Here is a 49,907-nt window from a genome sequence, read left to right as displayed (position 1 = left end):
TAGTGCCTGAATATCCTCACGCCGGTGAATACCATGGCCATGCCGTGCTCGTTGGCGGCGTCGATGACCTCCTGGTCGCGGATGGAACCACCAGGCTGAATGACCGCGGTGACGCCAGCCTTCGCCGCCTCGTCCACCCCGTCGCGGAAGGGGAAGAAAGCATCCGAGGCCATGACGCTGCCTTTGGCATTATCCCCGGCCTTATGCGCGGCGATCATTGACGAATCGACGCGGGACATCTGGCCGGCGCCGATGCCGACCACCGCCTCGCCCTTGGCAAGGATGATGGAGTTGGACCACACGTGCTTGCAGACCTTGTTGGCGAAGAGCATGCCTTGGACCTCCTCGTCCGTCGGCGCCCTCTTGGTCACCACCTTGAGGTCGGCCGGGGTGATGCTGACCTTCTTATTGGTCTGCACCAGCAGTCCGCCCTTGATACGCTTCATCTTCCATTCCGGGGACTCGTCATGGGTTATTGGAGCGTTGGTCCTGAGAAGGCGTATGTTCTTCTTCTTTTCCAGAAGTTCCAATGCGTCCGCCTCGAAATCGGGAGCGATCACGCAGTCGACGAAGTGGCTGGATATCTCCCTGGCCGTCGCAATATCCACCTTCCGGTTCAGACCGATGACGCAGCCGAAGGCCGCCATCGGATCGACGTTGAAAGCGGTGACGAACGCTTCGGAGATGCTGTCGGAGGAGGCCACCCCGCAAGGATTGGTATGCTTGATGACGATGGCCGTGGGCCGATCGAACTCCCGTACCAGCTCCAACGCGGACTCCAGGTCCAGGATGTTATTGTAAGAGAGCTCCTTTCCATGCAATTGCTCGGAGCGGGAAACGCATACCCCTTTGACGAAAGGATCGATGTAGAACGCCGCCGTCTGATGCGGGTTCTCACCGTAACGCAGGTCCTGTCGCTTCTCCATGCCCATGCTAAAGGTCTTAGGAAACCCCTCCTGTCCGAAAACGCCGCCCAAGTGGGCGGCTATGAGCGAATCATAGTAGGCGGTGGAACGGAACGCCTCCAACATGAGCGATCTCAGCGTGGCCGAGGTCAGCTCCCCACCGTTCTCTTTCATTTCCTGGATCAGCGTAACGTAACGTGAGGGATCGGTGACCACAGCGACGGAATCGGAGTTCTTGGCCGCGGCGCGTATCATCGACGGTCCGCCGATATCGATGTTCTCGATCACCTCTTCCAGGTCCGCGCCCTCCTTGAGGACGGTTTGCTTGAAGGGGTAGAGATTGACGACCACCATATCGATGCGTTTTAACCCGGCATCGTTCAACTGGCGCATGTGCTCCGGAGAGTCCCTCCGGGCCAGCAGCCCGGCGAATATGGCCGGGTGCAACGTCTTAACCCGTCCGTCCATCATCTCCGGGGAACCAGTGTACTCTGAGATGCCGATGACCTTCAGGCCGTTGGACCTTAGAAGCTTGGCCGTGCCCCCGGTGGAGATGATCTCAATGCCCATCTTGATCAGGTCTTTGCAGAAATCGACCACGCCTTCCTTGTCCGAGACACTGACCACAGCCCTTTCTATCCTGACCATTTGAATTCCTTCACCGGGATAGGCACACCAATGAAGGAGGTATGCCAGGGGTATATTGCCGGATTCCTATTAAAGATAACGACCGAGGACATTTCATCATCGACCTTCGCCAGCATCCCCAAGGATTGGACGTGATGCGTAATGTCTTTTAGATCGTCTTCCATCGTTCGGGCAACGCTTTTAACACCGGCCGACGATAGCCATCCGAAGGACGATGTTGGTCATCAGCGAACGTATCAACGGCCTGTTCACCGTGGTGGGAAAGGCCATAGACGCCCGGGACTCCAAATTCATCCAGGAACACGCCCTGAAACAGATAGAATGTGGCGCCCATGCCCTGGACCTTAACGTCGGTCCGGGACGTGACGATGGACCGGCGGCCATGGATTGGCTGGTGCGCACGGTCCAGGACGTGACCGACGTTCCGCTCTGCATAGACACCCCGGGCATCAAGACCATGACCGCGGGGGTCAAGGCCTGCAGGAACAAGATCATCATCAACTCCACCACGGCCGAGATGAAGAGGATGCAGGCCTTGTTCCCGTTGGCTAGAGAGCACGATGCCGACGTCATCTGCCTGACGATGGACGAGAGGGGGATCCCCAACGACGCCGAGTCACGGGCCGAGATGGCCATGCTCATGATGACCACCGCCATGGAGTACGACATCATGCCCGACCGCCTGCTCCTGGACCCCCTGGTCATGCCCATCAAGGCCGCCCAGGACCAGGCCGTGAAGGTCATCAAGGCCATGCAGTTGTTCCAAACGCTCAACGATCCCGCCCCAAGGACCGTGGTCGGCCTTTCCAACGTTTCCAATGGAGCGAAGGAGAGAAGCCTCATCAACCGCACCTATCTGGGGATGCTGATCGGCGCCGGCCTCAGCGCCGGCATCGTCGACGTGCAGGACGCCCAATTGATGGAGGTCATCAAGACCGGCGAACTGCTGCGGGCGGAGAAGCTATACTGCGACGACTTCTTGCGCGCCTAGGTCCCCTGAACGTTCGTTGATGGGGGCCATAACAGCCATAGGAAGATCGCTGACGTAGGCAGCGCCAAAGCTGCCCATGTAACAACCCACGCGATCATCTTCTCTGCTCCCCAGGCATTGTTCAATGCAGCTAACGTGCCAATTAGGAACAACAGATTTATTAAGGCAGTGAGGAAAAAAACTATTTTTACAAATCTTCTTTTCTCAGTGATGCTGATGGATTCGAACCCGAAAACGCGGTGCCTGGTGGTGGTAATGAAATGCTCAGGGTCGTCATGGTCCACTTTGACGGTTGAGAACATGATGTTGAATTCCTTGATGCGATGTGATGGTCCCTTCCCATCCTGAGCGGTTTGGGATGCAAATGAGCTCAGATCGATGTTCCGAGAAACTATCGGTCTCCGCACCATGCGGAAGCCTTCGCCAACTTCTTTGCCACAGCTGGGACAGTTCTTTGCCCCGTACATCACCTCTTTCCCGCAGTCGGGGCATACCAACCGGACCTCCGTTTCCAATTTGAACGGAGCGTACTTGGGAGGCTCGCTGTCCACTTCCACCTTCTTCTGAGGAGCGAACCGCCCCATTAAGGTCAGCGCTTCCTCCTCCCTGCCCAATAAATAGAGGACCTTGGCCTTCTCCCTGAGGAATGGCTCTTCCCATCCCTCGAACCCTTGGCCAAGCCCATCCTCCACGGCCTTCAAGGCCGATGCGTAATCCTCGATCTTGATCAGAGCGATGACCAGGCGATGGTATAGGTCTCCCTTCTTGGAACGGTCGTCCTCCACCTTCAATTTCTTATTTAACTCGGAGATGGTACGGGGCCAAAGCTCCTTCTCGTTCTTACTGGGAACGGAATCCCTTTCCGCCTTCCATTGACGGACCACCTTCTCCTTCCAAACGACACCTTCCAAGTGACGCCCCCTGGAAAAAATGAACGGGAGATATGTTAATCCTTTCCCCGCCTCTCACCAGGTCCCGTACGTCCCGAAGTCCTTGGCCGCCTTGTTCAAGGACATGATGTTTCCCGGAGGAGTGAACGGCGGAACCTCGCAGGCGGTGCCCAGTATGTATCCGGACGAGCACTCCCTTCCCTTGAGCAGTTGGTCCCTGGCCTGTTCGTATATCTGCTTCGGCGTACCATGCAGCATGAGCTTGGTGTCCACCGTCCCCATGCAGGTGGCGAAACCGCCGAACTCCTTGACCAGCAGGTCGGATGGGAAAACCTCCCGGCCTTGATATCCGATATGAACGATGGTCATGGGAGACCAGACCATCAGCTCCTTGAGCACCTTGTAATCCGTTTCGTGGTTCCCGCAAAGGTGATAGAAGACCTGCGGTCCGGCGCCCTTCATGAAGCATTTGGTGACGAACTCGTTGAGATATTTACCGGAAAAGTCCCGCACCATATCATCGGAGAATATGTCGTTGTTGCCCAGCACCGAACCGGTGGTGATGGCCGCGCTGCCATACTTGTTGGCGATGACCTCGGCCCCGTTGGCCGCCGTCTCCATATATATGCGCACCAGAGCGTGGGCCAGGTCCGGTTCGCTGAGCGTCCACATGATGAAGTTCTCCACCCCGCAAAGCTGGGCGGCGCTGCCGGTGAGATCGGAAGCTATGGCCAGTGGCGTGAACATCTTGGGCATGTGCTTCTGGGTGTAATCGTTTGCTCGGAAGAGCTGGTTGATGGTCATACCCTTGGCCAGTTCCTCCGGTCCGGGAACCTGCAGCTCATCGATCTGCGAGGGGTCGAAGACCACCGGGGCCTTGGGCACCGGAGGCATGAGGTCCATGTGCTGGACCTCCATTCCCAGTTCCGTCAGCCATGGCAATGAGAAGTACCAGTGAGTGACCGGCAATAGATCGTACAGTTCCTGGATGGAGGCCACGCATTGCGTCCCCAGTTCAGGGTTCTCGTAGAATTCGCGTATGGTGTGTCCGAATGCCACTGCAGCATGAGATAGCATCATGGGGTCAACGGGTATGTGTCCGTGATTTGTGCCCATGAACGGAGAGGCGAAGCGAAGCCTGGCCTCTTTGAGCCAATCGGTATCGATCGGGGCGAACGTGTCCTCCACGACGGTCATGCTTAACGGCAGGAAGCACGGGGTATAAACAAGCTCTGGTGAATACGAACACCTATATATCGCTAAGGAACGATAATTGCATGACCGGTGAGTTCGGTAGAATTGACCTTTTAGCCCTCTGATGTGAACAGCTCAAATGGACCCAGCGGTCGCATGGACCGTCCTCAGGAGTGAAACATTACACGGCATTTCTGGCCGTGGTCATCCTCTTCGGCGTCCGATCACTTCTTGAATATCAGAACCACCGAGGTCACGTCCCACAGGTTCTCGATCTTCTCCTTTATCTCTTCCTTGATGTTATTGGCGAACTGGTGGTCCTCAGCCAGATCAATGCGTAAGGTGACCACGCCCTCCTTGATGCCCATCTCCGTCACCAGGTTCGTGCGTACGATATCGAGACCGGTCAGCGGGTTCAGCACGTTCTTCAGGCGTTGGCGAATGATCTCCAGCGTCGTGGGTACCTTATCCACCACCAAGCCATGCTTCTCCTCGTAGTTGGTGATGGCCTCGCGCAATCCTTCGACCGCGAGAACGGAGCAGTGGGATTTGATCTTCGGGAGACCTCCTAGAGCGTCCGAGGCCTCCTTCCAGGTGATCTTCTTGGCCTCGCTCAATGTCTTCCCCTTGGCCAGCTCCGTGATGATCGAACCAGTGGCGATGTTGGACGCGCAACCGTACGATTCGAACTTCATATCGGTGATCACCAGGGTCTTCTCGTCCACCTCCAGGTACACGGATACCATGTCCCCACAGGCCGGGCTGCCCACCGTGGACTTCCCGTCCGGGTTATCTATCTTCCCCACGTTGCGGGGGTTCTTGAAATGCTCCATCACTATGGCGTTGTACGGCAATGGCATGTTAATTTCCTCCTCTTTTCAAAGGGCTGATCTCCCTCAGCCTCTTCACTATGTCCTTCATGGACTCGACGACCTCCTTGGCCTCCTCGATGTGATTGAAACGGCCCAGGGAGAAACGGATCGAGCCATGGGCCCGTTCGTGGTTCCCGCCGATCCCCATGATGACGTGGCTCGCTTCCAGCGAACGGCTGAAGCAGGCGGAGCCGGTCGAGACCTCGATCCCTCTCATGTCCAGATGAAGTGTGATCGATTCTCCTTCCACATAGTGGAAGGTGACGTTGGCGTTCTGCGGTGCGCGCTTCGTTCGGTGTCCGTTCAGGGTGGTGTCCTCCACATCCTTTAGGATCTGGTCGATGAGCAGGTCCCTTATCCCTCTCAACCGCTCGTTCTCCTCCTCGGTGACCAGTTCGACGGCCTTGGCGAATCCGACGATGCCGGGGATGTTCTCCAGCCCGGCGCGAAGGTTGCTCTCTTGAAACCCGCCGTCCATCCACTTGGTGATGGGCGTGCCCTCCTTGATCATCAGGCCGCCCACGCCCTTCGGTCCGTGAATGGTGTGAGCGCTGATCGTCACCATATCCACTGGCATCCGGCCGTAGTCGGTAGGCGCTCGGGCGAAGGCGTGGGTTGCGTCCGTATGGAACAGTGCGCCTTTGTCGTGGGCTATCTCTCCCACGGTCTTGATGTCCTGCAGCGTGCCTATCTCCTGATTGGCCTGCTGCACCGAGACCAGGATGGTCTCGTTCCCCACCTCTTTCTTCAGTGCTTCCATGTCCAGCAGTCCATCGGGTCCCACCGGGATGAACGTCACGCGGAAACCTTCCCTCTCAAGCGCTCGGGCCGAGTTGAGCACCGGGAAGTCCTCGATGGCGCTGACCACGATGTGCTTGCCTCTCTTGCCGCCGAGCGCCATGGCCACGCCCTTCAATGCCATGTTGCTCGCCTCGGTGTCCCCGGAGGTGAACACCAGTTCTTCCTCCTTCACCCCGAGGGATAGGACCATCTTCTGCCGGGCCTCCATCAGCGTCTCCCGGGCCTCCAGGCCCATGGTGTGGCCGAACTCCGATGTGGCTACGGCGTACGACTCGAGGAAGTAGGGACGCATGGCCTCCAGCACTCTTTCGTCCATGCGGGTGGCGGCGGCGTTGTCCATGTATATCGTCATTTCATGACCTCAGATGAATAGGGTTATCTGTGAGCTCTTGGCCTCGTTCACATAGGTGCCGACGGCCCCGTACTCGTCTATCAGGTCCTCCCGCAGATCGGAACGGGAGATGCCCATTACCTCCATGGTCATGTCACAGGCAATTATCTTTCCCCCTAGCTCGCGGAAGTCCGCCATGAGCTTGTACAGCTCCTCCACGCCGGCGGCCTTCATGCGCTTCTTGACCATCCATCGACCCAACCCAAGCATGTTCATCTTGGAGAGCGGCCCCTTGTCCAGTCCGTTCTTCTTCAGACGCTGCAGTCCCCAGAAGGTGAAATAGAGCGATACGTCCATGCCCATGGACAAAGAACCAGCGCCGATGATGAGGGCGCTATATATTTTGTCCAGGTCTCCGCTGTGCACGACTATGGTGGTCTTATCGGCCATGTCATCACTCCTTGATCTTGCGGATGCGGATGGTCCACATATCGCCCGATTCGGTCACATCCACCAGTTCCTGTCCCAATGACTCCACGGCCATTGGTATCTCCTTCTTGGATGCGGGATGGTCACCGGTGATCTCCACCACGTCGCCTTTGGCGGCCTTCTTTATGGCCTTCCTCATCTCGATGAGCGGTACCGGACAGTTCTTTCCGGCACAATCGACCTTTAACTCTACCATCGCTAACCCCAGGTATGATTGGTCGCTGATGGCTTTTATATTTGTTCGTCCCGATGGGAAAAATGGGAACGATGTTCCTACGGCCCTATGCCGGCCTCCTGGACCAAACGGGGCACGATCTCCTCCCAGGCGATAGCGGTGATGTGAACGCCGTGCACCCCTGGTGTGCTCTTCAGGGAGTCGATGGTCTCCAGGCATAGTTTGATGCCCTCCTCTTTAGGATCGCTCGCTCTTCGCAGACGGTCGACGATATGATCTGGTACGCTCATTCCGGCCACCTTGTTCTTCATGAACAGTGCCGCCTTGTGCGAACGCAGGGGGATGACGCCGGCGATGACATGCACCTCCTCGTCCAACCCCCGTTCCCTTACGTGTCCCATGAACCTCTGGAAGCGCTCAACGTCCAGAACGCACTGTGTCTGCACGAACTGCGCCCCGGCGCTGACCTTTTTGGCCAACCGAACCACCCGGAACTCGAAGGGATCGGCGAAAGGATTGGCCGCCGCCCCCAGGAAGGGTTGCGGCGGCTGAGGCAGCGGTTCTCCGCTCCAGTTCACTCCCTCGTCCCGCATGCGGCGAAAGATCATCAACTGTTGAATCGGATCGACATCGTACACGTTCTTGGCCTGTGGATGGTTGCCGAAAATCTGATGGTCGCCGCTGATGCACAGGACGTTCTGCACGCCCAAAGCGCAAGCGCCCAGCAGATCGCTCTGCATGGCTATGCGGTTCCGGTCCCGGCAGGTCATCTGCATCACCGGCTCCAGCCCTTCCTGCAGGCATAGCACCGACGATGCCAGACTGGACATGCGCACGTTGGCCGCCTGATTGTCGGTCAGATTGAAGGCGTGGGCGCTCCCCTTGAGCATCCGCGCCAACTTCCTGACCTGCTCTGGCTCGCATGACCTGGGCGGACCGATCTCCGCAGTGACCGCGAATCGGCCAGCGTCGAGCGTCTCCTGAAGCGTGCTTACGCTCATTCAGTATCCCTCCAGGCCTTCTGAGCGTCACCGGGCACGGCCTCGACGTTCACTGTTCGTCGGGGACCGCCGCTGCGGCTGGGACGCCAGTCCTTGGGTGGAATGTTCCGTTCCAATAGGTCCAGGCGTCCTTGCGTGGTAAGTGATCGAACGATCTGGTCCCAGGCGCAGGGGGTTTCCGGAGAGACCTCACATTTTCCGTTCTGACTTCCTCCGCAGGGACCGTTGAGCAGGCTTTTCGCGCATCGGGCGATGGGGCATATACCGGCGGTCAGATGCAGTATGCAATCACCGCAACCAGCGCACTTTTCCACGAACACCCCCATCCCCTCGGGCGCCCCCATGCTGGAAGTGTTGACACCGGGAATGACCTGGAGCGCCGGGAACATCTCCTGGACCACCTGGGCGCCGACCCCGCAGGCCAGACTTAGGACCGTTCCCTTTACACCCTGCAGGGGGAGGATGAACTCCTTTTCGCAGGCCCTCTCCACCGTGATGGGACGGACGCTCCAGCTCTTCCCTTTCAGCTCGGAGTGCAGAGACAATGCCTCGGTCATCTCCTTGGCCTCCTTCTCCCCTCCAGCCAGGCAGATCGCCGTACAGGACCTGCAACCCAGGACCGTTATCTCTCCCGACCCGTCCAGCATCTCCAGGACCTCCGTCAAAGGCTTCCGTTCCGCGATGATCATCTCTCTTCCTCCGGGGTGCTGCGCACCGTCGCCCGCATGGCCTCCACAGCCTGTCTGAATCTATGGGACTGGTGCTCGGCCAGATGCACCATGACCACCTTTCCCTGGGAGAGACCCAGGTCCACCAACATCTTTTCCAGCGTCTCCGCTCTCCTACCGGCGATCTCGTTGCCATAATGGTGGGCGCAGTTCTCCAGCAGACAACCTACCACCAGGACCCCTTCGGCCCCTTGGCGGAAGGCGTGCAGCACTTCCCACCTTTCCACCGAGCCAGTACAGGGAACCTCTCTCAATAGAACGTCATCCATATCCCCGACCTCCATGGCCTTCAGGGCAGCCGGCATTCCGGACCTGGAGCAGCAATAACAGACGATCATGAGGACTTTCCTCCATAGCTCAATTTAGTTCCGTCCATCTCCCCGCGCAGGTCGGCCGGTGGCATCTCTATGGCCTGGCTGGGACACAACGACAGGCACAGACCGCAGCCCTGGCAGCGTTCGGTGGATATGATCATTCCCTCCTGGCCTATGAAAGGCGCCTGGTAGGGACAAATGCGCAGGCATGTCAGGCACAGGGAGCACTTCTCCTTGTCGATCGAGGCCATTATGGAATATGATGGAGCGCTGCGCTGCAGTGCGTCCGCGATGATCATCACTGTCGCTAGCGTAGCTTCCTCGGCATCTTGGCCCATGAAAGTGGTGAACGTGGAACCGCCCATGAACACCCCTGGCTGTCCGCTCTCCCCGGGCCTCATGTCCTTGACCCTTTGTCCGGCCGGAAGACCGAACACCTTGAGCACGGCCTCGCTTCCGAGGGGGGGCGACGAACCTATGGTGACCAGCTCAGCCACCGGCAGGACCAGTTCCTCTCCGAGGTGCTGGTCCTTCACGAAGGCGCCCTCCGGGGCGATGGTGACCTCTGCGGCCCTCAGGAACGTCACTCCCCTTCCCTGCAGTTCAGCGTAACGCAGTTCCGAGCACCCGGTGAAGGGCGTCTCCTGAGCCACTGCGAAGACCTTCCCGCCGGCGTTCACGGTCGATTCGAGCTCCTGCAGGAAAACGTCTGCGCATTCCTCCCCGCCGGCCAACAGCACCATCGTTCCCTGTCCATCGCTCCATCGTTCCCGCTCCAGCGTCACCTGATGGTCCATTACCAGCAGCGCCGCACCGAACCCATGGATGGACTCGCCGACCTCCAGGGAGAACCGACCTGGTCCCCCCAGGAGCCGGGCCTGCCCTTCGATGAGATCGAACGGAGTGAGCGAATGGACCGTGAGCCCTTCCTTCTTGGCCTGCTCCAAGGCAGCGTCGGCATTTCGTCCTTCGCCGATCAACAGCAGAGCGTTCTCGGTCCGACGCGGCGGGAACGACGCCTCCCTGGGATCGAGGATACAGCTCAGGGAAAGTTCGGCCATGCCAACGGTGCGGCAGGCCGCCGCCGGCACCACGGCCACCCGGGCCGGTGACATGGCGGTAGAAGCGGCCAGCGCCTGATAGTCCTTCAGGAGCGCCCCGGGGCAGCCGATCACCAGCAGCGCCTGGGTGGTCCTTCCTCTCAAGTGCAGCTGTATCTGATCGCGACCTTCTGGAGTGCAGCAGCTCGACAGTATCTCGGTGTGCCCTATCCGCGGGTCCTTCAACAGGGACCTCAAGATCGAGGGATCGACCCCATGACCACGGCATATGAAGACGGCCGCTTTCATCGGTTCGATCATTCCCCATCCTCCAGATGGTCCTGGGCCCGTCTTGCCGCCATTATGCCGTCGGAGATGCAGTGCTTGATGTCCTTTGGCTCGATGCAGCTTCCGGCCAGGAAGATGCCCCGGTCCCCTCCGTCGGGGAATGTCACATAACCCTGGGCATTTCGTGGTAAGGACAGGTGTCCGGCCAAGGCGTCATCGATGTCCGGCACTAGGCCGATGGCCAGCACTACCTGGTCGAACGGCTCTGAAGATATGCGGCCATCACCGGCATACCTTACTAGAGGCCGTCCTTCTTCAGCAAGTATTTCCGCGGGACGCGAACGCACTATCTTAATGTCCGTGCGTCCCAGCTCCATCAATAACGGGTCGTCCTGTGCCATCCCCCTCCAGTCCATGACGAACATCGTCATATCCAGGGCGGGGTACAGCTCTTTGAGGCACAAGGCCTGGCGTAGAGCGTACTTGCAGCATATGGCAGAGCAGATGGACGTACCGACGCGGCAGCTGCGCGAACCCACGCAAAGCAGGAAGGCTACCTTTGACCGTTCTCCGATCTCGAGGGGCGATCGAGCCTCCAGCTGCAACTCCAGTTGCATGGAGGTCATCACTCCGGGCACCTCTCCCCATCCCAGACGAGCGTCCTCCTCCGCAGGGAATGTCCGGCTGCCTGTGGCCACGACCACCGCGTCGCCGTTGACGCTCAGGTGGTCCTCCCCGAACAGATCGATGGCCGAGGTGGGGCACACGCTGACACACCTCTCACATTCCAGACCTTGGAGGGAACGGCATTTTTGGCGGTCCAGCCGGACCTTCCCGCCCTCCTTGGTCATGGCACCTGCGGGACACGCTTCGACGCACTTGCCGCAAAGGGAGCAACGCCCTGTGTCGATGGCCTCCCTCGTACGGCTGAGATCGAAACGGTATCGGCTTCCCTGCCGCTCCACCTGATCCAGCTCAACACCCAAGTAGACGCTGATCAGTTCTGAGCACGATACCTCCTCCCGCAATCGATGCACCCGGCAAACGTCACACTGCCGGCAGAGGCGCTGTCCTTTGCATGATAGCTCGTCTACCCTTCCGCCCAGATGGTCCCTCTTCTCCAGTATGGCGCAGCTGAGCCCCCTCTCGGATAGTTCCTTGGCACATGCCAGACCGGCAGGGCCGCCGCCAACGATGATCACCTTTGGCAGTGGTCCACCCCCTTTCCGGCAGCGATGCGCCGCATTGACCTGGCATGGCGATCGAATGATCCGGGGGTGTCGGCCATAATATGTTTGCCACCATTAGCCAGATATTAAAAACTTTTGCGGGGGACCGTACCTCTTAAGTCCCTCGGCCGGGATATCCTCCACGTGCGCTCAGTGGCCTTCACCGTGGATGTCGATCGGGACGTCAATCTGGCCTGCCATGGTGAGATATGCTCCATCTCCAACACCCGGAACGGGGACCGCAGCCCTCGCTTTACCTCCTCGGCCCAAGGATTGCAGATGATCCTGGAACTGCTGCGCGAGTCCGGAGTGAGGGGGACGTTCTTCTGGGAAGGACGAACCGCTGATGAAATATCCGATGGGTTGGACCTGGCCAAGATCATGGAAGGCCACGAGACGGCCGTTCATGGCTACGACCACGAGGACTTCACCGGAAAGGAGACCGGGATACCATTGGACGAAGGGCAGGTAAGAGAGGTACTTGACAGGGCGGAAACGGCCCTGGACCGAACGTTCGGCCGGAACAGAAGAGGTTTCCGAGCACCTTACCAGAGAACGAGCGCACCGTTAATGGCGGAGCTTTGTCGCCGCCGATATCTCTATGATTCCTCTGATACCGCGCCGATGGTGAGCGGAAAGGTATCCCCGTATCGTCGTCCCGACGGACTGCTGGAAGCCCCGGTATGCTGGTCACTTGACCGGAAAGGTCGGAAGATCGTCTCCTATCTATGGCCGTACCACGAGGGCAATCGCCCCATGACCGACTACCTGGAAATGATGGACCAGCTGGACGAAGGGTTGCTGGTGATCGCCACTCATTCATGGCACCTGGTGGAAAGCTTCAGCGGCGGACTGTTGTCCAAGGATGTGGTCCAGCGAGGCACGGAGGACCTGCTCTCCCTACTACGTCACGGTCAGGAGACCGGGGTGGAGTTCGTGACCTTGGCCGACCATCTTCGGAGGAAGAATGATCTGTAACCCCGCGGATGGACAGGCAACGGTACTGGCCTGGAAAGCCTTGGAAGGGATCTCCCCTCGGGACCTGGCTAAAAGCTCCGGGGCCTCTCTGCAGAGCGATGACATCTCGCTACCCACCCTGGGAAGCACCATCCTGGTATCGATGACCGACCAGAAGGTCACCGTGCCCCCGGAGCTAAGCGGAGGATGGGGGCTGATCGCACTGCATCATCTCAGGGGTTGCCAGGATTGGAAGAGAGATGACGAATGGATGTCGTTCGAGCAGTTGAAGGGCGCTTCACCTTTCGCAACGGCCTTTCGGCAGAGGGCGGTGACCCCGTTGGCGTCGCGTTTCGGAAATATGCCAAAAGAGCTATCGAAGGTCGGTCGGCCGCTCGGAGGACGATCGCTGAAGATGGGGGATGCCGCCGCCCTCTTCTATGTTTTCCCACGATTACGTCTGGCGGCCATCGTGTGGCAGGGTGACGAGGATGTTCCACCCGGAGCCAATATGCTCTTTGACAAGGGTGGCGCCGGGACATTGCCGGCCGAGGACCTGGCCGAGCTGGGCATTTGTCTCTGCCAGATGCTGGTCAGTAAAGACCGGTGATCCGCCCGTTCTCGTCAATGTCCATGCTCAATGCCGCCGGCTGCGAGGGCAGTCCGGGTATGAGCATGATACGGCCGCATATGGGCACCACGAACCCCGCCCCTGCGGACACGAATATCTCCCTGACGTTCAATATCCAGTCCCGGGGCGCCCCTTTTAGTTCCGACTTATCAGTGAGCGATAGTTGGGTCTTGGCCATGCAAACCATGAAATGGCCCAGGCCGGACCCCTCGATGGTCTTGAGATGCCTCTGGGCGGCGCCCTCATAGACCACGTACTTTGCCCCGTACATCTCGGTGGCGATGGTCTTGATCTTGTCCTTGAGGGGTTGATCGATATCGTATAGGAAGTGGAAATTGGAGGTCTCCTTCTCCAGTATCTCGTCCACCTGGTTGGCTAGCTCCTGTCCTCCTTCACCGCCCTTATCGAACACATAGGACACCGCACAACGCACCCCGAGTTCACGGCAATGCTCTCTGACCAGGGCGATCTCCTGCTCCGTATCGACGCTGAAATGGTTGATGGCGACCACCATGGGAACACCGAACTTGCGGATGTTATCCACATGCTTGTCCAGGTTGGGGAAGCCGTCCTTGAGCGTCTTGAGGTCCTCGCAGGCAGCTTTGGAAAGATGACAGCCGCCATGCATCTTCAGCGCCCGGATGGAGCATACCAGGACAACGCAGTCGGGACGGAAGCCGTTGTTCCGGCAGACGATGTCGAAGAACTTCTCCGCACCCAGGTCGGCCCCGAATCCAGCCTCGGTGACCACCATGTCGCACATCTTCAACGCATACTTGGTGGCGATGAGGCTGCTGTTACCGTGGGCAATATTGGCGAAGGGAAATCCATGAATGAAGAAGGGCTGTCCTTCCAATGTCTGCACCAGGTTCGGATGTATGGTGTCCTTGAGCAAAATGGCCATGGCTCCGACGCACCCCAGTTCCTTGGCCTCCACCGGGCGGTTGTCGTAGGTGTAGCCGACGATGATCCTTCCCAGCCTCTCCTTGAGGTCTGTCATCGAGGTCGTCAGAGCCAGTATGGCGCTGATCTCCGACGCCACGGTGATGAGGAACCCGCTCTCGTGCGGTATTCCCCCCTCCTTGCGCCCCCCGAGGCCAACCACTATATTGCGCAGTTCCCGGCAGTTCATGTCGATGGCCTTCATCAGAAAGATCCGGGTGGGATCGATGTTCAGCTTGTTCCCTTTGGCGATGTGGTTCTCCAGGATGGCCGATAGAAGGTTGTGGGCCGCCCCCACTGCATGGATGTCCCCGGTGAAATGCAGGTCGATGTCCCACATCGGATAGACCTGGGAAAGGCCTCCTCCAGTGGCGCCGCCCTTCAGACCGAACGTAGGTCCCAGGGACGGTTCGCGTATCGCGCCCATGACCTTATGCCCCTTAAGCCCCAGGGCCTGGACCAAACCTATGGTGGTGACGGTCTTGCCCTCACCGGCCGGAGTGGGAGTGATCGCCGTGGTAAGGATCAGTTTCCCGTTCTCCTGGCCTTCGAAGCGGCGCAGCACGGACAAAGGCACCTTGGCCATATGCCGCCCGTATGGTACGATCTCTTCCATTGAGATATCCAATTTGGCGGCGATCTTATCGATGGTGAGGACCTGGGCCTCCTGGGCGATCTCAATATTGCTCTTCATGGGCTCTCTGACCGAATCCGATATCCAGCCTGAGGATAAAGTATTTTTTTACCCGTGTCCCCAATTTTTATTAATATTGCTATGCCATCAAGAGCCTGGACTGGAAATGGGCGCAAAGATCATCAATGGCAAGGAGGTCGCAGACCAGATCCGGAAGGACCTGACCAAGAGGATCGCCAAGCTGCAATCCGAAGGGATCACCCCCGGGCTGACGGTCATATTGGTGGGTGATGATCCGGCCTCTTCGTCCTACGTCAGGATGAAAGGCAAGGCCTGCCAGGAACTTGGCATCTATTCTCAGACGTTGATCATGCCCTCGGATTACAGCGAGGGTTCCCTCCTCGGATTGATCGAGAAGCTCAATGATGATCCCCGGATCCACGGCATATTGGTGCAGATGCCCGTGCCCAAGCACATCGATGTCAGCAAGATCGTTCGGGCCATAGACCCGGACAAGGACGTGGACGCCTTCCACCCGGTGAACGTGGGCAAGATGCTGATCGGGGAGAACGACGGTTTCCTTCCGGCCACCCCCCACGGCATTCAGGAGCTCCTTTCGCGCAGCGGTCATAAAGTGGCCGGGAAGCATGTGGTCATAGTAGGGCGCAGCAACATAGTGGGCAAACCGCTGGCGGCCATATTGATGCAGAAGAACCAGGCGGCCGACGCCACGGTCACAGTGTGTCATTCGCGGACCGAGAACCTGAAGGACATCACACTGCAAGCGGATGTGCTGGTCTCGGCCATGGGGAAGGCCAACTTCATCACGGCCGATATGGTGAAGGAGGGAGCGGTGGTGGTGGACGTCGGTTCCAACCGCATCGATGATCCGACCGCGCCTAGAGGGTACCGCTTCGTAGGCGACGTGGATTTCGCCGCGGTGAAAGAAAAGGCGTCGGCGATCACACCGGTGCCCGGCGGAGTAGGGCCGATGACCATAATCATGCTGATGCAGAACACCGTGCAGGCGGCTGAGAGGGTTCTGGGACGCCAGGAACGGCCTAAAGTTTAATATCAACTTTGTATGTTCGAGGGTTCGTTATGTTAAGGGAATGCGGCGAGCACGGTTATTATCGCGGGGAGACCTGTCCCATCTGCGGAGAGCCGGGTAAGTTCTTGATGAGCGAGCAGGAGCTCGAGCAATTGGGACGGACACTGGCCGGTGTGCTGCGCCATTTCCCGGAGCGGTTCGGCCTGGATATGGACGAGCAGGGATTCGTGAACCTGCGCGATTTCATCAGCGCCATGCGCGACAGCAACCGCAGGTATCACTGGCTCAGACCCCATCACGTTGTGGCCATAATCGAGACCGACCCCAAAGGCCGTTACCAGATTAGCAACGACCTCATGCGCGCCACTTACGGTCACTCCCTGGAACTGGACCTTAAGCTTCCCACGGACAACATCCCGGAATTCCTGTACTACCCCGCCACTCCTGAGGAGGCGGACATCATCTTGGAAACGGGCCTGCGGCCCTCGGACCGCAAGATGGTGCATTTGTCCAAGACATACCAGGATGCATTTAATGCGGGCAGGGTAAGGGTGGAGGCCCCGATCATATTGGAGATCGATGCTACGGCGGCCATCGAGGCCGGCAATGTGATATCCCAGGCCGGGAAGACCGTGTTCCTGACCCAGGAGATACCACCGGAGTTCCTTTCTAAGAAGGAAGAGGAAGAGAGCCTTTAGGGTAAATGATCGGTAGACCTATCAGAACACCTTTTCTTTCGGGCGATCTCTTTCAGAGCCTTTAAACGGCACTGAATTGACATCGCCATTCGGTCATCTGATCACGCGATCGATGTTCATGAACGCCTGAGAGCTGATCTTTCTCGTACCGCCGCCCGAACAAAGCACGAACGACCTATCGACATGGGTCGGCGGATGATCAGCTCCTAAATGGGACCGACGATGGCCATGTTGTCAGACCTTGGTATCACAGAGAGTTATGCTCCCGTCCATGCGCGCCCGGATGTGATATCTGGAACGGGCCTTTTAAAAAAAGTGGAAGGGGTTTTTTATCACTATTTCTTCTTTTTCCGCCAGATCATTACCAGCAGAAGCACGACCAGCAATCCTACGACGCTGAGCACGATCGGAACGGTCATGTCCATGGCATCGTTCGATTCGGTGGTCCAGACATTACCCATGGCCAATCCGGAACTATCGGTGCTTATCATTACATCTCTGGAGTTGATACCCGGGCCACTGAAGGTCAAGGTATGTTCCCCGGGGGTGACCATGATGGCAAACCCACCCTGTGCGTCCGAGATCACCGAGGTACCATTTTCCAATTCCACGGTAATTCCTGCTAGGCCGGTCCCATCTGCGTCTACCACCTTTCCGCTCACGGAAGCCAAAGTACTGTCCGAATCAGCTACGGCCGTACCGGTGGCGAACACGCATAGTGTGGTCGACAATAATAAGAACATTATTACGACACTTATCGCGTGGGTATTTACTGTCCTGCCCATATAATCTTCACATCCTATGATCATTGCCATTTCAGCTTGAAATGACATTCTAATTCTCAGAGATATTTCTCTATAAGAATTATCTCCAATTACCACTTCCATATGATGCCTTCCTTGGATGACGAACGTTGGTCTGGACCGTTCCCATCGCACGCCCTGTTCGATGACCGTGGTCGATTTTTATCTGATGCGGGCCCATCATCGCTTATGAACCACCTTAAAAAAAAATCATTGGAGCCAGATTGGCTGAAATGAGCATGGAATGGAATATTTCATGATATCCTGCGATATCAAAATATGAAAAATAACGATGGTACCCCGAAGGATGGCGTAAGCATCCTCTCATACGTTTATGGTGCCCACTATCTCCAGGACCTGGAAGACGATGGTCAGAGAGAATACCACCAGCAGAGGGACGATGGCCGCGTCCAACGAGGCCAAGACCTTTTTAGAATTCTTGCTGGATGCGGAGATCAGCTCCCGTGAAGACAACAACATTATCAGCAGTATGGCGATCAAAGCACCGCCTACACCCACACCTATGGCGGTGGAGATGGATATGACGCTGCTTGAAGCGCTTGTAGTGGTCGTGGTGATAATGCTTAGCATCTGGATTCAGCAGAGCCTATCTAATATAAAATTATTATCAGCGAATTTCCATTACTGATACGGTGTTTGCATAGCGATGTGCCTTCAAGATCGTTCCACCGGAACATAGTTTTTTAATCTTCGTTGACCGGTTGAAGGAGCGTGTTCGAGACCGCGGACGCCATCCTGCGGCGTCAGAGACTGATGGCCTATGCCGGCCACGCCATCTCCTGGGAATGGGAGGGTTTCCAGCCAAAGCTGGTGATCTTCGATTTTAAAAAGAACGGGATAGAGGAGGGTGCGTCCGCCGAGTTCCATCCAGGAGATCATCTGGACCTTACGGTATCCGAGGCTCGCCGCTGCGTCGGTTCGTTCAACGAGAACGGCCATCAACCCTGCCCCATGCGTCGCGAGGTCATAGGACAGTACGACCAATGCCCGATGTGCGCCTCCTCCTGGATACCGGTGCAGAACTGTATCTTCGAACCGGCATGCGATGGCGTGAACACGGATTGTCCAGGGGGAAAGATATGCGCCCGGGAGCATCGCGTCTACGCCGCGTTCTATGGGGACATGATCAAGGTGGGCATGACCCTCTCCTCCCGGTTCATGGAAAGAGCCATAGAGCAGGGTGCGGACGCTATTGCTCAGCTAGGCATATACCCCAATAGATTGGAGGCTAGGAAGGCTGAGAACGTCCTTTCCAAGGCTTTGAAGGCCACACAATGGGTCCGCCGCAATGCGTTCCTGAAGGCCCAAGGACGAAGGATCGACCGCGATGCCTACCAAGAGATGCTCGATCGTGCACTTTCCTCGGTGAACGGTGATCTGATCAGACCGACCGGGGTACGATCGCTGACCGATTACCCCCTGCCACCATTGGACCTGTCCCGGGCGCGGTTCGATACGCTCCCTGGCCACCATCGCGGCGAGGTCCTCGGTTGCAAAGGCAAATTCCTCGTCTACAGGAACAAATGGGGAGAAATATTGCTGCTGGCCATGTCATCCCTCCCTTCCAGACTCGTGACCCTGGACCAGGGAAACCATAATAAAGCCTAAGGGTATCCTTCCACACCTCCAGTCAATGGAGCATAGGGATGTCATCATGGTGCAAAGGCTCTCACCGGAAGAGGTCACTAAAAAGTATGGACGATTGTTCTGTCGCGGTATCTTTACCCTGATCGATGAAAAGAACGGAGTGGCCCAGGTCATCGAGGAATGCTCTGCAAAAGGCCCGGTGGAATGGGACGCCTGCAATCGCAAGCGTGCCGGGGGCGCCATCACCAACATCACCGTGGAGGGCAACACCATCACCATGGACACCATCATCGGTGAGCGAGAGATACGTTTCGGACCGGCCTCCAAGGACGTTGGGGGACAGGGTTTGAGATCGGTCACGGTCGACGGTGAGGAGGTTAGGACCACCTGGGTCGGTCTTGCCGGCGCCAGCGTGGGAGTGGGCGCGTGCATGCCCCAGGGACCGGGGACCATCGCCACCGAATACCCCGATGACGTCCAGATAGGGGGAGGACATCGGGTGGAAGTGACCATCATAACCCCCAAAATGGTGCGGGTTATAATTTCGGTGGACGATACGGACACCAAGCAGAAAGGGGCCACCTGGTCCATGATGCTGAAGGTGGCGCAAGCATGTCCGATCGGACATCTGCTGAAACATAAGATCATTCAACTCAATCCCAAAGTGCCGGAGAAGACCACCAACTGCTCATCGGTAGGGGTCAGCTTCGCCATAAAGGAAAACGAGCTTCCGGCCTTGCTGGAATATTTCAAGGAGGAGCTGCGGAAGAGCACCTTGTCCTCGGAGACCACCATGGCCTATTATGTAGGCCTCAAAGTACCGCCGGAGCTGGAAGACTATGGATGGAAGGCCAAGAGCGTCATCTACATACCGCAGCAAGCGGTGGACGTGGCCCAGCGCAACGGGGTCGAGATCGTGGAGATAACCGGGAAGCGGGGCATCATCGGCGCCGTGGCAGCCATAGGATGCTTCGATATGGGCTTGAAGGCCGCGGGACTGCCAGAAGACTTAGGAAGTTAGAACGTTGATGGGATCCAGGTAATATTGCATGTCCAATGAAATCACCCGAGTGATCGCCAACACCGCTTACCAGACATACGAGAAGCGGCTTTTAAAGGAGGTCATGGAGGGCGAGATCCCTGGACATGTGGCTATAATCATGGACGGGAACCGGCGCTTCGCCATGGAGATAGGGCTGATCGCCCACGAAGGCCACGTCAAGGGAAAGGAGAAGCTCGAGGAGGTCATGGAGTGGTGCCTGGAAATGGGCATCAAGGTGTTGACGGTGTATGCGTTCTCCACCGAGAACCTCGACCGTGACGCGGTGGAGGTGCATTACCTGATGGACCTGTTCGAGGAGAACTTCCTCATACTGGCAGAGGACCAACGCATCCACAAGCATAAGATCAAGGTGACCGTGCTCGGGCAGCGGGAACTGTTGCCGGAGAGGGTCATCCGCTCCATCGAGGTGGCCGAGGAGAGGACCAAGAACTATGACCATTATTATTATAACATCGCCCTGGCCTACGGCAGCCGTCAAGAGATGATCTCGGCCATACGCCGAATAGCCACAAAGGTGAAGGAGGGGGAACTGGAGGTGGATGACATCAACGAACAGATGTTCTCCAGTTTCCTCTACACCGCCGATTTCCCAGATCCCGATCTGGTGCTGCGTACGTCCGGAGAGGAACGGGTCTCGAATTTCCTGCTCTGGCAACTGGCATACTCAGAGCTTTACTTTACGGACGTTTTCTGGCCCGGTTTCCGCAAGGTCGATTTTCTGCGGGCAATCCGCACTTTCCAGGCCAGGAAGAGGCGCTTCGGGAAGTGATCCCCGTAAAAGGACTTTGGAACTCCTGACATGTTTAAATATCTCCGAGTTTGTCAGCGTGCCAGAGGCGCGATGGCATGAGCAAAGAGGACATCATTTTCCTGCACGCACCGAGCGTTTACGATTTTCGCAAGGAGTTCCTGTTCTACGGACCGGTGAGCGACATGGTCCCGTCCACCCCGGTCTTCGAGATGTACCCGTTCGGTTTCACCACCATGGCCGCGCATCTGGCCAAGAACGGTCACAAGGTGCGGATCATCAACCTGGCCAGCATGATGCTGAACCACCGAAAGCTGGACGTGGAGAAGCTCATAGCCAAGCTGGACTCCAAGGTCTTCGGCATCGATCTGCACTGGCTGCCCCACGCCCACGGCGCCTTGGAGATAGCCAATCTGGTCAAGAAGCATCACCCTGACGCGAAGGTGCTCATGGGGGGATTCTCTGCCACCTACTACCACGAGGAACTTCTCACCTACCCCCAGGTGGACATGATCTTAAAGGGCGATTCGACCGAGATCCCATTGCAGCAGCTCATGGAGGCACTGAAGAACGGCACGCCATTGGAGAAGGTGGAGAACCTCAGCTGGAAGGAGAACGGCCAGCATCACCACAACCCCATCACCTTCGTCCCTGAGGACCTGGATTACCAGGATGTGGATTACGGCTGGATCGTGCGCTCGGTCATCAAGCACCGCGATCTGGAAGGTCATAAGCCGTTCAAGGACTGGGACCGCTACCCCATCACCATGGTCTTCTCCATCAAGGGCTGCCACCTTCAATGCACGGTGTGCGGCGGCTCTTGCCCGGCCATGCACAAGTTCCTCAACCGAAAGAAGCCGGCGTTCCGCTCCCCGGAGAAACTTGCGCAGGACGTTCACAACATTCAACAGTACATCAAGGCGCCCACCTTCATCGTGGGCGACCCCAGGCGCGGTGGCAAGCAGTATATGGAACGATTCTTCGCTGAGGTCAAGCGCCTGAAGGTCACCAATCCGCTGGTCTTCGAGTTCTTCACCCCTCCGGATGAGGAGTTCTACAAATTGGCGAGCACCCACACCAAGGGTTTCTCGGTGGAGATATCGCCGGACTCGCACGACCCGATGGTGCGTGAGGCCCTGGGACGAAAGTACTCCAATCAGGAGCTGGAGGAATCGATAAGAAACGCCCTGAAGTACGGCGCGGAACGATTCGATGTCTTTTTCATGATCGGCCTGCCGCAGCAGACCAGGGAATCAGCGGTCAAGAGCGCCGAGTACGCCAAGGAGCTGTATCTGGTGGCGAACAAGGATCCCCGGCTTTGCGTGTTCATCTCCCCATTGGCACCTTTCCTGGACCCCGGCTCCATGGCCTTTGAGGACCCGGAAAAGTATGGTTACATATCATTGGCCCGCACCTTGGAAGAGCATCGGGTCCGACTGCCCTCCCCCAGCTGGAAGTACGTGCTGTCCTATGAGACCAAATGGATGACCCGGGACGATATCGCCGAGGTGAGCTACGAGGCGGCCGATGCCATAAACAAGGCCCGCTTCGATTGCGGGCTCATCACCCGGGAGGAGCTGGACTATCGCCTGCAGCGCTCCAAGGAGGCGGCGGATATGATGAAGAGGGTCGACATGGCCGTGGCCATAGAAGATCCGGAGGAGCGCAGGAAGGAGTTCCAGGAGCTGCAAAGGCGTTCCGAGGAACTGATGGAGAGCACCATCACACATAAGCGGGAGATGGAATGGGCGTCTAAGGGGCTGATCCGCAGCATCCCTCGCGCGCTCATCTCCATGATACGCGGTGTCTAAGGCAGTATGCGCTTGCAGCGGATGAGATTGTTCATCCTCCGCTCACCCAAAAAGCGCATGGCCATCTCTAAACGCCAGCTGCTCCCGAAGCATAGCTCGGCCAGGAACTTGGTGCGCACCGCGGTCCGCAGGGGTTTGTAGACCAGTCTGCGCCACTCCTCCTCGTACTTGGTAAGAGGTGTTCCTTTGAGAACGTTCTCGGCGATCACCTGACCGGCCACCCTTCCGGCGATCCGGGCGATGGGTATTCCACCGCCGTTCACCGCCATGACCTGGCCAGCGGCATCGCCAACGACCAATGCCTGCCCGGCCACCGTCCTGCTGATCGGACCGGACATGGGAACGAACTTGCCGTGGGGCTTTTCGGATGTCAGACCCTTCGTCTTCATGAAGGTGTCGAAGTACTCCATCACCGGGGCGTTCCCGAACTTGCGGGATACGCCCAGGCCGATGTTCGCCGCCCCTTTCTTTGGGATGATCCAAGCGTATCCGCCTGGAGCTACCGTGCCGAAGTACATCTCCGGGACAGGATCGAAATCTCCTGGGACCTGGACCGTCACTGCGGGGCAAAGGTCCTTGGACCGTTCCAACCCGAAGGCCTTGCCCACCAGGGAAAGCGGACCGTCCGCTCCCACGATGACCTTGGCCCGGACCGTTAGCTCTTCCGTCCGAACCAGGCCTTCCTCGACCTTGATCACGCGCTGACCCGTGAGCACCTCTGCCCCAGCCTTCTCGGCCTGGGCGGCAAAGAACTGGTCCAGTCGGTCCCTGTCGGTCGTGTATCCGCCGAAGGGAAGTTCGTAACGAGTGAATTTTGGTGAAAAGATGCGTATGGTGTCGCACTTCAATGCCATGAGGTCCGCGGGAACCTCGAAGATATCGGCCATGTCCTCGACCAGGGGGAACATTCCCTGCATCTCATCGAAGCTAGGCATGAACTCCCCGCAGCGCACCGGAACGCCCACCAGGGGTCTGCGTTCCAGTACCAATACGTTCGCTCCGCCTTCCGCCGCGAACCTGGCGGTAGTGCTGCCGGCCGGACCGGCGCCGACCACGACCACATCGACCTTCATTTCCTTGCTCATGGTCTTCACCATAGTATTATTGATGACGTCAACTAGTGAAGGTTCAATTGCTACGGGTGACCACCGTCGAGGCGAGCTTCCGCAACCCTTCCTTGTGAATTGAATCGGGGACTTCCTTCAATCCCATCACTGCAAGATCGGCAAATTCCTGGGCCTTCTTTCGAGATATGTCCAGCGCCGTGGTCCTGCATACCAGTTCTGCAGCCTCATCGACGTCCCGATGGGTCTTATGGTCCTTGTTGAAAAGCTCCGTCAACCGCTTTCCCACTTCCCCATCGTCCATGGCGAGTATCATAGGCAGTGTGGCCTTCCCTTCGGAGAAATCGACCATGCGTGGCTTCCCAAGCATCTGCTCCGTGCCCACTATGTCCAGGATGTCATCGACGATCTGGAAGGCCATTCCGATGTTGAGACCATATTCCCCCATGTCCTGAATTGCATGGGGTTCGGCCTCGGCCAGGTATGCCCCTATCCGGGCACCGGCCATGATGGGTTTCGCCGTTTTTCCCCTTATGATGTCCAGATAAACGTCCAGTGGGGATATCTCACCCTCCTGTTCGAACTGCACTATCTCACCTTCGGCGATGGCGGTGCAGGCGTCGGCCACCATGTTCACTATCTCCTCGTTGAAAAACCCGCCAATGGAAAAAGCCTTCACGAAAAGGAAATCACCACTGATCAGTGCTTCCTGCAGTCCGTATCTCTTGTATGCGGACGGTTTTCCGCGCCTCATCTCTGAACGGTCGTTGATATCATCGTGTATGAGGGTAGCGCTGTGTATCATCTCGAAGGCCGCGGCGATCTTCACCGCATCGGCCACGTCGCGGCCTCCGTTGGCCAGGTAGGACAATATGGTGACACCGGGGCGCATGCGCTTGCCGCCAGATGATATCACGTAATCGCAGATCTCGGTCAGAATGGGTTGCTCCGACTGAATGCTGCGACGGATCTCCTGATCCACCTGGTGCAGCTCTTCCTTAATAGAGTAATCCCAAGACCGAGGCATCGTCGCTGGATATGATAAATCCATACTTAATCGTTACTGGATTTATCCACCATATTACCGCCAGCACCTAAGCTGATAAAGAAAAAAAGAAGAAGAATTGGGAAAGGATTTTAGGCCAATAATGCCCGGGCGGCGTCCTGACACAGCTGGATAAAGAAGTCTGGATACAGACCGATGCTGATCACGGCTATGACGCATATCGCCACCGCGGCCATCATGCTCTTCGGCAGCTTCAGCTTCTCGACCGGGACATCCTCATCCAGCTCATCCACGTACATGTACTTGACCACGCGAGCGTAGTAGTACAGGGAGATGGCGCTGTTGATGATACCAGCCACGGACAGCCAGATAAGCCATTCCGACCCGGCCAAACCGCCCTGTATGGGCGAGGAGAACAGCACGACCTTGCTAGCGAACCCGGCCAGAGGCGGTATGCCCGCCAAAGAGAAGAGCAGAATGGTCATGGAGAAGGCCATGAAGTTGGACCTCTTGGCCAGTCCTTTGTAGTCCGTTATCCTCTCGCCGATGGCCGCCACGGCCAGCGTGGCCACGATGATGAAGGCCCCGCCCTTCATGAAGGCGTGGGTCAGGATGTGGAATATACCGCCCGTCAGGGCGAACTCCGTTCCTACCGCGATGGCGATCAATATGTAGCCGGCCTGGGCGATGCTGGAGTAGGCCAACATCCTCTTGATGCTGGTCTGGTTCAGTGCCGCCAGGTTGCCGACGGTCATGGTCAGTATGGCCATGATCGCGATCACCATCTCCCAGTCCGCCTTGATGGCGAGCATGGCGATCAAGAAGAACTTGAACATGGCAACGAGACCCATCTTCTTTGAACCGGCCGCCAGCATGGCGGTGATGGTGCTAGGGGCACCGTCGTAAACGTCCGGGGCCCAGGCGTGGAAGGGCACCATTGCCACCTTGAAGCCAAAGCCGACGATGACCATGACCAAAGCTAGCCAGATCATCTCCTTGAATTCCACCAGGCTACCGACGGCTACGCCAATGTCTGCGAAGGATGTTGTTCCTGTGAGGCCGTACACCAGGGAGATACCGAACAGGGTGAAGGCCGAGGAGATCCCGCCGAATATGAAGTACTTGGTAGCTGCCTCTGTCCCCTTGATGTCCTTCTTGCGGAAGGCCACCAGGGCGTACGAGGATATGCTCGTGATCTCGATGCCGATGTAGAGCACGAAGAGATCGGTGGACGCGGCCACCAACATCATGCCTACGGTCGCCAGCAGGATCAGGGAGTAATATTCCGGAGCGTGCTTCTCACCCTCGATGAACTTTGCAGAGGCCAGTATGACCACGAAGGCCACGATCAGGAAGACCATGATGAACAGTCCACTGAAATCGTCCAGGACCAGCAGGCCGTTGTCAAAGACGGCGGCTCCCAATCCTTCGTAGAAGTGCATAAAGACCGCAAGCATGGCCAGGCCTACGCCTGCCAGCGATACCGCGGCCAGGAACTTACTGTCCTTCAGCATCATCCCTACTGCGGGCATAGCGATAGCGAATAGGGCCAGTATGATCTCCGGATATAGTGCTGAATAGTCCACTTAGATCCCTCCCAAGAGGCCCACGACCGTGCCCAATGCAGGCCGTATATAATCCAGTATCAAGCCAGGGAACATACCGAATAACACGATGAGCCCGCTCAGCACCGCCAATGGCAGTGTCTCATACCAGTACAGATCGTGTATGTGTTCGGTGTCCACCTCCTTGGTCAGAGGCCCGAATATTGTCCGCTGCAGAGCCCAGATGTAATACGCGGCGGTTATGGCCACGCTTATCACCGGGACCAGTAACAACCAGCCGAAAGCATCGTAGGTGGCGGTGAAGACCGAGAACTCGGCCACGAAACCGACCATGCCCGGAAGTCCCAGGGATGCCAGGAAGCCGATGACCATGAAGGTCGCAGCATATGGCATCTTTGCAGCCAGCCCTCCCAATCGAGGGATGTTCCTGGTGCCGACCTTATGCTGCATCACACCGCACATCATGAAGAGGACGGCAGTGATGAGACCATGGGCGAACATCTGGAAGACACCGGCCGCAATACCCAGCTCGGTAAAGGTGGCGAATCCCAACAATACGATACCCATGTGGCTGATGGAAGAATATGCCACCATCTTTTTTAGGTCCTTCTGGGCCAGACACATGACCGCACCGTAGACGATGGACAATATGGCCATGATGACCATGACCAACTGCCACTCCTCAGCACCGCTGGGAAGGGCCGGGAAGGCCACGCGTATGATACCGTATGCACCCATCTTCAGCAGCAGACCGGCCAGCAGGACCGATCCTGCGGTAGGTGCCTCCACGTGAGCGTCCGGTAACCAGGTATGGAAGGGGAACATGGGCATCTTCACGGCGAAGCCGAAGAAGAGAGCCCCGAACACCACTATCTGGAAGGTATCGGAGAAGAACGGGGACACGGCATTGATGGTCTCCATACTGAAGGAGTAATAGCCGTTGTAGGAGCCGGCCTCGAAGTAGAGGGCGAATATCCCCAGCAGCATTACCAAACTTGCTATGTGGGTATAGATGAAGAACTTGATCGCGGCATAGGAACGCCGGGGACCACCCCATACGCTGATGAGGAAGTACATCGGGATCAGGACGACCTCCCAGAAGATGTAGAACACGAAGTAGTCCAGGGCCATGAAGACCCCGAGAATTCCGAGCTCCAGCACCAGCAACAAGGCCATGTACTGATGGGTCCGGTGTTCGATATCCCAGGAGAATATGACTGCCAGGAATACCAGCAACGTGCTCAAGAAGACCATGGGCACGCTGATGCCGTCGACACCCATGATATACTGGATACCAAGGGTATCGATCCAGGAGAACGACTCCACGAATTGATAGCCGCCAGCGGTCTGAGTGTACTCGGTGAGCATCAACAGAGACAGCAACAACGGTATAGCAGAGAATACCAGGGCGGACATTTTTGCCGCCTTGGGGTTCTTTCCTAAGGAAAAGGTGACCACTGCACCGATCAAGGGAAAGAGCAACAGCAGGGATAATATCGGTATGTTCTCTAACATGGGATCACCTCAACACTCCTACGACATAGAGCAGTATTATGATCAGCGATACACCCGCCAATAACAAGGTGGTGTAGCTCTGAATGAAACCGGTCTGGGCCTTGCGGACCACTCTTCCGGCTCCGATCAGGAAGGCGCTGATGGCATTGACTATGCCGTCGATTACGTAGCGATCGAACTTGTCCAGCAGCAACGAGAAACCGTAGAGGCCAGCGTAACCTATCTTATCATAGGCTACCGGGAACTTGTAACGGTCCAGTAACAGCTTGTGCATTGCCTTGGGGAATCCCTTGGAGACAAAATTCTCTGCAGACACCGTGGTCTTTAGGAAACTGAAGTAGGCCAGCACGATGCCGCTTACGGCTGCGATTATTGAGACGTATGTTAAGGGCGATGTGAACACATCTGTCAGGCGCTCCCCTATGCTCAGGACGTGGGCTTCGTGGTAGTAGATGCTGCCGAAGAACCCATCTCCGATGAACAGGGAGAATCCAGAGCCGAAGGCCAACGCGGCAAGGACAACCAGAGGCAGAAGCATTGCCACCGGGGCTTCGTGCTTGTGATGCCCGTGCTCGGTGGCGTGCTTGGTGCCCTCGTTCTCCTTTCCTCTGAACACCATGAACCACATGCGGAACATGTAGAAGGCGGTCATAAAGGCGGTCAGGACCCCCAATATCCATAGTAACATGAAGGTCAGGTTGACGTCTCCTGCCTGGAATGTCACGGCCAGTACCTCGTCCTTGCTCCAGAACCCGGAGAAAGGCGGGATACCAGCGATCGATATGGAGGCTATGAGCATGGTGATCGATGTCACCTTCATGTACTTGCCCAACCCACCCATCTTGTTCAGGTCCTCAGTGTGTACATAGTGTATGACCGAGCCGGCACCCAGGAAAAGCAGCCCCTTGAAGAAGGCATGGTTCATCAGATGGAACAGGCCTGCACCGAAGGCAATGCTTGCCTCGATATAATAGCCGAAGTGCCACATGTATGCACCAGCGCCCAACGCCAATATCATGTATCCCAGCTGGGACACCGTGGAATAGGCGAGGACCCCTTTGATCTTTGGAGCGCAGAGAGCCATGGTGGCCGCGATGAAGGCGGTTATACCTCCGATTACGCCCACGAACAGACTGACCTCGGCGCTGTGGGTCAGTATCGGGAAAGCTCTGGCGACCAGGTAAACACCTGCGTTGACCATGGTGGCCGCGTGTATCAAAGCGGACACTGTGGTCGGACCTTCCATGGCGTCCGGTAGCCAATCGTGTAACGGGAACTGCGCGCTCTTGCCTATGGCACCTCCGAAAAGGAAGAAACCAGCAAAGGCCAGCGTAGCAGCGTCCGCAGTATCTAAAGCACTCCAGACCAGTTGGAAGTTAAGGGTCTTGAGCTCAGTGAACAGCAGGAAGAGGCCGATCATGAACATGACGTCCCCCACCCTGGTCACCAGGAAGGCCTTCTTGGCGGCGCGAGCCGCAGCAGGCCTCTCGAACCAGAAGCCGATCAACAGGTAGGAACACAGTCCGACCAGCTCCCAGAAGATGAACATTTGTATGAAGTTGTTGGCCAGCACCAGTCCGAGCATTACGCCCACGAACAGGCATATCTCGGTGTAGTATCGGTGACGGCGCGGGCCCTGATCGTGTATATAGGCGGTGGAGTAGACCACTACCAGGAAGGCGATGAAGGACACCACGATCAGCATCATGGCCGCTACGTTGTCCAGGAACACTCCCATCTCCAATCTGTATTCGGAGCTGAGAACTACCCAGTCCATAGACACTTCATAAACTCGTCCGGTAGTGAGTATCTCGAAGGCCGTCCAAAGGGCCAGGACCATTCCGCCCCCGACACCGAGGATGGAGACCAGGCCTCCTTTGTCCTTCATCCTGTTACCCAGGAATCCCACTATGACAAAGGCCAGTAAGGGGATGACCGGGATCAACCATGCGTATTCCAATATGTCCATTCTTACCACCTCAGCAAGTTGATGTCATCCACATTCACGGTCTTCTTCAACTTGTTCAGGTTGAGCAGGATCGCTAGACCAACCGCTACCTCGGCCGCGGCTATGCCGATGGATATTAGAGCGAACATCTGTCCACGGGCATCACCAAAGTACGATGAGAAGGCCACCATGTTGATGTTCGCAGAGTTGAGCATCAGCTCTATGGACATCAATATGATGATGGCGTTCTTTCTTAATATGACCCCAGCCGCCCCGATGGCGAACAGGGTTGATGAGAGGACCAGTATGTATTCCAGTGGTATGCTCATTCCTCTTCCTCCTGTGCAATGAATACCCCGCCCAGAATGGCGGAGAGTAAAAGTAGGCCCAGCATGAGCACCGCCACACCGTATTGGTTGAAGAGCATCTTACCGATATCGGCCGTTTCAATGAGCACGTCGCCCACGTCGCCCCATTCCACGGAGAACACTGAGTACAGCATGAGCTCGATCAGCAGTCCAACGACGAGCAACTTGACAACTACGGCTTGAGTTGAATCACCGATCTTCACGGGAACCACCTCCCGCTCTTCTCATCCTGGCAGGAATCGTGCCCCACCATCCGGCGTTTGGTCAGCATGATACCGAACAATATCAGGACGTTGATAGCGCCGACATACACCAGTATCTGGATGAGGAACAGGTATTCTGCGTTAAGGAACATGTATATTATGCCTACACCAACGAAGGTGGCCGCCAGGAACACCACGCTGTGTACGATGTCCTTCGATGCCACTACCATTACGGCACAACCTACCGTCAGACCGGAAAATATCAGAAAGAACACTGTGGTCAGGTCCATCACAACACCTCCTTTATGGAAAGGGCCGATTTGGGACATACCTCGACACATTGTTCGCAGACCACGCACTTGGTGTTTTCGAACTTCGGCCGTTTGATCGGCTTTTTATTCTTCGGGTTCAGTTCTCCCGTCTCGACCATCTCGATAGCGCCAGTGGGACAGGTTTTAGCACATCTCGCACAGGAGATACACTTGACGCCGTCCAGAACGATGGTATCGTGCATATTGGGATCGTTCTTAGCGTAGGTCTTTGCTGTACCAGCCTTCAATTCGGAAGAGAGGGCGAACTCATAGTTGACCTCATATCCCGGTTTGTGGGGGTGCTGCAATTTGATTGGATCGTACATCATGTCAGCCCGGTTGTACGAGGCTAGCTCGAACTCAGGAGTGACCAGCATAGCGTTGGTAGGGCATATCTCAGCACAGTTACCACACATCATGCATCGGGCCACGTTGATCTGAGGGCGCTTCACCTTGCCTAATTCGGGTGTCTCGATGGAGACCATCTCTATGCACTGGTTAGGACAAACATTGACGCAACGGGCGCAACCGATACATTTATCCAGTATTATGCCGGGGCGTCCGCGGTAATTATCGGGGTAGACCAGCTTCTCCCAGGGATATAGTATGGTGTTCGGCCGGTTCTTGGTACATCGCCATAGAACCTTGAAGGTGACCTTCATGGATTTCATTATGTACCCGGTCGGACGAAGGTGGTCCGCCTTGGTGTAAGTCCTTTCCTCGATCTTCATTAGAACACCTCCGCGGTCTTAAGAGCAATGGCGATTAGCAGGTTGACCACTGCCAATGGGAGAAGTCTCCTCCAGCCCAAGGTCAATATTTGGTCTGTCCTGATCCTCACCATGGCCGCCCTGACCCATACGAAGAAGAAGAACACGATGAACGTCTTCGACAGGAACCAGATCTCGGCCCAAATGAAGTCGGGGCCGTCCCAACCGCCGAGGAACATCATGGTCACCAGGGCGCACATGATGTAGGCGCGGAAATAATCGCTGGCCATGACCAGTCCCCATCTCACATCACCATATTCGGTCTGCCATCCTTCCACTAGTTCAGCCTCGGCCTCGGGAAGGTCGAACGGTACACGCTCCGCCTCACCAATGGCCGCTATCAGGAAGGTTATCAGGCCGATGAACAGCGGTATACCAAGCCATATGTTCTCCTGCTGCCAGCTAACGATGTCCATGAAGGACAGGCTGCCAGTCATTACCACCACGGATACCACGACCAACAGTATCGGGATCTCCAATGCTATCAGCTGGGCGGCCGCCCTCATACCTCCGATGAGGGTGAACTTGTTATTCGATGCCCATCCACCTATCAGGATGCTGAATGGAGCGAAAGAGAATATGGCCAACCCCAGCAGCAACGCCAGATCAACATTGATGACATAGAATTGAGGGCTGAGCGGTATGCAACCAAAGAGCATGAACGATGTTGCCAGTATAGCAAATATAGCGAATTCGAACAGGCCGCGGTCTGCGGCCTTCGGAACGATGTGCTCTTTCAGAACTACCTTGATACCATCGGCGAAGTTCTGGAAGAAACCGAGAACTCCGACCTGGGTTCCGCGCCTGTCCATGAAGCGCCCCAGGAACTTTCTCTCCATCCATATGAAGCAAAGCCCCATCATCATCAACGTGATCAGATAGATAACTGCCACAAGGAGCGTGGTGACCGCGGTCAATACGGGCTCGGTCTCCAGCCAATCGGCCAGACCGCTGAGGAATCCCAACCGGGTCCAGTCGACCAACCAGGCTATGACGCCAAGCAACCATTCGGATAAGCCCTGTAAAACGGTGTAAAGTGTCTCCATATGATCACCGGTCCGTCTCTCCTATGCACATGTCCATCACACCCATGATGGACGGGACATCTGAAATCTTGTGGCCCAGTAGCATTTCCGGGGCCGCCGATAAATTAACGTAATTGGGTGATCGCACCTTCAGGCGATACGGTCTATCAGTACCGTCACTGACCACGTACATAAGCGATTCGCCCCTTGGGTCCTCCACCCGGCAGGTGGCCGTTCCCTTCGGAGGGCATCTGGGCACCTTGACCCGAACTGGACCCTTTGGCATTTCCGCGAAACACTGGCGAACGATCTTGGCGCTTTCCCTCATCTCATCTATGCGGACGCGGTAACGGGACCAGCAATCACCGTCCGTCGCCGTGCACACCTCGAAATCAAGGTCCTCGTATACTTCATAGGGGTCGTGGCGGCGGAGATCCAGATCCACCCCGCTTCCGCGTAGGTTAGGACCGGTCAGACCCAGGTTCATGGCCTTCTCAGCGCCAATTTTGCCGATTCCCACGGTCCTCATGCGGAAGGCTTGGTTCTCATCGGTAAGGGCTTCGATCTCGCGCAGGCGGGTCTCGAATAGGTCCAGGGCGCGGTTGATATCGCGCTCGAAATTCATTGGGATGTCGTTCCTGACCCCGCCGATGCGTGGATAGTTGTAGGTCATACGAGCCCCGCTCAGGTCCACCATACGGTCAAGGAACACCTCCCTTTCCCTTAGGCTCCAAATAAGTATCGTGTAACTTCCCAGATCAGTACCAAGCGCCATCAGCCAAAGTAGGTGGGAGATTATGCGTTGTATTTCCAAGCAGGCCGTACGGATGTATTTAGCCCTCTCAGGAACCTCGATGTTGAACATCTTCTCAGCGGTCAAACAATATACATGGCTCCATGAAAAGGATGAACCGTAGCAAAGACGGTCGGCCAGGGGCACGATCTGAGGATATGTCCGGTTCTCCACCATCTTTTCCCAACCTCGGTGGAGGTAACCCACTATTGGCTCAGCCGCGGTGATTGTCTCCCCGTCTAGCCTCACTCTTAGATTCCACAGACCATGGTTGAAAGGGTGCTGGGGACCCATATTGACCCACATCTCATCAGACATTTCAGACCCTCCTTCCGACCTGGAAATCCTTCCTCAACGGATGGAACTTGAACTCATCGGGGAGCATGATGCGGCGCAGGTCGGGATGTCCTTTGAACACCACGCCCATTAGATCGAACGCTTCCCTCTCGTGCCAATTCGCCCCTCCCCACAATGGGGTTATGGAATCTACCGTGGGATCATCGCGCGGCAGGTCCACCAGGACCTCGGCCATGATGTGGTTTGTGTAAGAGGAGATATTATAGACAATAGTAAAATGGTCCAAGTAATCAACGGGGGTTACGCACGTATTGTGCTCGAAGGACAGCTCATCCTTCATGAACGTGAATATGTCCAGTAGGTCCTCTCTTTTCACTTTGAAGGTTATCCTGCGTGGAGCGACCTCGATCCCCTCCATCTCAGGGAATTTTGACCTGATGGCATTGGCCACCTCTTCCTCGGACTTGTCAGGCTTGTCGTAAACAATTACTTTCATCAGGGCACCTCAGTCATCCAGGAAGCTTCCGCGGTTCTCTGCGGTGATCTTTCGGTTTAGTTTCAAGAACCCGTCGATCAATGCATCTGGGCGGGGAGGGCAGCCCGGAATGTAGATATCCACTGGAATGAACGTGTCCACACCTTGTATGACATTATACGCGTCATACCAAGGACCGCCCGATATTGAGCATTCCCCCATCGCTATGACCCATTTAGGGGCAGGCATCTGTTCATACAGTGCCTTCAGGGAGGGGCGTATCTTTGATGAGATCCAACCGTTGAGCAATAGTACATCGGACTGCCTCGGTGATGACCTATAAATGATACCCAACCTTTCGGCATCGAAACGGGCACCGGATGATGCGGCCATCTCCAAGGCGCAACATGCGATTCCGAAGTGCAATGGATAAACGGAATTTCTCTGTCCCCACGACCAAATAGGGGCGGTCAGTTTGTCTATGGCCTTCTTGCCCCCTGTGGCCACGGCAGTCTCGCGGATGAAGTTCTTGGTCATATCCCCGAACTGCTTGGCTGACATGGTCATGGCCTGGATTGACAGGTCTATATCCACAATATCCTCTCCTTCTTCAGTGTATAGAAAACGCCTGCGAGCAAGATGATCAGGAACGTGACCGCGAAGATCTTCGCGGTTTCGGAGAGGTCGGAAAAGGACATGGCCCAAATCAGGAGAATGACGGTAACGATGTCAAAGGCCACGAACATAATGGCGTAAATATAGAATTGAACATGAAATTGAATCTGGGCCACTCCGATGGGCCTTTCACCGCACTCGTAGGTGGTATCTCTCAGCTCAGCGTGCTTGGTGGGTCGAAAAAGTTTCCCCATGAAAATGGCGATGAAGGGAACCAACAACGCAACCAGCGCAAATATTGCTACCGGGAAATAGTCGTCTACGAGCATTGTAGGTGGATAATGCTTCCTTTATTTATACTTTTGAGATTGAAGGCGGTCAATTGTGAACCATTTTTATGCATGACCAGCTAGTAATATAATCATGTAAAGATAATAATAAAAAATTGCCTATTATTTGAAAAAGATAATGATGAGCTATTAATATCCTTGAAGTAAATGGATTGATGATGAGAGAGGGATCTAAAAGGATAGCTATACTTTTAGAGGATGGATACGAGGAGCTCGAGCTTTGGTATCCTTACTACCGATTGATCGAGGCGGGGTTCCAACCAGTGCTTGTAAGCCCCGAGGTTCGATCGTACAAAGGAAAACATGGTTACGAGGCCTCGGCCACGGTCTCAGCCGCGGAGGCCGATACCCATACGTTCCAAGGATTGATCGTTCCGGGAGGTCATGCCCCGGACCACCTAAGGCGTTATCCAGCTGTCGTAGAACTGGTCAGGGGCATCTTCGACCAGGGTAAGATGTTGGCTTCGATTTGCCACGGTGGTTCGTTGCTTATCTCGGCCAACGTGGTCAAGGGACGTAAGGTGACCTCGTTCTTTTCCATAGAGGTGGATCTTATCAATGCCGGTGCAAGGTACTTGGACAGAGAGGTGGTAGTTGACGATAACCTGATCACCTCTCGCCGCCCGGACGATCTTCCAGCGTTCATGAGGGAGGTGCTGGTCTTCCTGAAAGCCCATCGCTCCGAATTGGATTGAACCAAATTTGATTAATACATCAGTAATAATAGAGGTGGAACTGCCATTGGCGGGTGAGAATTTGAAGATCGGATTCGTTGGCGCGGGTAACATGGCCGAGGCCATGATGAAGGGGATCATCTCAGCAGGTATGACCCAAGCGGAGGACATCACGGCGAGCGAGATAATGCCGGGGCGGAGAGATTATATCACTAAGACGGTTGGCGTCCGAACGGTCTCGGACAACATCGAGGTCATTCGTTCCTCGGACGTAGTTATCCTTGCAGTGAAACCACAGCATATGGGACCGGTACTGGAAGAGCTAAAACCGTACTTGACCGGAGCACATCTCCTAATATCAATAGCTGCCGGGGTCAGGATCTCGTTCATTGAAACCCATCTCAACTTGGGCGTTCGCGTGGTTCGTGTGATGCCTAACCAACCCTGCCTAGTGGGTGCCTCAGCCTCCGGCTTCGCTTTGGGACGTTCAGCGAAGAAGGAGGACAAGGAGACGGTCCAGAGCATACTGAACTCAGTAGGATTAGCTTTCTGCCTGGATGAGCGCCTCCTGGATGCGGTGACCGGCCTAAGTGGCAGTGGTCCAGCTTACATCTACATGGTCATAGAGGCCATGGCCGATGGAGGCGTGCTCGCAGGCTTGCCCAGGGATGTGGCCCTGCAGTTGGCCGCCCAGACGGTACTGGGCGCGGGCAAGACATATCTGGAGACGCGGAAGCACCCCGGAGAGCTCAAGGACCTGGTAACCTCCCCCGGAGGCACGACCATTGAAGGGTTGAGGGTCCTGGAAGAGGCAGCGGTGCGCGGTGCCTTCATCGACGCGGTGGAGGCCGGAGCCAAGAGGAGCGAGGAACTAGGTGGAAAGAGCTGATCATCTTCGTCTTGTGGTCCTCAACGAAGAACCACATATGGGGCAGTCAGCGTGCTGCTCCTTGAACACCTTACCACAGCCGGTGCAGAGATAGTTCCAGCGGATCACCTTTGTTATCCCCTTCATGTTCATGGGAAGATATTCGACCTTTAGCACCGTGGCCAGATTTTGGATGGAATAATCGTCAGTAATTATCTTGGCCTCCAGCTCGAGTGCCAGCGCCAGTACCTCTATATCCACTGGTGATAATCGGGCGGTATCCCCGGTGCCCTTGGCCGCCTGCTTCACTATGCTGATGGTCCGAGAGGTGGCCTGAGAGACCTTGAGCATAGGAAGAAGGTGATCTGCCCGACGGTCCTTGTACTTCTCCAGTTCGGCCAGTACCCCATCGGTGATGAATGCCTCCCAATCCGAAGGAACCTGCTCCAAGCCGAAAAGGGCCGACGTGTCGAGAACCACCTTCACAGACCGGGTGATTGTTAAAGGAGGTAGATAAAATTGCCTTGACAGTAATTCAGTCGTTCATGTTAAATATCACAGTATGATAAACGAGCTTAGATGTCAGAGATAGCAGTTGACAAAAACGTCATCGATTTCATCAACCAGTCTGGAAACGATTTCCGCATTTGCACTTCCTGCTCTGGTCCGGTCATGTTGCCAGTGGCCTTGAAATCACCCAAATCCAGCGATATCATCATCAAGATAGGGGAGAACACCCTATACATCTCCCGTGTGCAGGCGAGGTATATCCATAAGGTCACCACCGATATGATCTATGACCCCGCGGTGGGGCTGTCCTGCAACTACTATCCAGGCCTCTAAATTCTGACCGCCAATTCTGCCGAGCGGAGGGCCATGGCATCCAGGTCGACCTTGGCCTCCTCGACCATTATATCGGGCACCGAAGCGTTGGTAATGACCCGACCGGGTACGGCGGTACAATCCTTGTTGCCGTCGCTCTGTATTGATATCTCATATGTACCGATCATTTTAGCCAGGTGTTCGATCTCCAACTTATCCAGACCGATCAGGGGACGCAGCACCGGGAACTCAAGACCATGCTGCTCCGCCCTGATGTTGTTCAACGTCTGGGAAGCTACTTGACCAAGCGAATCTCCCATCACGATCGCTTCCGCGCCCACCCTCCGGCCCAACGCCTGGGCCGTCCTGAGCATCAGGCGCTTGCAAAGCACGCATTGATAGGAGCTCTGGCATTTCTGCATGTTGATCGCCTGGTTCTCGCCGTGAGGCGCCGAGTACAATTCCAGGTCCTGCCCGGTGACCTGCCGCAGCCTTTGGGCCAGCTGATGGACCTTTTGCACCGATAGGTCGCTGCTGTAGGGACGATTGTCCATGTGCAACAAGCACACCTCGGCCCCCCTCATGGCCATTAGATAAGCAGCAACTGGGGAGTCGATCCCGCCTGATAACAAGGCTATGAGTTTCATATCGTTCAATTATTGAATCGTGGGACCTCGGAGGCCCCGCTAAGAAGAAGATCGGACATGTCGTCCTCTTCATCGTCGTCGCTCTCCACGACCAGGGATACTAAGAGGTCTATCAGACCCTTCATCTGCCGGATCTCCTCCTTGAGGTTTCTGATCTCCCGGGCCAGATCGGCGTTGGAATCGGGCAAGGCCCGTCCTCCTCACAGTTTCTCGGTGAGGATGGTCTTGACATCACCGTAGTCGTCCGCGATCTTGCGGGACTCGTGCACCTCGCACAGATCGCAGTACAAACCCTTATCGGTTCGTCGCAACTGTGAACGGCATACCTGACACAGGGACTTGACCACCCCGAAATGAGGGCTAGTGGTGTTCAATTGAATGGACGGTTTGACCTGGACCACCCTCGCCCGAATAATATCACTGGGGCGGTATTCTCGTCCAACGTCCTGCACGTAATCCTGGGATATCTTAGAGACGTGGATGGTACCATTGGTGTCCCCGGATACGCCCCGAGACCTGCCTTCCACCATTACGACCTCGCAGATGGCCATGGCCGCCCGCACGTCGGTCACCTCACAAAACACGGAATCACCTATGGCCAGAAATGCCATTGGATTCTCCGCCTTAACACTGACGGTCTTCTCTCCGTCATTGATATTCAGATCACCGGTCAATGCGGAGTATACTATACCGTCCTCCTCGTATGTGCCTTCGGCAGGGAGGTACTCCTCGGCCACTGCCACCTCGTCACCTGGTAAAACCTTTTTCTTGACACTCATTCGAATACACCTAATTTGAGAATGCAGAATAGCGTGACGTCGACATCCTTCTTCGCCTTGCTATGGAATTCGAACATATAAGGAATCCCGAATTTATACCTTTTTAGCACCTCCGCAGTGAACCCCTCCCGGGCCACATAACGCTGGACGAACGCCTCGGTCTGGCTAAGATGCAGGGAATAGATCACAGGGGCGCAGTGCATGGCAGTACTGAGAAATGGCCGGTCCGCCCCTTTTCTCTGCGCACCGAAAGGAGGGTTCATGATCACCGTGTCCGCCTTTTCCGAGAAGACATCCACATCTGCCTGTCGAATATCGATCTCCACGCCAGCTTTGACAGCGTTAGCCTTGGCCTGTTCCAATGCTATTGGGTCCTTATCCACCCCGACCACCGATGACGCGCCCAACAATGCAGCCCCTATCCCCAGAAGACCGGTGCCACAGCCCAGGTCAAGCACCTTCCGTCCTTCTATGTGCCCACGGGCCAGAGCTCCGAACAACATCTCGGCAGCGATGACCGCGGGGGTGGAATACTGCTCCAATTCGGGCTTAGGACTTTGGAACCTGTCCAAAGACTGCAACAATATCTCCAGGTCCTTACGTCTCATTGCCGATCGCCTCGCTCGTACACTGACCGCTTGTCCTGACAGTATACCGTTCCGATCACTGGTTCATTCCCAGGTTCAGAAAGTCAGCACTGGTAAGGATGCCCACGATGGCCCCCTTGCGGGAGACCAATATGGCCTCCTCTCTTTGCAGATGGAATGACGCCAGGTCGATGGGAGTGTCCTCGCTCAAAATGGGGAACGGAGCGTCCATGATCTCCTCGATATGGGTTCGCATGACCTCCTCGTATGTTTTCTTCTTGGTCTTGGTCTGTTCGATGGTGTAATCCCTTATGGCGTCGTCGGTGACGCCTCCGACGATCCTATCGCCAACGATAACAGGCAACTGAGTGAAACGCCCCTTCATCATCCTCTCCACCGCCTCGCCCACGTTCTGGTCAGGGGTGACGAATATCACACCTCGGGTCGCCAGGTCCCCAACGGTCAGCTGGGTCCCGGAGCGCACGCCTTCCACCTTGCGTCTCCTTATGACCTCCTCGAAGGCCGCCAATATCTTGCGCACGTTGCTGTAGGAAGGGTCGATGGTCCCTCTCTCGATCTTGGCTATCAGAGACTGGCTAACCCCAGCCAACCCGGCCAGCTCTCGCTGGGACAGGTTCAATCTTTTTCTCATCTGCCGTATCTTGTCCAAATCGGGAAGTTGCGGCACCAGGGCGGTCCTAGACGATGTCATTGAGGCCTCACCTTGCTCAGATGGATTTCATTAACGACAATCATATTATTATCATTTTCCAGCATCGCGGCGTATATATTCAAAGGAATCAAGGATGAGTAGATTACGTATTAGACAAAATGACTGTTAATAATGATTATTCTAGGGCAATTTCATTTTTACGGACGATAAACATCGATGTATAGACAAATAATTTACGAATATCGTAATAATAACCATAAAAAACCGATTACCTTGGTAACACCTAAATATGATCACAATTTTAGTAGCTTTTACTGATATTCAATAGTCAAAATAAAAACTGAATAATAGATGATACATAGTAATAAACATGGCATGAATTGATGAATGACCGTTAATAAAGGTCAAATATAAGGGCATCCACGTGTCGATTGAAGGTCCGCGCGATGCCCTTGACATGATATAAGGAGAGGAAACCGAATGAGTGAAGAGAGTTGCGGTCCCGGCCGAACCGATAGGCGCGGGATGCCAGTACGAACCCAGAACTACGCCGCCTCCAGGCCACCTGACTGGCAAGGACAGCTGGGTGGCTGTGGCATAGCCTCATGCATATCGTTGAAAGGGGATATGATCGGAGGAGATCGCATCGCTCGCATGCTCACGATCATGGAAGAGAGGGAAAATGGACTGGGGGCAGGCTACGCTTGCTACGGCCTGTTCCCTGAGCGCAAGGAACAGTACTGCCTGCAGTTCTTCTTCGATGATGAAGAGGGGAAGAGGAACGTTGAGGAGTTCCTAAAGGACCGCCTGGAGATAACATATGATGAGAGGGTCTTCACTCGCGAGCGCACCACCATCGCTCCACCTCACCCGAATGTCTGGAGGTATTTCGTCGAAGTTCCGGAGAAGAGGGAATGGAGAGGGGCGCGCGACCTCAGTGAGGAGGATTACCTCATCGAGCTGGTAATGCACATCAATGAAAAAGCGAACAAGGCGTTCTGCGTCTCCAGCGGCAAGGATATGGCGGTGTTCAAGGGAAACGGGTACTCCTACGAGATAGCGGAGTTCTACGATCTGGAACGCTACTCGGGAAACATGTGGCTCTCACATTCGCGCTTCCCAACGAACTCACCTGCCTGGTGGGCCGGGGCCCATCCCCTGTCGTTGCTTGACTGGGGCGTTTGCCACAACGGTGAGATAACCTCCTATGGTGTCAACCGTAAACTTGTGGAGATGAACGGTTACCGTTGCACTGTGCAGACCGATACTGAAGTGGTCACCTATATGTGGGACCTGCTGGTACGAAGGAACGGCCTACCGATCGAGGTGGCCGCGTTCATTATGGCCCCGTGGACCTTCAAGGACATCACCTCGTTGTCCCCGGAGCATCAGCGACTGGCGGAATGGTTGCGCATCACCTATCGTGAGGCGTTCCTGAACGGACCGTTCAGCATCATCGTGGGTCGCAGCCAGCCAGATATCACCTTGATCGCATTGGCGGACCGCAAGAAGCTGAGGCCGCTCATCGCCGGAATTTCTCCTGATGAGGGCACCGCCTACTGCGCCAGCGAGGAATGTGCGATTCGCATAGTGGACCCGGAGGCGAACACCTGGGCACCTAACGCGGGAAATCCTTTCGTGGCCTCGGTAGGCAAGGGAATCCTGCGCCGGGGCACGGAGCATCCATTCCTGGGGGTGAAGATCTGAACGACGTTCCGAGAACGAACCGGCGTACGGACCACCGCCTGCCAGAGAGGTTCGTGCCCACCATCAACTACGACCTGTGCCGGGTGTGCAAGCGTTGCATCAACGATTGCAGCTACCAGGCCCTGGAGTTCAAAGAGTCCAAGGTGGTGCCAGCCGGAGGCTGTGTGGCTTGCGGCCGCTGCCTATCGGTCTGCCCGGCCAACTGCATAGAGATCCGAACAGTGCCCCCCCAGTTCGCCCCCCACGGCAACTGGTCCGAAAGGAGTCGACGGTCGATAATGGCCCAGGCCAACTCCGGGGGTGTTCTGCTTTCCTCTTGCGGTGCGGACGACGAACAACCCAGCATATTCGACGAAATACTGTTGGATGCGGCGCAGGTCACCAACCCTTCCATCGATCCGCTGAGGGAACCGGTGGAGACGGTGACCTATCTGGGCCGTCGCCCCGGTCGGCTTGAGGTGTGCGATGGGAAGATAGTGATCAATGAGGGCGACACCCCGCTGATACGCATGGACATGCCCTTGATGTTCGGACACATCTCGTTGGGGGCCATAAGCTACAATGCGCAGAAGGCCCTCTTCATGGCTGCCAAGGAGCTGAACATCGTGGCCGGCAGCGGAGAAGGTGGTCTGCATCCGGACTTTTACCAGTATGCGGACCGCATCTGCTCAGAGGTGGCCTCTGGTCGCTTCGGTATCAAACCGGAATATCTGAAAGGGGTGGCGGCGGTGGAGATCAAGATCGGGCAAGGCGCAAAGCCTGGCCACGGTGGGCATCTTCCTGGGGAAAAGGTCACCACCATGATCTCAGAGACCAGGATGATCCCGCGCGGCACCGATGCATTATCGCCCTACCCTCATCACGACATCTATAGCATAGAGGACCTGGCTCAGCTTATTTCCGTGCTCAAGGAGAGCACCGAGTATCGCCTGCCAGTGGGGGTCAAGATCGCCGCCGTGCATAACGTGGGTGCGATCGCCTCCGGAATAGTACGAGCAGGGGCGGATTTCCTGACGGTCGACGGGTACAAGGGTGGTACCGGAGCCGCACCCAGGGTCATCAGGGACCATGCGGGATTGCCGATCGAGGTGGCCATAGCCGCTGTCGACCGCCGGTTGACCCAGGAGGGCCTGAGGAACCGGGTCACCGTCTGCGCCGGAGGCGGCATTCGCTCCTCGGCCGACATGATCAAAGTATTGGCCCTGGGAGCGGATGTGGCAATGGTCTCCACATCGGCCATGATCGCCATGGGCTGCACCGTATGCCAGCAATGCCATCGAGGTCTGTGCTCCTGGGGGATAGCCACCCAGCGGGACGATCTCTGCGCCCGATTGGACTCGGATATCGCCGCGGCCCGCATAGTCAGGCTGTTCCGGGCCTGGAACGAGGAACTGAGAGAAGTGTTGGGAGCCATGGGGATCGATGCCGTGGAGAGCCTGGTGGGCAACCGAGACCGTTTACGCTATCGTGGTCCGAACCCCAAGATAGCGGAAGTGCTGGGGGTCAAGCACATCGGGGAGGGGTGGGGATGAAGATCAACACCTGCAAACCGAGAGGACATACCAGCGATTGTGACTGCGGTATAGATTGCCTTAGCTGGCATGAGAATGGGGCGGTCATAGACCTGGGACTGTCCGCACAAAGACCGATGCACTTCACCTCACTGAACTGCGTCATGCGCAAGGTCATGCGCAAGGAATGCAAGCATATCGTGCTCAAGAATGTGATGGGGCAGAGATACCTGGCCTCCACCGCTACCGCCAAGGACCTTTATATCGCCATATACGGCACTCCCGGCAACGACCTGGGCGCGTTCCTTAACGGACCGACCATCGAGGTCTTCGGAAACGCCCAGGACATGACCGGGAACACGATGAACTCTGGTCGCATCATCATTCATGGCAACGCCTGGGATGTCACCGGATTGGCCGCACGCGGTGGCAGGATCTTGGTGCGAGGGGATACTGGCTACCGGGTGGGCATACATATGAAGGAGTTCGGTGAGTCCCATCCTTGCCTGGTCATCGGTGGCACGGCCAAGGACTACCTCGGCGAGTATATGGCCGGCGGGACCATTCTGGTGTTGGGACTGGAGCATGAGGGATCGCCCATCGGACGCAACATCGGAGCAGGAATGCACGGTGGTCGAATATTCGTTCACGGGAAGGTCGTGCCGGAGCAGCTCGGACCGGGCACCACCATATCGGAGCTGACACCAGAGGACGTGACGGAGATCAAGGAACTCCTAGCGGACTTTCAGTCGACCTTTGGGATAGATGTGCCGTGCGATTGGAAAGAATGTGTAAAGATCTCGCCTAGCTCTAGTCGTCCGTTCTCCGGGTATTACGATAAGACCAACATCTAGTTGCCCGGAAGTCTGTTGGCAGAGCTCATGACCATTCGCAGCTCGATATCCTCGAGCCCGATCGGCAGCACCTTATTGGTGAGGGTATGCTCCAAACTGGATGAATCGCGGACCTGCAGTCTGATCATGATCCTGCGTGGACCGCTGATCTGCAGCACCTCCTTGACCTCCTCCACCTCCTTGAGCTTCCGGAGTTCTTCCGGTGATACATCTGGACGAAGATTTGCCAATAGGATCGCGTCCGCCATGATGCCCATCCTCTCGTTGTTGACCACAGCGAAGTAACCCAGTATTATATCGCTGTCCTCCATTCTGCGTATGCGGTCCCTCACCGTGGAAGGGGAGCGCTTGAGCTTGGCGGCGATATCGTTGTGCGTCATCCTGCTGTCGTCCACTAAAAGCTGTAGGATGCGCCGGTTCATTGCGTCAACCACAGGCATGTCAGTACTTCAAACGCCGTATATGACCTTAAAAATTCCGATGAAACCACTTTTTTTAAAAGAATTTTTGAGAAAATAAAAAATATATTGTAAAAAATTATTAATATTATTAATATTAATTAAAAATGTTCATTTCATGAAGAACGACGGTGCTTCCGGCTTGGGGGAGAAACACGCTTCCCCCATCTCCAAGACCTTGGCTCCGGTCTCCAAAGCGGTGTCGGCGATCGCCTTTTCGAAGGCCTTCTTGAGATCTCCCGGCGAGGCGGATATCCGGGCGTTCAGAACAAGTTTTCCTTCCCCAGTGAAGTAACGACCTCCCTTCAATCCATCAACCTGCATGCGGTCCTCCACCAGGCTCATTTTCGCCGATGCGGTCTCGGACGTCAGCATGACCTTGACGTGGCCTATGGTCTCTGAGGAAAAATCGTGGGCCACCTTCCTCATCAATGAGGTTACGAAGGCATTGATATCCAGGCGACCTTCGGCCACTAATCGGGCGTGAGCGTTGAACCAGCCCATGGATGCCTTCTCTACCGAAAATATCTTCTGGTCCACTTCCTTGGGCACCTTGGTGCTCAATTCGTTCGAAAGGATGATCTTGACCACTTTATCCAAGTTCATTCGGCTGAAAGCGGAACAGACGATGACCTCAGCGTCCGAGACCTCCTTGGACACCAGCCCAACGGCCTTCCCCAATTCGTCCTCGGTCAAACGGTCGGCCTTGGAGATAAGGAGGTATTCTGCTTCGCTGACCTGATGCGATGGGATGAGCTTTCCCCCGCCCAGCCCGAAACCCTCCGGTCTCTTCAGGGTCTCGGCGGCCCTGGTCCCATCCACCACCACAAAGAACGGCGCCACCTGGAATTCGTCTGGATACATGGTCCTAAGCGGTGCTACCACGGACCCCAATATGGCCGTGGATGTACCGATCGGTTCGGCGATGATCACATCGGGCCGACCCATTGCGACCAGGCTACGGGCGTTCTTGACGAACTCACCGAAATTAGCGCAAAAACAGCCGCCTAGCACATCCTTGACATCGAATCCGGCGTTCTTCATGTACTCGGTATCGACCAGTACGTTGCCCTGATCATTGGTGATGATGGCCACGGACTTTCCGTGCTTGGACCTCAGTTCCTTACCCAAGGCGGCGGCCAGGGTGGTCTTTCCAGCTCCCAGGTAACCGCCTAGTACCACGAATCGGGTCGGAGCCTTGTCTTCGGACTGCATGCTCGGGGTATCGTACCTTCAGCCTTATACGTTTCTTGGGACTCCAATATTACAGTCCCTCGATACGGATGGTGCGCCTAAGGAAAGCGCAGGTCTGACAGGGTATATCGATCACGCACTTCTGTCCTGCCGGTATGCCCTTTATCGCCGCCAACAGTGCCAGGTCCATTGGTCGATAGGGAGGATGGCGATTGTTCGCCGCCAGTACGTTCATCTCAGCCTGTGATAGGGCTTCGGAGGCGAAGCGGGACTGAGCGAAGTTCATGCACTGCTCGGCTTCCATGCTGCTGCACTGATCGCATCGTGTGCCAACCTTTACCACTGCACCGTAAAGATCGGCCAGGGGATCCACTAAAAAAATGCCTTGGTCCTTGCCGATGGTGATGAGTATCGCGTAGGGATTAGCGGCCGCGATCAGCTCCATGCGTGTGCCGCGCACCTTCTGCTCCTCCTTGATCGACCAGAAATCTCGCAGATGATGGTTGAGTTGGTAGATCAGTTGATGGTACTCGATATTTAACGAGTCCGCCAGTGTCTGTTTGTTTATCGGCACGTCGCGCGTAGAACGGTAAAGCTTGGTCAATATGCGCTTTCGCGGATCATGGTTCACAATGGAAGTGTAGGTTTCCGGGTCGATGTAGGAGATCTCAATGCGGCAATCTGAAGTCAATATCACTTGATTCTATTCTCCAATATTTAACTATTCATGCCGTGAACTCGAATTAATCTAATTGTACTGCAACCCGAGATATGTCCCGCGAGGTGTTCATAAGGATATGGTGGGTAATATCACGAAATGTCCAAAATGCGGAGCCAGATTGAAGAGTGACTATCTCTTCTGTAACTTGTGCGGATATCATTTCCCAGAGAGAGCTGAAACGATCGGATCGGGGAGCGGAAACATTATCACCGCCCCCAGGATCATTCTCGATGCGCCAAGACATGCACCTAGGTCCTTCCATCGCCAGGAGGGACCGTTGCAGCACAAGATGATCCTGTGCTTTCTCCTTACGGTCTGCGCCATGTCCCCGTTCATATCATGGCTGGGCGTCTTCCAATCTACGATAGGGTTTCCAGCATTCTACTCGGACAAGTTCTATGGACAGTACATTTCGCTGCTGGCCATCGTTGGAATGGTCGTGGGCCTATCGGACCGCCTGATCACTGATCATATGCAGAAACGTCTCGCCCTGCTCTTGGTGGGCGGGGGCAGCATAGGATTGGCCGGTATCGATGTGATGTTCATAATGGGCACCCCAGATACGAGCCTGGGGCTCATGTTGATAATGCCTGGTGTCGGGATCTATCTTGCGATCACCATTGGTGTCGCGATCATGATCTTCGCCATTCTGCCCCATGGAGCGGAGGCTGGCACCTCCCGGACCAACGTCGGCCACCTGGTCAGGCCAGGTTCTCAGGGTTGAGGCCTTTGAGATCGTCGATCACAAAGCGGCCGTCCTTGCGCACCAGCACCCCATCGAAGTATATCTCGCCACCACCCCATTCCGGGGTCTGCACCAGCACCATGTCCCAGTGGACCGCGGAACGGTTCCCGTTGTCCGCTTCCTGGTAGGCGTTCCCGGGGGTGAAGTGTATCGATCCGGCGATCTTCTCGTCAAAGAGCGTGTCCAGCATGGCCTTGTTGATGAAGGGGTTGACCCCGATGGCGAACTCACCGACGAACCTTGCACCCTCGTCGGTGTCCAGGATCGTGTTGAGCGCCTTGGTGTTCGAGCCTGTAGCCTCCACCACCTTCCCCTCTTTGAACTTCAGCATGATCTTCTCGAAGACCTTGCCCTGGTACAGCGTTTTGGCGTTGTAGGTGATCGCTCCGTTGACGGAATTCTTGACCGGAGCGGTGTAGACCTCTCCGTCTGGGATATTACGTTCGCCGTCGCACTTGACCACAGGAATGTCCTTGATCGAGAACGTCAGCTCCGTTCCGGGACCGACGATGTGCACCTTGTCGGTACGCTCCAACAACTTCACCAAGGGGTCCATGGCCCTGGACATCTTGGAATAGTCGAGAGTGCAGGTGTTGAAATAGAAATCCTCGAAGGCCTCGGTGGACATCTGGGCCTGCTGGGCCATAGCGGAGGTCGGCCACCTTAGCACCACCCATTTGGTCTTAGGAACCCTCCACTCAGAATGCACTGGTCCCCACCAGAGCTTGTTATAAAGGTCCATCTTCTCCGCGGGTACGTCGGAAAGCTCGGTTATGTTATACGAACCGCGCATCCCGATGTACGCCTGCGCCTTCTTCATCTTCTCCATCTCGATCTCGCCGATCTGAGCGATGGTCTTCTGGTCCGCTCCCATCAGTAGCTTTCTCATTATTCGGGCGGACCTCATGGTCACCATGGGGATCCCGCCGACCTCATAGACCTTGGACAGTAATACTTCCAGCATCTCCACCGGCATATCGAACGCTTCGATGTAGACCGTCTCACCCTTTTTCAATCTGACGGAATGATCGATGAGCACTTCAGCCAACTTACGCATTCTGGGGTCTAACATACGAGTCCGGTAAATTCCCTCGAGGGTATATCACGGTTGGGAATTTACGGCCCTTTGACCGCATCATAATAAAATGAACCGTGCCACGAATTTGATGGTTTCCGCGAATGGAACGCGATGAGGGGATGGGACGCTTCCCTGGTCATTATTTAGAATTCCGGACATGGGCGCTCATCTCCTCGTTCTTTTTCTATCCCATGTCAGACCCGCATGCATTTCTAATCCAATGACCAGGCGAAATACCTACCTTCCATCTTTTCCAACCTGATCGATACACCGTACAATCGGGTCAGGTTCTCCTCGTTCAGCAGTTCCAATCCCCCGTCCTTGAATATGGTGCCGTCCTTGACCATGACCACGCGATCGATCTCCGGTACGATATCTGATGGATCGTGGGTGACCAGCACCAGCGCACGACCTTCCTTTGCCAAGGATCTTATGGCCTGACGGACAAGGTGCTTTCCAGTCAGGTCCAGGGAATTCATCGGTTCGTCCAATATGAGGGCTTCCGGCGCGTTCACCAGCGCCCGGGCCATGAGCACTCGTCGCGCCTCACCGGTGGAAAGGGTGTGGACCCGGCGATGTGCTAGGTGATGGGAGCCCACTGAGACGAGGGCCTTCATGGCGACCTCCTCCATCTCTTCGGTCAGTTCCTGAGAGCGATTGGTGCCGATGGAACCGAAAAACCCGGACAGTACCGCGTCCAGGCAGTCCATGTCCCGGGAGAGGTCCGTCTGCAGGTCGGCGGATACCAGACCGAAGGCCTGGCGTAGGTCGAAGAGGTTCCAAAGCACCGTACCTTGCAGTTTGACATAGGAGCCTTCCACCGAGGTATCATGCCGGTGCTCGCCCACCATGGTCTTGATCAGGGACGATTTCCCAGAGCCATTGGGACCGAGGATCACCAACCTCTCACCGGACCTAATGATGAGATCGACCTCGCGCATTAGCGTGGACGAACCTTTGATCACAGACACCTTGTGCATCTCGATGATGGGATCGGAGAACATTCACACTCGTATCGAAAGAACGATATTTACTCATACCTCCGATCACGGAAGTTCAAACACTTTAATGCAACGAAATGAAAAAACCAAATGGATCCCAAGGGACATCTATGCAGACCGCTGGCGGTTGATTGGAAAGAATGATGGACGATATGAGGGCCTTTACTTCTTATTGCCCTTGGTCGCCTTTTTCTCCGCATTCTTTTTCTTCTGCTTCTGCAGATCCTTCTTGGACATTGCCATAGGGGCTGGAATTGGCTTGTTTGTACTTAACCGTAAGTATCATACCCGAATTCCTAATCCGCGACGCAGTATCTAGCAGCGCTCGACGGTTTGCTTTGAGATCGTTTTTCAATACCATTTTCTTATAGAACAAGTTCATTTGAGTCACCGATGAGCGGTGACAGGTACCGGTTCGAGGAGCCACTGATCGAGGGGCTG

At 55.9% G+C, this 49,907-nt stretch carries 57 protein-coding genes (1 of these 57 only partly in view); 17 read left to right on the top strand and 40 right to left on the bottom strand.

Annotated features, from left to right (window positions below; genetic code table 11):
* The coding region (purH, locus tag VMW85_03170) for a bifunctional phosphoribosylaminoimidazolecarboxamide formyltransferase/IMP cyclohydrolase (protein ID HUT27035.1) at positions 1 to 1,553 on the bottom strand (1,553 nt) is incomplete at its 3' end.
* Positions 1,554 to 1,767: 214 nt separating this feature from the next.
* Between purH and VMW85_03165 the strand changes: the two genes are divergently transcribed.
* Complete coding sequence (locus VMW85_03165; protein HUT27034.1) at positions 1,768 to 2,544, top strand: dihydropteroate synthase; 777 nt, start codon at positions 1,768 to 1,770, stop codon at positions 2,542 to 2,544.
* Here the strand turns inward: VMW85_03165 and VMW85_03160 are convergent.
* The 11 genes from VMW85_03160 to VMW85_03110 all read right to left on the bottom strand — a co-directional run bounded on the left by VMW85_03160 (position 2,541) and on the right by VMW85_03110 (position 11,869).
* Entirely contained in the window at positions 2,541 to 3,455 is a 915-nt protein-coding gene (locus VMW85_03160) for a hypothetical protein (protein HUT27033.1), read from the bottom strand. The genes VMW85_03165 and VMW85_03160 overlap by 4 nt on opposite strands.
* Before the next feature lie 54 nt (positions 3,456 to 3,509).
* Positions 3,510 to 4,631 (bottom strand): uroporphyrinogen decarboxylase family protein, encoded by a 1,122-nt coding sequence (locus VMW85_03155; GenBank protein ID HUT27032.1) that lies wholly within the window; start codon positions 4,629 to 4,631, stop codon positions 3,510 to 3,512.
* Between the two features lie 221 nt (positions 4,632 to 4,852).
* The gene (locus tag VMW85_03150) at positions 4,853 to 5,488 is read right to left on the bottom strand and encodes an iron-sulfur cluster assembly scaffold protein (protein HUT27031.1); all 636 of its coding nucleotides are present in this window, start codon (positions 5,486 to 5,488) and stop codon (positions 4,853 to 4,855) included.
* A gap of 1 nt (position 5,489) precedes the next feature.
* The gene (locus tag VMW85_03145; protein ID HUT27030.1) at positions 5,490 to 6,653 is read right to left on the bottom strand and encodes a cysteine desulfurase family protein; all 1,164 of its coding nucleotides are present in this window, start codon (positions 6,651 to 6,653) and stop codon (positions 5,490 to 5,492) included.
* Between the two features lie 9 nt (positions 6,654 to 6,662).
* Entirely contained in the window at positions 6,663 to 7,082 is a 420-nt protein-coding gene (locus VMW85_03140; GenBank protein ID HUT27029.1) for a DsrE/DsrF/DrsH-like family protein, read from the bottom strand.
* 4 nt (positions 7,083 to 7,086) lie between these two features.
* The gene (locus VMW85_03135; protein ID HUT27028.1) at positions 7,087 to 7,317 is read right to left on the bottom strand and encodes a sulfurtransferase TusA family protein; all 231 of its coding nucleotides are present in this window, start codon (positions 7,315 to 7,317) and stop codon (positions 7,087 to 7,089) included.
* 77 nt (positions 7,318 to 7,394) lie between these two features.
* Positions 7,395 to 8,297, bottom strand: a complete 903-nt coding sequence (locus VMW85_03130; protein HUT27027.1) for a methylenetetrahydrofolate reductase — start codon at positions 8,295 to 8,297, stop codon at positions 7,395 to 7,397.
* Positions 8,294 to 8,986 carry a methylenetetrahydrofolate reductase C-terminal domain-containing protein gene (locus VMW85_03125; GenBank protein ID HUT27026.1) on the bottom strand — a complete coding sequence of 231 codons (693 nt, stop codon included), beginning with the start codon at positions 8,984 to 8,986 and terminating at the stop codon, positions 8,294 to 8,296. Before VMW85_03125 ends, VMW85_03130 begins: the two co-directional genes overlap by 4 nt.
* Entirely contained in the window at positions 8,983 to 9,363 is a 381-nt protein-coding gene (locus tag VMW85_03120; GenBank protein ID HUT27025.1) for a hydrogenase iron-sulfur subunit, read from the bottom strand. The genes VMW85_03125 and VMW85_03120 overlap by 4 nt, the downstream gene beginning before the upstream one ends.
* A complete protein-coding gene (locus VMW85_03115) occupies positions 9,360 to 10,700 on the bottom strand; it encodes a 4Fe-4S binding protein (GenBank protein ID HUT27024.1) in 1,341 nt (446 codons plus the stop codon). Before VMW85_03115 ends, VMW85_03120 begins: the two co-directional genes overlap by 4 nt.
* Positions 10,697 to 11,869, bottom strand: a complete 1,173-nt coding sequence (locus VMW85_03110) for an FAD-dependent oxidoreductase (protein HUT27023.1) — start codon at positions 11,867 to 11,869, stop codon at positions 10,697 to 10,699. Before VMW85_03110 ends, VMW85_03115 begins: the two co-directional genes overlap by 4 nt.
* A gap of 171 nt (positions 11,870 to 12,040) precedes the next feature.
* On the opposite strand from VMW85_03110, the gene VMW85_03105 reads away from it, so the two are divergent.
* Together VMW85_03105 and VMW85_03100 are read left to right on the top strand one after the other, a co-directional pair.
* Complete coding sequence (locus VMW85_03105; protein HUT27022.1) at positions 12,041 to 12,874, top strand: polysaccharide deacetylase family protein; 834 nt, start codon at positions 12,041 to 12,043, stop codon at positions 12,872 to 12,874.
* Entirely contained in the window at positions 12,864 to 13,463 is a 600-nt protein-coding gene (locus tag VMW85_03100; protein ID HUT27021.1) for a DUF3786 domain-containing protein, read from the top strand. The genes VMW85_03105 and VMW85_03100 overlap by 11 nt, the downstream gene beginning before the upstream one ends.
* Here the strand turns inward: VMW85_03100 and VMW85_03095 are convergent.
* Positions 13,447 to 15,120 (bottom strand): formate--tetrahydrofolate ligase, encoded by a 1,674-nt coding sequence (locus VMW85_03095; GenBank protein ID HUT27020.1) that lies wholly within the window; start codon positions 15,118 to 15,120, stop codon positions 13,447 to 13,449. The two genes, VMW85_03100 and VMW85_03095, sit on opposite strands and share 17 nt — an antisense overlap.
* A gap of 106 nt (positions 15,121 to 15,226) precedes the next feature.
* Between VMW85_03095 and VMW85_03090 the strand changes: the two genes are divergently transcribed.
* Both VMW85_03090 and VMW85_03085 read left to right on the top strand, forming a co-directional pair.
* A complete protein-coding gene (locus tag VMW85_03090; protein HUT27019.1) occupies positions 15,227 to 16,132 on the top strand; it encodes a tetrahydrofolate dehydrogenase/cyclohydrolase catalytic domain-containing protein in 906 nt (301 codons plus the stop codon).
* 29 nt (positions 16,133 to 16,161) lie between these two features.
* Entirely contained in the window at positions 16,162 to 16,809 is a 648-nt protein-coding gene (locus VMW85_03085; GenBank protein ID HUT27018.1) for an RNA 2'-phosphotransferase, read from the top strand.
* A gap of 335 nt (positions 16,810 to 17,144) precedes the next feature.
* Here the strand turns inward: VMW85_03085 and VMW85_03080 are convergent, their stop codons facing one another.
* Together VMW85_03080 and VMW85_03075 are read right to left on the bottom strand one after the other, a co-directional pair.
* A complete protein-coding gene (locus VMW85_03080; protein HUT27017.1) occupies positions 17,145 to 17,552 on the bottom strand; it encodes a carboxypeptidase-like regulatory domain-containing protein in 408 nt (135 codons plus the stop codon).
* Between the two features lie 384 nt (positions 17,553 to 17,936).
* The gene (locus tag VMW85_03075; GenBank protein HUT27016.1) at positions 17,937 to 18,203 is read right to left on the bottom strand and encodes a hypothetical protein; all 267 of its coding nucleotides are present in this window, start codon (positions 18,201 to 18,203) and stop codon (positions 17,937 to 17,939) included.
* A gap of 141 nt (positions 18,204 to 18,344) precedes the next feature.
* Here VMW85_03075 and VMW85_03070 point away from each other — a divergent pair, with 141 nt between their 5' ends.
* The 4 genes from VMW85_03070 (at position 18,345) to VMW85_03055 (ending at position 22,842) form a co-directional block, all read left to right on the top strand.
* Positions 18,345 to 19,241 (top strand): DUF2797 domain-containing protein, encoded by an 897-nt coding sequence (locus VMW85_03070; protein HUT27015.1) that lies wholly within the window; start codon positions 18,345 to 18,347, stop codon positions 19,239 to 19,241.
* A gap of 25 nt (positions 19,242 to 19,266) precedes the next feature.
* Positions 19,267 to 20,241, top strand: a complete 975-nt coding sequence (locus tag VMW85_03065) for a hypothetical protein (GenBank protein ID HUT27014.1) — start codon at positions 19,267 to 19,269, stop codon at positions 20,239 to 20,241.
* A gap of 28 nt (positions 20,242 to 20,269) precedes the next feature.
* Positions 20,270 to 21,052, top strand: a complete 783-nt coding sequence (gene uppS / locus VMW85_03060) for a polyprenyl diphosphate synthase (GenBank protein HUT27013.1) — start codon at positions 20,270 to 20,272, stop codon at positions 21,050 to 21,052.
* A gap of 77 nt (positions 21,053 to 21,129) precedes the next feature.
* The gene (locus VMW85_03055) at positions 21,130 to 22,842 is read left to right on the top strand and encodes a TIGR04190 family B12-binding domain/radical SAM domain protein (GenBank protein ID HUT27012.1); all 1,713 of its coding nucleotides are present in this window, start codon (positions 21,130 to 21,132) and stop codon (positions 22,840 to 22,842) included.
* On the opposite strand, the gene VMW85_03050 is transcribed toward VMW85_03055, so the two are convergent.
* From VMW85_03050 to VMW85_02985, 14 genes are all read right to left on the bottom strand, one after another.
* Positions 22,839 to 23,939 carry an NAD(P)/FAD-dependent oxidoreductase gene (locus VMW85_03050; GenBank protein ID HUT27011.1) on the bottom strand — a complete coding sequence of 367 codons (1,101 nt, stop codon included), beginning with the start codon at positions 23,937 to 23,939 and terminating at the stop codon, positions 22,839 to 22,841. The two genes, VMW85_03055 and VMW85_03050, sit on opposite strands and share 4 nt — an antisense overlap.
* Positions 23,940 to 23,970: 31 nt before the next feature.
* Positions 23,971 to 24,933, bottom strand: coding sequence for a polyprenyl synthetase family protein (locus VMW85_03045; GenBank protein ID HUT27010.1), 963 nt, complete (start codon positions 24,931 to 24,933; stop codon positions 23,971 to 23,973).
* Positions 24,934 to 25,043: 110 nt separating this feature from the next.
* Positions 25,044 to 26,498 carry an NADH-quinone oxidoreductase subunit N gene (locus tag VMW85_03040; protein HUT27009.1) on the bottom strand — a complete coding sequence of 485 codons (1,455 nt, stop codon included), beginning with the start codon at positions 26,496 to 26,498 and terminating at the stop codon, positions 25,044 to 25,046.
* Positions 26,499 to 27,992 carry an NADH-quinone oxidoreductase subunit M gene (locus VMW85_03035; GenBank protein HUT27008.1) on the bottom strand — a complete coding sequence of 498 codons (1,494 nt, stop codon included), beginning with the start codon at positions 27,990 to 27,992 and terminating at the stop codon, positions 26,499 to 26,501. It abuts the gene before it with no gap.
* A 4-nt stretch (positions 27,993 to 27,996) separates the two neighbouring features.
* Positions 27,997 to 29,961, bottom strand: coding sequence for an NADH-quinone oxidoreductase subunit L (nuoL, locus tag VMW85_03030; GenBank protein ID HUT27007.1), 1,965 nt, complete (start codon positions 29,959 to 29,961; stop codon positions 27,997 to 27,999).
* A 2-nt stretch (positions 29,962 to 29,963) separates the two neighbouring features.
* Positions 29,964 to 30,269: an NADH-quinone oxidoreductase subunit NuoK gene (gene nuoK / locus VMW85_03025; GenBank protein ID HUT27006.1), complete on the bottom strand. Its 306-nt coding sequence runs from the start codon at positions 30,267 to 30,269 to the stop codon at positions 29,964 to 29,966.
* Positions 30,266 to 30,511, bottom strand: a complete 246-nt coding sequence (locus tag VMW85_03020; GenBank protein ID HUT27005.1) for a hypothetical protein — start codon at positions 30,509 to 30,511, stop codon at positions 30,266 to 30,268. Before VMW85_03020 ends, nuoK begins: the two co-directional genes overlap by 4 nt.
* On the bottom strand, positions 30,508 to 30,801 hold the full coding sequence (locus VMW85_03015; GenBank protein ID HUT27004.1) for an NADH-quinone oxidoreductase subunit J: 294 nt from the start codon (positions 30,799 to 30,801) through the stop codon (positions 30,508 to 30,510). Before VMW85_03015 ends, VMW85_03020 begins: the two co-directional genes overlap by 4 nt.
* Positions 30,801 to 31,553: a 4Fe-4S binding protein gene (locus VMW85_03010; GenBank protein HUT27003.1), complete on the bottom strand. Its 753-nt coding sequence runs from the start codon at positions 31,551 to 31,553 to the stop codon at positions 30,801 to 30,803. Before VMW85_03010 ends, VMW85_03015 begins: the two co-directional genes overlap by 1 nt.
* Positions 31,553 to 32,638, bottom strand: coding sequence for a complex I subunit 1 family protein (locus tag VMW85_03005; protein HUT27002.1), 1,086 nt, complete (start codon positions 32,636 to 32,638; stop codon positions 31,553 to 31,555). Before VMW85_03005 ends, VMW85_03010 begins: the two co-directional genes overlap by 1 nt.
* Positions 32,639 to 32,642: 4 nt before the next feature.
* The gene (locus tag VMW85_03000) at positions 32,643 to 33,728 is read right to left on the bottom strand and encodes an NADH-quinone oxidoreductase subunit D (protein HUT27001.1); all 1,086 of its coding nucleotides are present in this window, start codon (positions 33,726 to 33,728) and stop codon (positions 32,643 to 32,645) included.
* A 1-nt stretch (position 33,729) separates the two neighbouring features.
* On the bottom strand, positions 33,730 to 34,203 hold the full coding sequence (locus VMW85_02995) for an NADH-quinone oxidoreductase subunit C (GenBank protein ID HUT27000.1): 474 nt from the start codon (positions 34,201 to 34,203) through the stop codon (positions 33,730 to 33,732).
* Positions 34,204 to 34,212: 9 nt separating this feature from the next.
* Positions 34,213 to 34,776: an NADH-quinone oxidoreductase subunit NuoB gene (gene nuoB / locus VMW85_02990; protein ID HUT26999.1), complete on the bottom strand. Its 564-nt coding sequence runs from the start codon at positions 34,774 to 34,776 to the stop codon at positions 34,213 to 34,215.
* Positions 34,767 to 35,126, bottom strand: a complete 360-nt coding sequence (locus VMW85_02985) for an NADH-quinone oxidoreductase subunit A (protein HUT26998.1) — start codon at positions 35,124 to 35,126, stop codon at positions 34,767 to 34,769. The genes nuoB and VMW85_02985 overlap by 10 nt, the downstream gene beginning before the upstream one ends.
* Positions 35,127 to 35,302: 176 nt before the next feature.
* Between VMW85_02985 and VMW85_02980 the strand changes: the two genes are divergently transcribed.
* Both VMW85_02980 and proC read left to right on the top strand, forming a co-directional pair.
* On the top strand, positions 35,303 to 35,842 hold the full coding sequence (locus VMW85_02980; GenBank protein HUT26997.1) for a type 1 glutamine amidotransferase domain-containing protein: 540 nt from the start codon (positions 35,303 to 35,305) through the stop codon (positions 35,840 to 35,842).
* A gap of 34 nt (positions 35,843 to 35,876) precedes the next feature.
* Positions 35,877 to 36,710: a pyrroline-5-carboxylate reductase gene (proC, locus tag VMW85_02975; protein HUT26996.1), complete on the top strand. Its 834-nt coding sequence runs from the start codon at positions 35,877 to 35,879 to the stop codon at positions 36,708 to 36,710.
* On the opposite strand, the gene VMW85_02970 is transcribed toward proC, so the two are convergent.
* On the bottom strand, positions 36,711 to 37,175 hold the full coding sequence (locus tag VMW85_02970) for a nucleic acid-binding protein (GenBank protein HUT26995.1): 465 nt from the start codon (positions 37,173 to 37,175) through the stop codon (positions 36,711 to 36,713).
* A 93-nt stretch (positions 37,176 to 37,268) separates the two neighbouring features.
* On the opposite strand from VMW85_02970, the gene VMW85_02965 reads away from it, so the two are divergent.
* On the top strand, positions 37,269 to 37,532 hold the full coding sequence (locus VMW85_02965; protein ID HUT26994.1) for a hypothetical protein: 264 nt from the start codon (positions 37,269 to 37,271) through the stop codon (positions 37,530 to 37,532).
* On the opposite strand, the gene VMW85_02960 is transcribed toward VMW85_02965, so the two are convergent.
* The 5 genes from VMW85_02960 to VMW85_02940 are packed head-to-tail and all read right to left on the bottom strand — an operon-like array spanning position 37,529 to position 40,236.
* Positions 37,529 to 38,158, bottom strand: coding sequence for a tRNA 4-thiouridine(8) synthase ThiI (locus tag VMW85_02960; GenBank protein HUT26993.1), 630 nt, complete (start codon positions 38,156 to 38,158; stop codon positions 37,529 to 37,531). The two genes, VMW85_02965 and VMW85_02960, sit on opposite strands and share 4 nt — an antisense overlap.
* Positions 38,159 to 38,163: 5 nt before the next feature.
* Positions 38,164 to 38,346, bottom strand: a complete 183-nt coding sequence (locus tag VMW85_02955; protein HUT26992.1) for a hypothetical protein — start codon at positions 38,344 to 38,346, stop codon at positions 38,164 to 38,166.
* Between the two features lie 12 nt (positions 38,347 to 38,358).
* Positions 38,359 to 38,937 (bottom strand): exosome complex RNA-binding protein Csl4, encoded by a 579-nt coding sequence (locus VMW85_02950; protein HUT26991.1) that lies wholly within the window; start codon positions 38,935 to 38,937, stop codon positions 38,359 to 38,361.
* Positions 38,934 to 39,545, bottom strand: coding sequence for an METTL5 family protein (locus tag VMW85_02945; GenBank protein HUT26990.1), 612 nt, complete (start codon positions 39,543 to 39,545; stop codon positions 38,934 to 38,936). The genes VMW85_02950 and VMW85_02945 overlap by 4 nt, the downstream gene beginning before the upstream one ends.
* 55 nt (positions 39,546 to 39,600) lie before the next feature.
* A complete protein-coding gene (locus tag VMW85_02940) occupies positions 39,601 to 40,236 on the bottom strand; it encodes a CBS domain-containing protein (GenBank protein ID HUT26989.1) in 636 nt (211 codons plus the stop codon).
* Between the two features lie 441 nt (positions 40,237 to 40,677).
* Here VMW85_02940 and VMW85_02935 point away from each other — a divergent pair, with 441 nt between their 5' ends.
* The 3 genes from VMW85_02935 to VMW85_02925 are packed head-to-tail and all read left to right on the top strand — an operon-like array spanning position 40,678 to position 44,269.
* Positions 40,678 to 41,904, top strand: coding sequence for a hypothetical protein (locus VMW85_02935; protein ID HUT26988.1), 1,227 nt, complete (start codon positions 40,678 to 40,680; stop codon positions 41,902 to 41,904).
* Positions 41,905 to 41,957: 53 nt separating this feature from the next.
* Positions 41,958 to 43,436, top strand: a complete 1,479-nt coding sequence (locus VMW85_02930) for a glutamate synthase-related protein (GenBank protein ID HUT26987.1) — start codon at positions 41,958 to 41,960, stop codon at positions 43,434 to 43,436.
* Positions 43,433 to 44,269, top strand: a complete 837-nt coding sequence (locus tag VMW85_02925; protein HUT26986.1) for a hypothetical protein — start codon at positions 43,433 to 43,435, stop codon at positions 44,267 to 44,269. Before VMW85_02930 ends, VMW85_02925 begins: the two co-directional genes overlap by 4 nt.
* Here the strand turns inward: VMW85_02925 and VMW85_02920 are convergent.
* From VMW85_02920 to VMW85_02910, 3 genes are all read right to left on the bottom strand, one after another.
* A complete protein-coding gene (locus VMW85_02920) occupies positions 44,266 to 44,691 on the bottom strand; it encodes an Lrp/AsnC family transcriptional regulator (GenBank protein HUT26985.1) in 426 nt (141 codons plus the stop codon). The genes VMW85_02925 and VMW85_02920 overlap by 4 nt on opposite strands.
* A 147-nt stretch (positions 44,692 to 44,838) precedes the next feature.
* Positions 44,839 to 45,942, bottom strand: coding sequence for a GTP-binding protein (locus VMW85_02915; protein ID HUT26984.1), 1,104 nt, complete (start codon positions 45,940 to 45,942; stop codon positions 44,839 to 44,841).
* A gap of 49 nt (positions 45,943 to 45,991) precedes the next feature.
* Positions 45,992 to 46,612, bottom strand: coding sequence for a hypothetical protein (locus tag VMW85_02910; protein HUT26983.1), 621 nt, complete (start codon positions 46,610 to 46,612; stop codon positions 45,992 to 45,994).
* A 148-nt stretch (positions 46,613 to 46,760) separates the two neighbouring features.
* Between VMW85_02910 and VMW85_02905 the strand changes: the two genes are divergently transcribed.
* Complete coding sequence (locus VMW85_02905) at positions 46,761 to 47,366, top strand: hypothetical protein (protein HUT26982.1); 606 nt, start codon at positions 46,761 to 46,763, stop codon at positions 47,364 to 47,366.
* On the opposite strand, the gene VMW85_02900 is transcribed toward VMW85_02905, so the two are convergent.
* Positions 47,344 to 48,459: an aminopeptidase gene (locus VMW85_02900; protein HUT26981.1), complete on the bottom strand. Its 1,116-nt coding sequence runs from the start codon at positions 48,457 to 48,459 to the stop codon at positions 47,344 to 47,346. The genes VMW85_02905 and VMW85_02900 overlap by 23 nt on opposite strands.
* Positions 48,460 to 48,677: 218 nt before the next feature.
* A complete protein-coding gene (locus tag VMW85_02895) occupies positions 48,678 to 49,469 on the bottom strand; it encodes an ATP-binding cassette domain-containing protein (protein HUT26980.1) in 792 nt (263 codons plus the stop codon).
* A 390-nt stretch (positions 49,470 to 49,859) separates the two neighbouring features.
* Here VMW85_02895 and VMW85_02890 point away from each other — a divergent pair, with 390 nt between their 5' ends.
* Positions 49,860 to 49,907, top strand: partial view of a DNA/RNA nuclease SfsA gene (locus VMW85_02890; GenBank protein ID HUT26979.1) — the beginning only. The gene runs 711 nt beyond the window's last position; 48 of the gene's 759 nt are visible here — the first part of the coding sequence; its start codon is at positions 49,860 to 49,862; its stop codon lies off the right edge, out of view.

It is taken from the genome of Methanomassiliicoccales archaeon (assembly GCA_035527755.1).
Taxonomy (GTDB): Archaea; Thermoplasmatota; Thermoplasmata; order Methanomassiliicoccales; family UBA472; genus UBA472.
This window is presented reverse-complemented; position numbering and strand designations above follow the sequence as displayed.

Excerpts from the sequence above, each read along its gene's own strand:
- VMW85_03015 (HUT27004.1), bottom strand. The coding sequence starts at position 30,801 with ATGGACCTGACCACAGTGTTCTTTCTGATATTTTCCGGTCTGACGGTA.
- VMW85_02900 (HUT26981.1), bottom strand. The coding sequence starts at position 48,459 with ATGTTAGACCCCAGAATGCGTAAGTTGGCTGAAGTGCTCATCGATCAT.
- VMW85_02945 (HUT26990.1), bottom strand. The coding sequence starts at position 39,545 with ATGAGACGTAAGGACCTGGAGATATTGTTGCAGTCTTTGGACAGGTTC.
- uppS (HUT27013.1), top strand. The coding sequence starts at position 20,270 with ATGTCCAATGAAATCACCCGAGTGATCGCCAACACCGCTTACCAGACA.
- VMW85_02950 (HUT26991.1), bottom strand. The coding sequence starts at position 38,937 with ATGAGTGTCAAGAAAAAGGTTTTACCAGGTGACGAGGTGGCAGTGGCC.
- VMW85_02915 (HUT26984.1), bottom strand. The coding sequence starts at position 45,942 with ATGCAGTCCGAAGACAAGGCTCCGACCCGATTCGTGGTACTAGGCGGT.
- VMW85_02940 (HUT26989.1), bottom strand. The coding sequence starts at position 40,236 with ATGACATCGTCTAGGACCGCCCTGGTGCCGCAACTTCCCGATTTGGAC.
- VMW85_02960 (HUT26993.1), bottom strand. The coding sequence starts at position 38,158 with ATGAAACTCATAGCCTTGTTATCAGGCGGGATCGACTCCCCAGTTGCT.
- VMW85_02920 (HUT26985.1), bottom strand. The coding sequence starts at position 44,691 with ATGAACCGGCGCATCCTACAGCTTTTAGTGGACGACAGCAGGATGACG.
- VMW85_03155 (HUT27032.1), bottom strand. The coding sequence starts at position 4,631 with ATGACCGTCGTGGAGGACACGTTCGCCCCGATCGATACCGATTGGCTC.
- VMW85_03005 (HUT27002.1), bottom strand. The coding sequence starts at position 32,638 with ATGGAGACACTTTACACCGTTTTACAGGGCTTATCCGAATGGTTGCTT.
- VMW85_03115 (HUT27024.1), bottom strand. The coding sequence starts at position 10,700 with ATGATCGAACCGATGAAAGCGGCCGTCTTCATATGCCGTGGTCATGGG.
- VMW85_02980 (HUT26997.1), top strand. The coding sequence starts at position 35,303 with ATGATGAGAGAGGGATCTAAAAGGATAGCTATACTTTTAGAGGATGGA.
- VMW85_03130 (HUT27027.1), bottom strand. The coding sequence starts at position 8,297 with ATGAGCGTAAGCACGCTTCAGGAGACGCTCGACGCTGGCCGATTCGCG.
- VMW85_03140 (HUT27029.1), bottom strand. The coding sequence starts at position 7,082 with ATGGCCGATAAGACCACCATAGTCGTGCACAGCGGAGACCTGGACAAA.
- VMW85_03125 (HUT27026.1), bottom strand. The coding sequence starts at position 8,986 with ATGATCATCGCGGAACGGAAGCCTTTGACGGAGGTCCTGGAGATGCTG.
- VMW85_03085 (HUT27018.1), top strand. The coding sequence starts at position 16,162 with ATGTTAAGGGAATGCGGCGAGCACGGTTATTATCGCGGGGAGACCTGT.
- VMW85_03075 (HUT27016.1), bottom strand. The coding sequence starts at position 18,203 with ATGCTAAGCATTATCACCACGACCACTACAAGCGCTTCAAGCAGCGTC.
- VMW85_03065 (HUT27014.1), top strand. The coding sequence starts at position 19,267 with ATGGAGCATAGGGATGTCATCATGGTGCAAAGGCTCTCACCGGAAGAG.
- VMW85_03100 (HUT27021.1), top strand. The coding sequence starts at position 12,864 with ATGATCTGTAACCCCGCGGATGGACAGGCAACGGTACTGGCCTGGAAA.
- VMW85_03035 (HUT27008.1), bottom strand. The coding sequence starts at position 27,992 with ATGTTAGAGAACATACCGATATTATCCCTGCTGTTGCTCTTTCCCTTG.
- VMW85_03165 (HUT27034.1), top strand. The coding sequence starts at position 1,768 with ATGTTGGTCATCAGCGAACGTATCAACGGCCTGTTCACCGTGGTGGGA.
- VMW85_02895 (HUT26980.1), bottom strand. The coding sequence starts at position 49,469 with ATGTTCTCCGATCCCATCATCGAGATGCACAAGGTGTCTGTGATCAAA.
- VMW85_03010 (HUT27003.1), bottom strand. The coding sequence starts at position 31,553 with ATGAAGATCGAGGAAAGGACTTACACCAAGGCGGACCACCTTCGTCCG.
- VMW85_02995 (HUT27000.1), bottom strand. The coding sequence starts at position 34,203 with ATGAAAGTAATTGTTTACGACAAGCCTGACAAGTCCGAGGAAGAGGTG.
- VMW85_03150 (HUT27031.1), bottom strand. The coding sequence starts at position 5,488 with ATGCCATTGCCGTACAACGCCATAGTGATGGAGCATTTCAAGAACCCC.
- VMW85_03145 (HUT27030.1), bottom strand. The coding sequence starts at position 6,653 with ATGACGATATACATGGACAACGCCGCCGCCACCCGCATGGACGAAAGA.
- VMW85_03120 (HUT27025.1), bottom strand. The coding sequence starts at position 9,363 with ATGATCGTCTGTTATTGCTGCTCCAGGTCCGGAATGCCGGCTGCCCTG.
- VMW85_03090 (HUT27019.1), top strand. The coding sequence starts at position 15,227 with ATGGGCGCAAAGATCATCAATGGCAAGGAGGTCGCAGACCAGATCCGG.
- VMW85_03135 (HUT27028.1), bottom strand. The coding sequence starts at position 7,317 with ATGGTAGAGTTAAAGGTCGATTGTGCCGGAAAGAACTGTCCGGTACCG.
- VMW85_03055 (HUT27012.1), top strand. The coding sequence starts at position 21,130 with ATGAGCAAAGAGGACATCATTTTCCTGCACGCACCGAGCGTTTACGAT.
- VMW85_02985 (HUT26998.1), bottom strand. The coding sequence starts at position 35,126 with ATGCTCGTAGACGACTATTTCCCGGTAGCAATATTTGCGCTGGTTGCG.
- nuoK (HUT27006.1), bottom strand. The coding sequence starts at position 30,269 with ATGAGCATACCACTGGAATACATACTGGTCCTCTCATCAACCCTGTTC.
- VMW85_02935 (HUT26988.1), top strand. The coding sequence starts at position 40,678 with ATGAGTGAAGAGAGTTGCGGTCCCGGCCGAACCGATAGGCGCGGGATG.
- VMW85_02965 (HUT26994.1), top strand. The coding sequence starts at position 37,269 with ATGTCAGAGATAGCAGTTGACAAAAACGTCATCGATTTCATCAACCAG.
- VMW85_03050 (HUT27011.1), bottom strand. The coding sequence starts at position 23,939 with ATGGTGAAGACCATGAGCAAGGAAATGAAGGTCGATGTGGTCGTGGTC.
- VMW85_03045 (HUT27010.1), bottom strand. The coding sequence starts at position 24,933 with ATGCCTCGGTCTTGGGATTACTCTATTAAGGAAGAGCTGCACCAGGTG.
- VMW85_03000 (HUT27001.1), bottom strand. The coding sequence starts at position 33,728 with ATGTCTGATGAGATGTGGGTCAATATGGGTCCCCAGCACCCTTTCAAC.
- VMW85_03095 (HUT27020.1), bottom strand. The coding sequence starts at position 15,120 with ATGAAGAGCAATATTGAGATCGCCCAGGAGGCCCAGGTCCTCACCATC.
- VMW85_02925 (HUT26986.1), top strand. The coding sequence starts at position 43,433 with ATGAAGATCAACACCTGCAAACCGAGAGGACATACCAGCGATTGTGAC.
- VMW85_03080 (HUT27017.1), bottom strand. The coding sequence starts at position 17,552 with ATGTTCTTATTATTGTCGACCACACTATGCGTGTTCGCCACCGGTACG.
- nuoL (HUT27007.1), bottom strand. The coding sequence starts at position 29,961 with ATGGACATATTGGAATACGCATGGTTGATCCCGGTCATCCCCTTACTG.